This window comes from Alitiscatomonas sp. (genome assembly GCF_037242085.1).
Classification (GTDB): Bacteria; Bacillota; Clostridia; order Lachnospirales; family Lachnospiraceae; genus Alitiscatomonas; species Alitiscatomonas aceti.
The window spans coordinates 1-57,295 of the sequence record NZ_JAXXBR010000042.1 but is presented as its reverse complement, the minus strand read 5'-3'; the positions used below and the strand labels follow the sequence as shown (position 1 = coordinate 57,295).

General features: G+C 54.4%; 53 protein-coding genes, 1 pseudogene and 2 other annotated features (1 of these 56 cut by a window edge). Of the genes and pseudogenes, 5 read left to right on the top strand and 49 right to left on the bottom strand.

Annotation, left to right across the window (positions count from 1 at the left end; genetic code table 11):
• The 21 genes from WIH05_RS02530 to WIH05_RS02430 form a co-directional block, all read right to left on the bottom strand.
• A protein-coding gene (locus WIH05_RS02530; protein ID WP_022274488.1) for a hypothetical protein crosses the window boundary here: on the bottom strand, window positions 1-974 show its 5' portion. The gene continues 127 nt to the left of window position 1, outside the view; only the first 974 of its 1,101 coding nucleotides appear in the window; the start codon lies at window positions 972-974; the stop codon falls past the left edge of the window.
• Window positions 975-1,033: 59 nt separating this feature from the next.
• Window positions 1,034-2,881, bottom strand: coding sequence for an ATP-dependent zinc metalloprotease FtsH (gene ftsH / locus WIH05_RS02525; RefSeq protein WP_022274487.1), 1,848 nt, complete (start codon window positions 2,879-2,881; stop codon window positions 1,034-1,036).
• Between the two features lie 12 nt (window positions 2,882-2,893).
• A complete protein-coding gene (locus tag WIH05_RS02520; protein ID WP_337424926.1) occupies window positions 2,894-4,246 on the bottom strand; it encodes an MATE family efflux transporter in 1,353 nt (450 codons plus the stop codon).
• A 216-nt stretch (window positions 4,247-4,462) separates the two neighbouring features.
• Window positions 4,463-5,842 carry an MATE family efflux transporter gene (locus WIH05_RS02515; RefSeq protein ID WP_022274485.1) on the bottom strand — a complete coding sequence of 460 codons (1,380 nt, stop codon included), beginning with the start codon at window positions 5,840-5,842 and terminating at the stop codon, window positions 4,463-4,465.
• 133 nt (window positions 5,843-5,975) lie between these two features.
• A complete protein-coding gene (locus tag WIH05_RS02510) occupies window positions 5,976-6,752 on the bottom strand; it encodes an IclR family transcriptional regulator (protein WP_215655087.1) in 777 nt (258 codons plus the stop codon).
• A 22-nt stretch (window positions 6,753-6,774) separates the two neighbouring features.
• Entirely contained in the window at window positions 6,775-8,184 is a 1,410-nt protein-coding gene (gene rho / locus WIH05_RS02505; protein ID WP_022274482.1) for a transcription termination factor Rho, read from the bottom strand.
• A 198-nt stretch (window positions 8,185-8,382) separates the two neighbouring features.
• On the bottom strand, window positions 8,383-9,711 hold the full coding sequence (locus tag WIH05_RS02500) for an AAA family ATPase (protein WP_022274481.1): 1,329 nt from the start codon (window positions 9,709-9,711) through the stop codon (window positions 8,383-8,385).
• Between the two features lie 10 nt (window positions 9,712-9,721).
• Entirely contained in the window at window positions 9,722-10,453 is a 732-nt protein-coding gene (locus tag WIH05_RS02495; RefSeq protein ID WP_337424925.1) for a polysaccharide deacetylase family protein, read from the bottom strand.
• A 67-nt stretch (window positions 10,454-10,520) separates the two neighbouring features.
• Entirely contained in the window at window positions 10,521-12,053 is a 1,533-nt protein-coding gene (locus WIH05_RS02490; protein ID WP_022274479.1) for an ABC-F family ATP-binding cassette domain-containing protein, read from the bottom strand.
• A 399-nt stretch (window positions 12,054-12,452) separates the two neighbouring features.
• Complete coding sequence (locus WIH05_RS02485) at window positions 12,453-12,851, bottom strand: PaaI family thioesterase (RefSeq protein ID WP_022274478.1); 399 nt, start codon at window positions 12,849-12,851, stop codon at window positions 12,453-12,455.
• Entirely contained in the window at window positions 12,841-13,839 is a 999-nt protein-coding gene (locus tag WIH05_RS02480; RefSeq protein WP_022274477.1) for a tRNA-dihydrouridine synthase family protein, read from the bottom strand. Before WIH05_RS02480 ends, WIH05_RS02485 begins: the two co-directional genes overlap by 11 nt.
• A 44-nt stretch (window positions 13,840-13,883) precedes the next feature.
• Window positions 13,884-14,540, bottom strand: a complete 657-nt coding sequence (locus tag WIH05_RS02475) for an HD domain-containing protein (RefSeq protein WP_022274476.1) — start codon at window positions 14,538-14,540, stop codon at window positions 13,884-13,886.
• A 156-nt stretch (window positions 14,541-14,696) separates the two neighbouring features.
• Entirely contained in the window at window positions 14,697-15,101 is a 405-nt protein-coding gene (locus WIH05_RS02470) for an HI0074 family nucleotidyltransferase substrate-binding subunit (RefSeq protein ID WP_022274475.1), read from the bottom strand.
• Complete coding sequence (locus WIH05_RS02465) at window positions 15,088-15,381, bottom strand: nucleotidyltransferase domain-containing protein (RefSeq protein ID WP_022274474.1); 294 nt, start codon at window positions 15,379-15,381, stop codon at window positions 15,088-15,090. The genes WIH05_RS02470 and WIH05_RS02465 overlap by 14 nt, the downstream gene beginning before the upstream one ends.
• Before the next feature lie 182 nt (window positions 15,382-15,563).
• Complete coding sequence (locus WIH05_RS02460) at window positions 15,564-16,910, bottom strand: dicarboxylate/amino acid:cation symporter (protein ID WP_022274473.1); 1,347 nt, start codon at window positions 16,908-16,910, stop codon at window positions 15,564-15,566.
• A gap of 98 nt (window positions 16,911-17,008) precedes the next feature.
• Window positions 17,009-17,464, bottom strand: coding sequence for a type II secretion system protein (locus WIH05_RS02455; protein ID WP_022274472.1), 456 nt, complete (start codon window positions 17,462-17,464; stop codon window positions 17,009-17,011).
• Window positions 17,464-18,159 (bottom strand): SagB/ThcOx family dehydrogenase, encoded by a 696-nt coding sequence (locus tag WIH05_RS02450; RefSeq protein ID WP_337424924.1) that lies wholly within the window; start codon window positions 18,157-18,159, stop codon window positions 17,464-17,466. Before WIH05_RS02450 ends, WIH05_RS02455 begins: the two co-directional genes overlap by 1 nt.
• A 332-nt stretch (window positions 18,160-18,491) precedes the next feature.
• Window positions 18,492-18,593 carry a hypothetical protein gene (locus WIH05_RS02445; protein ID WP_262563093.1) on the bottom strand — a complete coding sequence of 34 codons (102 nt, stop codon included), beginning with the start codon at window positions 18,591-18,593 and terminating at the stop codon, window positions 18,492-18,494.
• A gap of 10 nt (window positions 18,594-18,603) precedes the next feature.
• Window positions 18,604-19,410, bottom strand: a complete 807-nt coding sequence (locus WIH05_RS02440) for an ATP-binding cassette domain-containing protein (RefSeq protein WP_022274470.1) — start codon at window positions 19,408-19,410, stop codon at window positions 18,604-18,606.
• A complete protein-coding gene (locus WIH05_RS02435; protein WP_022274469.1) occupies window positions 19,404-20,318 on the bottom strand; it encodes a branched-chain amino acid ABC transporter permease in 915 nt (304 codons plus the stop codon). The genes WIH05_RS02440 and WIH05_RS02435 overlap by 7 nt, the downstream gene beginning before the upstream one ends.
• A gap of 82 nt (window positions 20,319-20,400) precedes the next feature.
• On the bottom strand, window positions 20,401-21,504 hold the full coding sequence (locus WIH05_RS02430; RefSeq protein WP_337424923.1) for an ABC transporter substrate-binding protein: 1,104 nt from the start codon (window positions 21,502-21,504) through the stop codon (window positions 20,401-20,403).
• A gap of 169 nt (window positions 21,505-21,673) precedes the next feature.
• Window positions 21,674-21,916 (bottom strand) — a binding site (T-box leader).
• 173 nt (window positions 21,917-22,089) lie between these two features.
• Here WIH05_RS02430 and WIH05_RS02425 point away from each other — a divergent pair.
• Window positions 22,090-23,952, top strand: a complete 1,863-nt coding sequence (locus tag WIH05_RS02425; RefSeq protein WP_022274467.1) for an AAA family ATPase — start codon at window positions 22,090-22,092, stop codon at window positions 23,950-23,952.
• 18 nt (window positions 23,953-23,970) lie between these two features.
• Here WIH05_RS02425 and WIH05_RS02420 read toward each other — a convergent pair whose 3' ends face one another.
• Both WIH05_RS02420 and WIH05_RS02415 read right to left on the bottom strand, forming a co-directional pair.
• Window positions 23,971-25,170, bottom strand: coding sequence for a hypothetical protein (locus WIH05_RS02420; RefSeq protein WP_337424922.1), 1,200 nt, complete (start codon window positions 25,168-25,170; stop codon window positions 23,971-23,973).
• A gap of 149 nt (window positions 25,171-25,319) precedes the next feature.
• A complete protein-coding gene (locus WIH05_RS02415; protein ID WP_022274466.1) occupies window positions 25,320-26,750 on the bottom strand; it encodes an amino acid permease in 1,431 nt (476 codons plus the stop codon).
• 381 nt (window positions 26,751-27,131) lie between these two features.
• Between WIH05_RS02415 and WIH05_RS02410 the strand changes: the two genes are divergently transcribed.
• Window positions 27,132-28,847 carry a carbon starvation CstA family protein gene (locus tag WIH05_RS02410; protein ID WP_022274465.1) on the top strand — a complete coding sequence of 572 codons (1,716 nt, stop codon included), beginning with the start codon at window positions 27,132-27,134 and terminating at the stop codon, window positions 28,845-28,847.
• 134 nt (window positions 28,848-28,981) lie between these two features.
• On the opposite strand, the gene WIH05_RS02405 is transcribed toward WIH05_RS02410, so the two are convergent.
• From WIH05_RS02405 to WIH05_RS02395, 3 genes are all read right to left on the bottom strand, one after another.
• A complete protein-coding gene (locus tag WIH05_RS02405; protein WP_022274464.1) occupies window positions 28,982-29,728 on the bottom strand; it encodes a 3-oxoacyl-ACP reductase family protein in 747 nt (248 codons plus the stop codon).
• A gap of 119 nt (window positions 29,729-29,847) precedes the next feature.
• Entirely contained in the window at window positions 29,848-30,444 is a 597-nt protein-coding gene (locus WIH05_RS02400) for an NUDIX hydrolase (RefSeq protein ID WP_022274463.1), read from the bottom strand.
• 12 nt (window positions 30,445-30,456) lie between these two features.
• Complete coding sequence (locus WIH05_RS02395) at window positions 30,457-31,284, bottom strand: RNA methyltransferase (RefSeq protein WP_158359041.1); 828 nt, start codon at window positions 31,282-31,284, stop codon at window positions 30,457-30,459.
• A gap of 296 nt (window positions 31,285-31,580) precedes the next feature.
• Here WIH05_RS02395 and WIH05_RS02390 point away from each other — a divergent pair, with 296 nt between their 5' ends.
• On the top strand, window positions 31,581-32,030 hold the full coding sequence (locus tag WIH05_RS02390) for an Hsp20/alpha crystallin family protein (RefSeq protein ID WP_022274462.1): 450 nt from the start codon (window positions 31,581-31,583) through the stop codon (window positions 32,028-32,030).
• A gap of 110 nt (window positions 32,031-32,140) precedes the next feature.
• On the opposite strand, the gene WIH05_RS02385 is transcribed toward WIH05_RS02390, so the two are convergent.
• The 8 genes from WIH05_RS02385 to WIH05_RS02350 all read right to left on the bottom strand — a co-directional run bounded on the left by WIH05_RS02385 (window position 32,141) and on the right by WIH05_RS02350 (window position 39,032).
• Entirely contained in the window at window positions 32,141-33,178 is a 1,038-nt protein-coding gene (locus tag WIH05_RS02385; RefSeq protein WP_022274461.1) for an aldo/keto reductase, read from the bottom strand.
• Between the two features lie 35 nt (window positions 33,179-33,213).
• A complete protein-coding gene (locus WIH05_RS02380; RefSeq protein ID WP_022274460.1) occupies window positions 33,214-33,414 on the bottom strand; it encodes a hypothetical protein in 201 nt (66 codons plus the stop codon).
• Window positions 33,371-34,087, bottom strand: a complete 717-nt coding sequence (locus tag WIH05_RS02375; protein WP_022274459.1) for a GntR family transcriptional regulator — start codon at window positions 34,085-34,087, stop codon at window positions 33,371-33,373. Before WIH05_RS02375 ends, WIH05_RS02380 begins: the two co-directional genes overlap by 44 nt.
• Before the next feature lie 13 nt (window positions 34,088-34,100).
• On the bottom strand, window positions 34,101-34,997 hold the full coding sequence (gene ispE / locus WIH05_RS02370; RefSeq protein WP_158359046.1) for a 4-(cytidine 5'-diphospho)-2-C-methyl-D-erythritol kinase: 897 nt from the start codon (window positions 34,995-34,997) through the stop codon (window positions 34,101-34,103).
• 113 nt (window positions 34,998-35,110) lie between these two features.
• Window positions 35,111-35,815: a GNAT family N-acetyltransferase gene (locus tag WIH05_RS02365; protein ID WP_022274678.1), complete on the bottom strand. Its 705-nt coding sequence runs from the start codon at window positions 35,813-35,815 to the stop codon at window positions 35,111-35,113.
• A gap of 16 nt (window positions 35,816-35,831) precedes the next feature.
• A complete protein-coding gene (locus WIH05_RS02360; protein ID WP_022274679.1) occupies window positions 35,832-36,350 on the bottom strand; it encodes a peptidylprolyl isomerase in 519 nt (172 codons plus the stop codon).
• Between the two features lie 100 nt (window positions 36,351-36,450).
• Complete coding sequence (locus WIH05_RS02355; RefSeq protein ID WP_337424920.1) at window positions 36,451-37,230, bottom strand: SIMPL domain-containing protein; 780 nt, start codon at window positions 37,228-37,230, stop codon at window positions 36,451-36,453.
• Window positions 37,231-37,661: 431 nt separating this feature from the next.
• Window positions 37,662-39,032, bottom strand: a complete 1,371-nt coding sequence (locus WIH05_RS02350; protein WP_022274680.1) for an amino acid carrier protein — start codon at window positions 39,030-39,032, stop codon at window positions 37,662-37,664.
• 145 nt (window positions 39,033-39,177) lie between these two features.
• On the opposite strand from WIH05_RS02350, the gene WIH05_RS02345 reads away from it, so the two are divergent.
• Both WIH05_RS02345 and WIH05_RS02340 read left to right on the top strand, forming a co-directional pair.
• The gene (locus tag WIH05_RS02345; protein ID WP_215655128.1) at window positions 39,178-40,158 is read left to right on the top strand and encodes a zinc dependent phospholipase C family protein; all 981 of its coding nucleotides are present in this window, start codon (window positions 39,178-39,180) and stop codon (window positions 40,156-40,158) included.
• A 21-nt stretch (window positions 40,159-40,179) separates the two neighbouring features.
• Entirely contained in the window at window positions 40,180-40,884 is a 705-nt protein-coding gene (locus WIH05_RS02340; RefSeq protein ID WP_262426774.1) for a gamma-glutamyl-gamma-aminobutyrate hydrolase family protein, read from the top strand.
• Window positions 40,885-40,940: 56 nt separating this feature from the next.
• Here the strand turns inward: WIH05_RS02340 and WIH05_RS02335 are convergent, their stop codons facing one another.
• The 15 genes and pseudogenes from WIH05_RS02335 to WIH05_RS02265 form a co-directional block, all read right to left on the bottom strand.
• A complete protein-coding gene (locus tag WIH05_RS02335) occupies window positions 40,941-41,591 on the bottom strand; it encodes a hypothetical protein (RefSeq protein ID WP_022274683.1) in 651 nt (216 codons plus the stop codon).
• A 144-nt stretch (window positions 41,592-41,735) separates the two neighbouring features.
• Window positions 41,736-42,698, bottom strand: a complete 963-nt coding sequence (locus WIH05_RS02330) for a glycosyltransferase family 2 protein (RefSeq protein WP_022274684.1) — start codon at window positions 42,696-42,698, stop codon at window positions 41,736-41,738.
• A complete protein-coding gene (locus WIH05_RS02325) occupies window positions 42,691-43,527 on the bottom strand; it encodes a LicD family protein (protein WP_022274685.1) in 837 nt (278 codons plus the stop codon). Before WIH05_RS02325 ends, WIH05_RS02330 begins: the two co-directional genes overlap by 8 nt.
• Window positions 43,528-43,535: 8 nt before the next feature.
• Window positions 43,536-44,876, bottom strand: a complete 1,341-nt coding sequence (gene rfbH, locus WIH05_RS02320; RefSeq protein ID WP_022274686.1) for a lipopolysaccharide biosynthesis protein RfbH — start codon at window positions 44,874-44,876, stop codon at window positions 43,536-43,538.
• 73 nt (window positions 44,877-44,949) lie between these two features.
• The gene (gene rfbG, locus WIH05_RS02315; protein WP_022274687.1) at window positions 44,950-46,029 is read right to left on the bottom strand and encodes a CDP-glucose 4,6-dehydratase; all 1,080 of its coding nucleotides are present in this window, start codon (window positions 46,027-46,029) and stop codon (window positions 44,950-44,952) included.
• Between the two features lie 8 nt (window positions 46,030-46,037).
• Window positions 46,038-46,811 carry a glucose-1-phosphate cytidylyltransferase gene (gene rfbF / locus WIH05_RS02310; protein ID WP_022274688.1) on the bottom strand — a complete coding sequence of 258 codons (774 nt, stop codon included), beginning with the start codon at window positions 46,809-46,811 and terminating at the stop codon, window positions 46,038-46,040.
• On the bottom strand, window positions 46,808-48,298 hold the full coding sequence (locus WIH05_RS02305) for a hypothetical protein (RefSeq protein WP_022274689.1): 1,491 nt from the start codon (window positions 48,296-48,298) through the stop codon (window positions 46,808-46,810). Before WIH05_RS02305 ends, rfbF begins: the two co-directional genes overlap by 4 nt.
• Window positions 48,299-48,366: 68 nt before the next feature.
• Window positions 48,367-49,548, bottom strand: coding sequence for a hypothetical protein (locus WIH05_RS02300; protein ID WP_215655140.1), 1,182 nt, complete (start codon window positions 49,546-49,548; stop codon window positions 48,367-48,369).
• Window positions 49,549-49,644: 96 nt separating this feature from the next.
• On the bottom strand, window positions 49,645-51,615 hold the full coding sequence (locus WIH05_RS02295) for a hypothetical protein (protein WP_022274691.1): 1,971 nt from the start codon (window positions 51,613-51,615) through the stop codon (window positions 49,645-49,647).
• A 10-nt stretch (window positions 51,616-51,625) separates the two neighbouring features.
• The gene (locus WIH05_RS02290) at window positions 51,626-53,893 is read right to left on the bottom strand and encodes a glycosyltransferase family 39 protein (RefSeq protein WP_337424919.1); all 2,268 of its coding nucleotides are present in this window, start codon (window positions 53,891-53,893) and stop codon (window positions 51,626-51,628) included.
• A gap of 15 nt (window positions 53,894-53,908) precedes the next feature.
• A complete protein-coding gene (locus tag WIH05_RS02285) occupies window positions 53,909-54,535 on the bottom strand; it encodes an SIS domain-containing protein (RefSeq protein ID WP_022274693.1) in 627 nt (208 codons plus the stop codon).
• Between the two features lie 269 nt (window positions 54,536-54,804).
• Window positions 54,805-55,179: a 50S ribosomal protein L7/L12 gene (gene rplL, locus WIH05_RS02280; protein ID WP_022274694.1), complete on the bottom strand. Its 375-nt coding sequence runs from the start codon at window positions 55,177-55,179 to the stop codon at window positions 54,805-54,807.
• 294 nt (window positions 55,180-55,473) lie between these two features.
• A complete protein-coding gene (rplJ, locus tag WIH05_RS02275) occupies window positions 55,474-55,974 on the bottom strand; it encodes a 50S ribosomal protein L10 (protein ID WP_022274695.1) in 501 nt (166 codons plus the stop codon).
• Between the two features lie 102 nt (window positions 55,975-56,076).
• Window positions 56,077-56,216 (bottom strand) — a sequence feature (ribosomal protein L10 leader region).
• 46 nt (window positions 56,217-56,262) lie between these two features.
• A complete protein-coding gene (gene rplA, locus WIH05_RS02270) occupies window positions 56,263-56,958 on the bottom strand; it encodes a 50S ribosomal protein L1 (protein WP_022274696.1) in 696 nt (231 codons plus the stop codon).
• 101 nt (window positions 56,959-57,059) lie between these two features.
• A pseudogene (locus tag WIH05_RS02265) lies at window positions 57,060-57,295 on the bottom strand (50S ribosomal protein L11); the annotation flags it as partial.

Genomic DNA, 57,295 nt, shown 5'->3' with positions numbered 1-57,295 from the left:
AGTCCGCCTTCCATAACTACGGTCTCAAAGACCATCTGGCCGCCGGGATTTTCAGAAACAGCTCCCGATTCCTTCAGAAGCTCCATGACCATATCCAGAAGCTGGTACATGGCCTCCAGGTTATCTGCGGAGACCTGTATGCCGTGGAGGCTGCCGTCGCCGGTGTCCAGGCTCAGGGTCACGCCCCGGTACCAGCCGTCCTCTCCTGTAAGAACATAGTCATACCGGACCTCATAATTGGTGAACTCCCCAAAGGCAAAGTTAGCGCTGGTCCGGCCCAGCTCCTCCACTGCCAGGCCATGGTCTGCGGCCAGGCCCTCCAGGTCCGCCTGCAGATCATCGCCGTTTACGTCCAGGTGGCCGTAGCCATTGCACCGGATCCCCGCAGCCCGGACCTCCTCCTCTGAAAGCTCCTGCTCCCCGGCCGCTGTTTCCTCCGGCCACACCTCCTCGATCGAGATCCCCTCATCCCAGGATCCCGCCTCCGGATATACTGGCTCCGGCTCCAAGTCCGGGACCATATGGCTTATACTGTTCATGACCATCCCGCCAGAGGCCATGATCACAGCTGCCGCGGCTGCGGCCAGGATCCACACTGGGGCCCATCCCCGGCCTGGCCGGGACGCACTTCGGCCAGAGCCTGTGCTCTGGTTCCGGGATACCTGCGCCTCGGAAGCCTTCCCTCCAGACTTTCCGTTCTTTCCGGTCTTGGCCTTAGGCGCAGCAGCGGCCTTCCCTCCCGGCCATCCGGCCTTTTCCACATCCTCATACGAAGCTCTGTGGTCCGGCCTGACTTCCATTTCCCCGGTATGCAGATCCCCGTGGTACTGGCAGTTCTCCTCTGAGGCCGGATGTCTTTCATTTAAATAATAATTCACGTCCACGATCAGAGGCGTTTTCACAAAACGACGGCATCCCCGGCAGTAGCGGCCTTCCAGCTCCTGATCGCAGTACGGGCAGATTCGTTTTCTCATCTGATCCCCTCCTGCTGTCAGTATACACTACTTCCAGGGATGCGTAAACAAAAAATATCCTATCGGTTTAAAATTTCCATGAACTCTTCGCCGGTAATGGTCTCCTTTTCCAGAAGATAAGCCGAAAGCTCATTGAGTTTTCCCGCATGTTCCTTAAGGATCTCCATGGCCTTCCCGTACTGCTCCTTCACGGTCTTAATGACCTCCTCGTCGATGGCCCTGGCCGTTTCCGGCGAGCAGGCTAAGGACGTGTCTCCGCCCAGATACTGGTTGGTCACGGTCTCTAAGGCCACCATTCCGAACTGCTCGCTCATACCGTACCGGGTCACCATGGCCCTGGCCAGCTTTGTGGCCTGCTCGATGTCGTTGGAAGCGCCGGTGGTGATGGAATGGAACATGAATTCCTCTGCCGCGCGGCCTCCGGTGAGGGTGGCGATCTTATTTAAGGCTTCTTCCTTACTCATTAAGAACCGTTCCCCGGCCTCCACCTGCATGGTGTAGCCCAGAGCGCCGCTGGTCCTGGGGATAATGGTGATCTTGTGGACCGGAGCCGAGTTGGACTGGCAGGCAGCCACCAGGGCGTGGCCGATCTCATGGTAGGCCACGATCCTCTTCTCATTTTCAGACACCGCCGCATCCTTTCTCTGGTATCCGGCGATGACCGTCTCCACGCTCTCCTCCAGATCTGCCTGGCAGACGACTCTGCGGCCCAGGCGCACGGCCCTTAAGGCCGCCTCGTTGACGATGTTGGCAAGCTCTGCACCGCTGGCGCCGGAGGTTGCCCTGGCAATGGCGTTGAAGTCCACAGTATCGTCCATTTTTACACTGCGGCCATGGACCTTGAGGATCGCCTCACGGCCCTTAAGATCCGGCAGCTCCACCGGGATCCGGCGGTCAAAACGGCCCGGTCTTAACAGCGCCTGGTCCAGGGATTCGGGCCGGTTGGTGGCCGCCAGGATCACAACGCCCTTCTTTCCGTCAAAGCCGTCCATCTCTGTTAAGAGCTGGTTTAAGGTCTGCTCTCTCTCGTCGTTTCCGCCCATGCCGCTGCCGTCACGCTTTTTACCGATGGTATCGATCTCGTCGATGAATACGATACAGGGGGCCTTTTCGTTGGCCTGCTTAAACAGGTCGCGGACCTTGGCCGCTCCCATGCCCACGAACATCTCCACAAACTCCGAGCCGGAGATGGAGAAAAACGGCACATGGGCCTCTCCTGCCACAGCCTTTGCCAGAAGCGTCTTACCGGTTCCCGGAGGGCCCACCAGAAGGGCTCCCTTGGGAAGCGTTGCGCCGATGTCTGCATATTTCTTCGGGTCGTGCAGAAAGTCCACGATCTCCTTTAAGGCCTCCTTAGCCTCTTCCTCTCCGGCCACATCGGCAAAGGTCTTTCCCGTCTCATTTTCCGCATAGATCTTGGCGTTGGACTTTCCAAAGGTCATGGCGTTCCCGCCCATGCGCTTGGCCATCATCCGGCTGAGGAAATGGCCCATTAAGAACATGAGTCCAAAGGGCAGGATCCAGGTGGTCAGGAAATTCATCAGGGCCGATTCCTTATGAGGGATCACCTTTCCGAAGGTGACTCCCGCCTTATAGAGCCGGTTGGTCAGCGCCTCGTCCTCCCAGAGGCCGGTCTTATAGATCTGCTCCTTTCCCTGGGCATCGGTGGCCAGGAACATGATCTGGTCCGTGTCCTTTTCCACCTGGACCACCTTTCCCGCGTCCACCATGGCCAGGAATTCATTGTAATTGACCTCCATGACCTTTTCTTCCATCACATTGGGGAAGACCAGGGCATTTAACAGCATGGTCACTAAAAATATGGTGAGGAAATAGTAGATCAGGCCCTTGGGGCTTTGCTGTGAGGGCTGCTTTCCAGGCGTTTTTCCGCCGTCTGTTGTTCCCATAAATATTCTCCTTTACTTTTTCACTTTCGTATCTGCATGCTGGTACAGCATCTTGTTGAAATTCCGTGCGAACAGGACCACGGTGGTAACGATGGCAATGAGATCCGCAATGGGCTCTGCGTAAAACAGTCCGTCGGTGCCCATGCCAAGCTTCGGAAGAAGGATGGCCAGAGGGATCAGAAGGATCACCTTCCGTAAAAGCGCCAGGAATACGGAGATCTTCGCCTGTCCCAGGGCCAGAAAGGTCTGCTGGCAGGCCATCTGGGCTCCCATGATCAGAAAACCAAAGAGATAGATCCTGGCCGCGTAAATGCCGATCTCGATCACCTGGGCATTGTCCGAAAACAGACGGATGAACACCTGGGGGAATAAAAGCACAGCTCCCGTCCCCACCAGGGAAAAACCGACTCCCGCTGCAAACAGCAGCTTAAAGGCCTTCTTCACCCGCTCATGGTTCCCGGCTCCGAAGTTATAGCTGATGATGGGCTGGGCACCCTGGGTCAGTCCGGACAGAGGCAGGAACAGCATCTGCATGATGGAAAACAGGATGGTCATGGCCCCCACATAGTAGTCATTCCCGTAATGCTGCATTCCAGAGTTATACGTCAGCTGCACCAGGCATTCCGTGGCCTGCATGATGAACGGGGACGCTCCCAGGGCCAGTACCGGGACCAGGACCGCCTTTTTTATCTTCAGATTTTCTTTTCTGACCCTTAAGATGCTCTTCTTTCCGCAGAGGAAGGACAGCACCCAGACAGCCGAAACAGTCTGGCTTAAGATGGTGGCCAGAGCCGCTCCCTGGACACCCATATGGAAGCCGAAAATGAAGATCGGGTCCAGGATGATATTTAACACAGCGCCGATGAGCACGGTCTTCATTCCCGTCTTTGCAAAGCCCTGGCAGTTGATGAACGTATTTAATCCCAGGGCGATCTGCACGGAAATGGTGCCCAGAAGATAGATCCCCAGATAGCTGTTGGCGTAGCCGATGGTCTGTTCACTGGCTCCGAACAGCATCAGCAGCGGTTCCTTCACCGCATAAAAGAATACGCTTAAGACCACTGCCAGAATGCACAGGGCCGTGATGCAGTTCCCCAGGATCTGCTCGGCCCCCTTCATATCCTTCTTTCCCATACAGATGGCTGCCTGGGGCGCTCCCCCGGCTCCCACCAGGGCCGCAAAGGCGGAGATCAGGATGATCACCGGGAAGGTGACTCCCAGCCCGGCCAGGGCCAGATGGCCCACCTCCGGGATCCGGCCCACGTAGATCCGGTCCACCATATTATAAAGAAGATTCACAAGCTGGGCAAATACCGTGGGAACTGCCAGCTCTGTCATCAGCTTCCCCAATGGAGCTGTCGCCATTTTATTGTTGTCCTGTACCTTGCTGTCCATTGTTTTCTTACACCGTCTCTTTCCTTGATGATCCGTTTCTTTTCCTCTATTCTTCCTGTATCCGAGGAAAATTATCCGCTCTCTTATAGTGACAACTTGTCACCTTTTTGTACAGTGCTTATCCTATCACGCAAACCGCGGACCGTCAAGGAAGTTCACAAAACTTTCGCAATTCTTATGTTTTTTTTAGATTTCGATCTTCATCCACCGGCCGCTCTTAAATCTCCAGGTGGTAAGAAGAAGCCTGGAGGTCTGGTCTCCCAGGATCCCCAGCCAGATCCCTACTAACCCCAGTCCGCAGGCATAGCAGAACACATAGGACAGGATGGGACGGACGAAGGTGATGCTGATGGTGGAGGCAATGGTGGTAAATACCACATCACCGGCTCCCCTTAAACAGCCCATGTAGATCACCTGGGCGATCTGGAGAAGGACGATGAAGGTCAGGACACGGGTGATCTCCACCCCCATGGCCACCAGGTGGGGTTCATCGAAAAACAGATGAAAATACCAGGTGCCCAGGGTGGTGTAAAGGACCGCCAGCACAATGGAGATCATATTGCCGATCCTCTGGCAGATGGTGCCGTACATCTGGGCCAGATCCGGCCGCTTTTCTCCCAGGCTCCTGCCGCAGAGGGCCACCGCCGCCACCTGCATCCCGTCTCCAAAGGAAAAGGAAAGGCTCATGACGTTCATTCCCACCTGGTGGGCCGCAAAGGCGTCGGTCCCCAGCTTTGCCACCATGATGGAGACCGTAAGGAAGCCGATCCGCATGAAGATCTGCTCCACAAATACGCTGGAGGCCACCTTGAACATATTTTTTGCCGGCTCCAGGGTGATCCGCACCTTTTCCTTTATGATGAAGGGCAGGCTGACAAAATTATCCCGTTTCATGACCGAAAGAATGCTCATCAGACACGCGATGACCGTTCCGAACACCGTGGCCAGGGCCGCTCCGGTGATCCCCAGCTTCGGAAAGCCCAGATTTCCCTGGATCAGCAGGTAGTTTCCGATCATATTGACCACATTGGAGGTCACATTGGTGCGCATGGCGATCTTTGTGTTTCCCGCCCCTCTCTGGGCCGCGTTGATGGCCATGGAAATAATGTTGAACATCATCCCGCCCATGATGATCTGGAAATACCGGACGGCTCCCGCCTGGGTATCCTCGTTGGCCCCGCAGAGCCGGATGATGGGATCTGCAAAGAAAACGCAGGCCATGCTGATCAGTGTCCCCACCGCCAGGGTAAAGGCCGCTGCCATTAAGAGCACCTGGTTGGCTCCGTACTGGTCCTTCTCTCCCCGCCGTCTGGCCACCAGGGCCGACACCGAAACGTTGGTGGCGATGAAGATGCACAGCCCGATGAACTTGGGCTGGGTCGTAAGTCCCACGGCAGCCACGGCCTCCGGCCCCATGGAGCTGACCATCAGAGAATCCACCATTCCGGCCAGGGCAATAAAAAAGGACTCCATGACTGCAGGCCACGCCATATGAAATGCAGTCTGGTATCCCTTTTTATTTCCGCCCATGAATTTCTGGATCCTGGTTTCTTGATTTCCTTCCATATTTTATCCTCCCCTGTTTTTCACATACCTTCATTATAAACTTCAGTACGTTAAAAAGCAAGTGTATCAAGAAAGAAGCTCGCCTGCGGCGGGCCGCTTCTGCGGCATAATTCCCTTCCGCCTGGGCTTACTTCTACTTTCCGGCCAGCCCCAGGCTCCGGGACAGATCCTGCCGGAAAGCCAGCACATACTCCTTCAGCTCCAGGATCCGCTGGTCGGTCATACGGTTGGCCGGGGCCGAAATACTCAGTGCGTATACGGGATCCTTGTGGTAATCCCTGAGACTGGCGGCGATGCAGCGGACGCCCTCCTCGTTTTCTTCATCGTCCACCGCATATCCGTCTTTCCGTACCTGCTCCACCCGTTCCATGAGAACGGGAAGCTCTGTGATGGTCCTGGGCGTCAGCTTCCGGATCCGGGAATTTTTCCAGATCTCTCCGATCTCCCGGTCCGTCAGCTCCGCCAGCAGGGCCTTTCCCACGCCGGAACAGTAAAGAGGGATCCGGCTTCCCACCCGGGATACCATACGGATGGAGCTGGCGAAGGATTCCACCTTGTCGATATAGACCGCCTCCGTCCCTTCCCGCTTCACCAGGTGGACCGTCTCACCCGTCTGCTCCGACAGACGCTTTAACGACGGATGGATCAGGGCCGCCATACTGGTCTGCTCCAGGATCCGGCTGCCGATCTCCAAAAATTTCAGGGACAGGGAATATTTTAAGGATTCCTCGTCCTGGCGGATATAGCCCATATGCTGTAAGGACGCCACCAGCCTGTGTACCGTGCTCTTATGAAATCCCAGGGAAGCGCTCAGCTCCATGATCCCCATAGGGCCATTTTCTGCCAGAAGCTCGATGACCCGGAACAGCTTCTCCGCCACCTGTATGGGATTTTTTGACTCTTCTTCCATAATACGATCTTCCTCCGGGCAATTAAAAAAGTCTGATTTTCTTTATGACGTCCACGAACTCCCGGTTGGACTTGGTCCGGGCGAACTGATCCAGGATCTTCTCCACCGCCTCATCGGCCTTCATGGAGCTGGTGGCCTTGCGGATGGAATCCACAGCCTCCGCCTCCTCTGGCGTCAGCAGAAGGTCGTCCCGGCGGGTGCCGGATTTTAAGATATCGATGGCCGGGAAGATCCGCTTTTCGGAAAGCTTCCGATCCAGGACCAGCTCCATATTTCCGGTTCCCTTGAACTCCTCGTAGATCACATCGTCCATACGGCTTCCTGTATCCACCAGGGCTGTGGCAAGGATCGTCAGGCTTCCGCCCTCTCTCATATTCCTGGCCGCTCCGAAGAACCGCTTGGGCATATGGAGAGCCGCCGGATCCAGACCGCCGGAAAGCGTCCTTCCGCTGGGCGGGACCACCAGGTTATAGGCCCTGGCAAGGCGGGTCATGCTGTCTAACAAGATCATCACATCCCGGCCATGCTCCACCAGGCGCTTGGCCCGCTCAATGACCATTTCGGAAACCCTTTTATGGCGCTCCGGCAGCTCGTCAAAGGTGGAATAGATCACCTCCACATTGGGGCCGATGACCGATTCCTTAATATCCGTAACCTCCTCGGGACGCTCGTCGATCAGAAGGATGATCAGATGCATATCCGGATGGTTGGTGGTCACGGCCTTTGCCACCTGCTTTAAAAGAGTGGTCTTACCGGCTTTTGGCGGGGATACGATCATGCCTCTCTGCCCCTTTCCGATGGGGGCCAGAAGGTCCATGACCCGCATGGCCGTAGTATTCCTTCCGTTCTTCACCTCCAGGCTCAGCCGCCGGTTGGGGAAGATGGGCGTCAGATCCTCAAAGTTTGGCCGGCGCTCCACCACATAGGTGGGATATCCGTTGATGGAGGTCACATAAAGAAGGGCTGCGAATTTTTCCGTAGCCGTCTTTACCCGCCTGCTTCCCCGTACCATATCTCCGGTCTTCATATTAAAACGCCGGATCTGGGAGGGGGCCACGTAAACGTCGTTTTCCCCGGGAAGGAAATTCTCACAGCGGATAAAACCGAATCCATCGGGCATCACCTCCAGGATCCCGTATGCCTCAATGCCGCTGTCCAGGTCCTGGAGCTCGCTTCTTGGATCCCCCTTGGATTCCTGGCGTTCTCCATAAACGCGGGCCGGACGGTCATTTCCCTCCGGGCGGTCTCCTGCTGTCCGTTCCTGGACGCCGGAAGCCGCGCTCTCTGTTTTATCGTCTTTTTCCTTTTCTGCCACCTCGCACAGCCTGTCCACCAGCTCAGATTTTCTCAGTCCGCTCACGTATTTAATTCCCTGACTCTTTGCCAGCTCGCGAAGCTGTGACAAAGGCAGTGTCGCTAATTTTTCACGCATAAATTCTCTCCTTAATTTCTGTTTCTGCTGTTTATCATTGGGGATTCACAAGATATTTCAGATATTCGACAGATAAGTATAACAGCCGTCCGGCGATGCCCTCCGGCTCTGGATATGCTTTTATTATAACTCAAACTTCCTATCTTGAAAAGAAAAATTTACGTTTTCTTCCGGATCCAGGCCCCGGGGGAAGGACCGTCAGTCCTTCCCCTCCCCCTTCAGCCATTCCATATGCTCCCGGATCTGCTTTTCAAACCCGTTTTCTGTGGGCTCGTAAAACACACAGTCTTCCATGCCGTCGGGAAGATACTGCTGCTTCACATAATGTCTGGGATAATCGTGGGCATACTTATATCCCAGGCCATGGCCCAGCTTCTCTGCGCCCTTATAATGCTTATCCTGAAGATGGGCGGGCACCGGAGGCGTTTTTTCCGACCGCACCGCCTCCATGGCCTTAAAGATCCCCAGGCAGGCCGCGTTGCTCTTGGGAGCCGTCGCCACATAGGCCACCGCCTGGGCCAGGGGGATCTGGCCCTCGGGCAGACCGATCCGCTCCACCGCCTGGGCGGCGCTCACCGCCACCGTAAGGGCGTTGGGATCGGCATTCCCCACATCCTCGGCGGCACAGATGATGATCCGTCTGGCGATGAATTTTACATCCTCACCGGCATACAGCATCCGGGCCAGGTAATAAAGGGCCGCGTCCGGATCCGAGCCCCGCATGCTCTTTATGAAGGCGGAGACCGTATCGTAATGATTGTCCCCGTCCTTGTCATACCGGACGGCCCGCTTCTGGATACACTCGGCTGCCACAGGAAGCGTGATATGGACCTTTCCGTCCTCCGACTGCTTCGTGGTAAGGATCCCCAGCTCCACAGCGTTTAAGGCCGCCCGGGCGTCCCCGTTGGCCACATCCGCCAGGAAATCCGCCGCATCCTCGGTGATATCCGCCCCGTATGCGCCCATGCCCTTTTTCTCATCATAAACGGCCCGGAGCACCAGTTCTCTGATATCCTGCTTTTCCAGGGGCTTCAGTTCAAAGATCCGGGATCTGGAAAGAAGGGCGTTATTGACCTCAAAATAGGGATTTTCCGTGGTGGCTCCGATGAGAGTCACCGTACCGTCCTCCACAAAGGGAAGGAGGTAATCCTGCTGGCTCTTATTGAACCGGTGGATCTCATCCACAAACAGGATGGTCTTTTTCCCATACATGCCCAGGGCATCCTTGGCCTCCTTTACGATGTCCTCCATATCCTTTTTTCCGGCCACTGTGGCGTTGATCTGGCAGAACCGGGAACTGGTGGTATTGGCGATCACCTTTGCCAGGGTGGTCTTTCCCGTTCCCGGAGGACCGTAAAAGATCACGGACCCCAGTTTGTCAGCCTTGATGGCCCGGTACAGCAGCTTATCCTTTCCTATTATATGCTGCTGTCCCACCACCTCATCCAGGGTCGCCGGCCGCATCCGTGAAGCCAGGGGCGCCTCCTTTTCCATTGTATTTGTCCGCATGTAATCAAATAAATCCATGGTCTTCCTCTTAATCTATGGTTAATTCGTCTACCGTAACAAAAGTATAGCCCTTTGCCAGAAGGTTGTCAATGATCTCCATGGCCGCCTCCACAGACGTCTGGAATTCATCGTGCATCAGGATGATATCCCCGTCCTCCGTATCCTTTAAGACCCTCCGCACGATCCGGTCTGTATCCTGGAGCTTCCAGTCCAGCGAATCCACACTCCAGAGCACCGTCTCCATGGGAACCGCCTCCTGGAGTCCGCTGCTCCATTTACCAAAGGGCGGCCGTATATACTCCGGCATCCTCCCTGTGACGGCTCCGATCATGGCGGCGGTGTCCATGAGCTGCCGTACTGCCTCTTCCTCCGGTTCCCGGGTCAGATCCCTGTGCTCCATACAGTGGACGCCGATGAGATGGCCCTCCTCTGCCATCCGTCTTACAGTATCCTCGTTCCCTTCGATGCACTGGCCCACCAGGAAAAACGATGCCCGGACCTCCCGCTCCTTAAGGCCGTCCAGAAGAGCCTCCGTATATCGGGCATTGGGACCGTCGTCAAAGGTCAGGGCCACGGCTCCGGCCTCCTCCGTTCCCGGCCCGTCCCAGCCGCCGTCCTCCACCACCCGTCCCGTGCCCGGGGCTGCGGCCCCTTCCGCCCTCTGTCGGGCCAGGGAAGCCAGGAGTACAGCCGCCAGGAAAAGATCAGCCGCAGCCGCCAGAAAAAATATGGCCGTCATTTTTTTCAGTCTCTTGTCCATGAAAAAGCCCCCAGGGCCTTCGTCGTATCAGTATATGAAACAGCAGAGGCCCCATATGCACCGGGATCTAGCCGTCGAGCCGGATGGTCTTCGTTGCGATCCTCCGGCAGAAGCCTGCGTCATGCTCCACAAACAGCATGGTGGGCTGGTATTCCAGCAGAAGCGTTTCGATCTGCATCCTGGAAAACACATCGATATAATTGAGAGGCTCGTCCCATATATAAAGATGGGCCGGCGTTGCCAGGCTGGCTGCCAGAAGGACCTTCTTTTTCTGCCCCTCGGAATAATCCTCTATGTTTTTAAGGAACTGGGTGCGTTCAAAGTCCAGCTGGCGCAGGACCGCCAGAAACAGGCTTTCGTCCAGGCCCCGTTCCCGGCAAAGGTCCCGGACGGACCCCTTAAGGCCTGAGGCCTCCTGTCCCATATAGGAGATCACAAGTCCCGCCGCCGTCCGGCAGACGCCGGCCTCCTCCACATCCAGAAGCCCGCTTCCCTGGCCGTTTTTCCCCAGGATCGCCCGGATCAGAGTCGATTTTCCACAGCCGTTTCTTCCGCTGAGAGCCGCCCGGTCTCCTTTTTCTATGGAAAAGCCCAGTCCTTCAAAAACCGGCCTCCCGGCGTCTCTGTACCGTATGCTGTAATCCCTGGCCTCCACAAGCACCGACTTGTGGTGGGACAGCTTTGTGAGCTTCAGATCTGCGGGGACCTCCAGATCCTTCAGCAGTCCCTCCTTCTCCCGGATCTCCCGGCCGATCCGTTTTTCCATCTGCTTTACACGGCTCTGCATCTTCTTCGTTTTGGCTCCGATGTAGCTGCGCGATCCATTCCCCCGGTCATGCTCCTTGATGGGATCGTAGCCGATCTTGGTGCGCTCATTCTTATCTGCCCATCCGGCGGCCCGGGCCGAGGCCTCTTTAAGCTTCCGGATCTCCTTCAGGTGCTTTTCGTTTTCCGATGCGGCAAACTGGTCCTTTCGGGTCTTGTTTTCCCACCAGACAGAAAAGCTCCCGTTCATCACCTCAATGGTCTTCCGGTTCAGCACCAGGCAGTGGTCCGTACAGGCGTCCAGAAGCTCTCGGTCGTGGGACACCAGGATAAAGCCCTTTTTTGACGCCAGGTACGTCTGTACCGCTTCCCTGGCCTCCAGGTCCAGATGGCTGGTGGGCTCGTCAATGAGAAAAAAGCCTCCATTCCCGGCAAACAGGACAGCCAGAAGGAGCTTCGTCCGTTCTCCCGGACTTAAGCTGCCGAAGGGCCGGTAAAGGATCTCGTCCGTTTCCCCCAGGTCTGCCAGCTCACGGGCCGCCTGCCAGAGCTCACATCCCTCCTCCAGCTCATCTATAAATTCCCAGGCCTCCATCCCCATCTGGCGTTCTGTGACCAGATATGGAAAATAGCGGAACCCGGAGGGCGCGTCAATGGTGCCCTGGTATCGGTATTTTCCCAGCAGCAGATTTAAAAACGTGGTCTTTCCCTTTCCGTTCCTTCCGATGAATCCCAGTCTCCAGTCCGTATCAATGGAAAAGGAAACATCCTCAAAAATGTTGTCAATGCCTCCGTCGTAGCAGAATGTAAGGTCTTTTACCCGGATCTGTGCCATATAAATCCCTCCTTTTTGCGGTCCTCCTTACGGCCCGGATCCCATTTCCAGGCATAAAAAAGGAACCGCCCGCTGCCAGACAGTTCCATTATGCACCACAACCCGCCATTGATCTGTAAATTTACGCACGAAAAAAAGGGGTTATGAGAACATAATCCACTTCTGGCGGCATGAAAAAAACGTATGGAGCCTGCGGCCCATACCATTTAAAGGTTTCATGTCATCAAAAGCAGATTATTTTCTCATCCTTTCACCCCTTCCTGTCAGTTACCGCCCATTCTAGCACGCTTTCTCCCGGATGTCAACCGGGACCCCGTTCTGGCCCCCCGGTCTCTTCACAGCCTCCCCATGGCGCGCAGGAAAACGCGCGGTCCGGCGGGAACGGCGGGAGCATCCTCCTTATTCCTGGCAGAAGAACGTAAAATCCCCCTCTGCAAACAGCTTCCCGGAATCCCTTCCATAAACGCCGGAATGGCAGAAGGACACGGTCCGTCCCCTTTTTGTGACCCTGGCCTCCGCATACAAAGGCTCTGACAGACCGGCAGAGCGCAGGAACCGGAAGGAGGAATCGATGGTCACACACGTTCTTCCGTCGTTTCTCACCAGAAGCCCCGCAGCCGCCTCCGCCATCAGAAACATCAGTCCCGCATGGACGCCGCCCATGGAATTCAGGGATGTCTTTTCCGGATCCATCTCCACCCGCGCCGCCGTCTCTGAAAGCTCCACGGCCCGGACGCCGTTATGGATCATAAACGCATTGTTTTCATTGGCCTGTTTCATCTGTTCCTTATAGTCCATGACCTGCCTCCTTAAAAAGCTCATTCACCGCCTCCGTATATTCTGAAAGGCGTGTGGATTTCTTGATCCTCTTTTCCAGCTTCGGGCTGTCGGGAAACTGGACGATCATATGGGCCCACAGCTCCTTCATGCGGAACAGCACGTTCCTGTCCCCGCTCATCAGCTCCCCGTAGGCCTCAAAAAGAGCGTCATGGAACTGTCTTAAGCGGGCCAGATCCGGGCCGTCCTCCGTCCCTTTACAGGTCCCGTCCATACCGATTTCTTCCGCTTCTATTTTTAAAAGCTTCTCTCCCAGCTCCGGATCCATGATGAGCCCCCGGCCCAGCATGATCCGTTCCACCGTCGGAAACTGCTCCCGGAACCGTCTGTAATCTGCCGCGGTAAAAATATCCCCGTTATATACCACTGGATTTTTACTGGCCTCCAGGGCGCTGGAAAACACCTCCAGATCCGGGTGGTTCTTATAAAAGTCCTTCTGGATCCTGGGGTGGATGGTCAGCTCATAAATGGGATACCGGTTATAGATCTCCATGAGCTGCGGCCATTCCTCCGGGGAATTTTTTCCGATCCTGGTCTTTACAGACACCAGGATCTCCCCGCCCGTCACCATGGGATCCGAAAAGATCCTGTCTAAAAGCGCGTCCAGCTCCTCCGGATACATCAAAAGCCCCGAGCCCTTCTTCTTGGCCGTCACAGTTCCCGACGGACAGCCCAGATTCAGATTGATCTCCCGGTACCCCAGGTCCCGCAAAAGCCTGGCTCCCTTCAGGAAGCCCTCCGGATGATTGACCAGAAGCTGGGGCACCGGACGGATCTCCCCGTTATTTTCCGGCAGCACGTCCTTTAACTCCCTTGTGCTCAGGCCGTTTTCCGCGCTGGGCGACAAAAACGGGGTGTAATACTTTTCCACCCCGCCGAAAAATCTATGATGCAGATTTCTGTATGTGTAACTGGTGATCCCCTCCATGGGGGCAAAATAAAACTCCATATTCCTCCTGTTTTCAGCCGTCGTTTTCTGGCGGGCCTTCCGCCTTAAACGATCTTGCTTCCATTGGCCGTCATCTTAAACTTGGCGCCCAGCATCTCCGAAGCTCTGCGGCACATGAGCATCCTCTCTAAGAAGATCTCAAAATACTCCAGCATGGAGCAGATATTTTCGTCGATCTGCAGGTCCAGTGTCACCAGATTTTTCTCCGGGCACACCGTAAGGCTTGCCTCAGTGACCGCATAATTGACCCGGTCATGGATATCAAAGCTGGCCTTGTCCTTATTCCTTACACGGTTTCTTCTTACGTCGGTCTTATCCGCAATGATCAGAGCCGCCGAAATGGCGTCCACGGCCCCTCCGGTGGATTCGTCATGATTTCCAATGGCGGACACCACCGTGACCCGGTCCTCCAGGGGCAGGTCCGTTCTGGATAAGATCTGCTCAGCCAGAAGCGCGCCGTATTCTGCATGGCGGTGCCGGTTGATGGCGTTTCCCATATCGTGCATGAAACCGGCGATCTTCGCCACCTCCCGGTCATGCTCGCTGTATCCAAATTTTTCAAGGATCATGGCCGCCCGCTCCGCCACCATGGCGCAGTGGGCTCCGGAGTGGTCCGTAAAGCCCATGGTCCCAAGATTATCATTTCCTTTTTTCAAATATGCGAGAACCTCTCTGTTCTCCCGGATGTCCTTATACGTCAATTCTTTTCTCCTCTTATCTCTTCTTTTCTTCTCTCTTCTCGTCACCTCTCCAACATACAGGATTTTGGGCCCTCCGTCAACCGTATTCTGGTAATAGATTTGTAAATTCCAGGTAAAATCGCGGCAGACGATTTTATCTGCATAGACAGCCGTTTTCTACATATTATCTATTTCATCCTTATAAAAGGATTCGATCCCCTCTTTCATTTTTTGAAACTCCGGGATATACCGCTGCAAAACTGCGTCAACTAAACGTCTGGCCGCCAATGCGTCATAAATATGCGTCATGTCATTTCTCGCTCTCAGCATTTCCAGCCAGACATTTTCGTCGATAAAATCATATATAGTAAATGCTGTTTTTAATATCATTTTAGGTGAGCCGCTGGCGGAAATGCTCTGTCCCTCATAGCTCAGCAGCTCTTTCAGAACCTTCCAGCCAAGCTCGAACTGAATAAAAAATTTATCTATGATCCCGCCAATAATAAACTCATTTGTCAGGTCCTCCTGATCCGCCAACGCCAGCACATTCAAATTTGATTTAAAATGATCAAATTTTTTCATACAGCACCCTTCCCTCTCTCTGAATCGATTCCATCAGTTCCTCCTGGATCTTTTCATCCAGATCAACTATATCAAACTTCAAAAGCGTTGATGTATCTTCATTCACATCAATGGAAAACCGGATAAAATCGCCGCCCTCGACTGCCAGATCTATATCACTTTTTTCTCTGAAATCTCCCCGGGCCCTTGAACCGAATAAAATCACTTTTCTCACTTCATATTTTTGGGCCAGGCTCCGTATTTCATCAACCACCTGCTGCCTGATTCCAGTTCCTTCCATATGATCATGCATCCTTTCCACTATTTTCTCTGCTGGAATACATCTTATTGCATCGCCAATATTACGGCATCACTTCTTATATCTATTAGTATAACTGAAATTATATCAAGAAACAAATAAATTTAAAAAAGGATGCCGCCCGATCCCATACCAGTGACCAGGCGGCGCCCTTCTTTTTCTATCTATGCATTATATTTCGTTTCGTCCAGCATCCCTTCCGATTTCGCAACATAGATGCTGGCGGCAGAATCTCCCACCACGTTTAAAGCTGTTAAGAGCATTTCGATGGGCCGGTTGATGGCTAAGATCAGGCTGTACGCCAGAAGCGCGCTGTCATTTACATAGCCCAGGCCGGACAGGATCGTGAACAGGATGATGGCTCCCGCTCCCGGTGCAGCCGGGGTCCCCACCGATGCGATCAGCACCAGCAGAGCCACCACCACAAGCTGGCCAAAGGTCACGTCATATCCGGCGCAGCCGGCGACAAACAGAGTCGCAACCACCTGCATGATGGCCGTACCGTTCATATTGATGGTCATTCCCAGCGGGAGAACGAAAGAGGCGATCTTTTCGTCCACGCCCAGCTCCTCCACCGTAGTCTTCACATTGAGAGGCAGGGTAGCCGCACTGGATGAAGTGGAAAAGCCGAAAACTGCCACCTTTAAGATCTTGCTGGCAAACTTAAACGGATTTAACCTGGTGCTGGCTGCCACGAACAGCGGATATCCCACAAACAGGAAGGCCAGCAAAAGAAGGGTCGTTGCCACCACATACGTCATGGCCGGCTTCAGATGGTGGATGCCATAGATGGCGAAGGTCCTGGACAGCAGGACAAAAATGGCAATGGGACCGAACTTCGTAACCACATAGTTTAAAAATACCACGACAATGTCGTTGATCTCTGTGATCAGCTTCTTTAATACAGAGGTCCTTTCCTCTCCCAGGGCATTCATGCACAGTCCCAGGGTTACGGCCAGAAATACAATGGCCAGTACAGAGGTATTGCTGGAAAAGGTCGCCGCAACGTTGGACGGCACCACGCTTAAGATCACATTTAACGGATTGGCACCGGTGGATCCGGCCTGTCCCTCCAGACCATCCACCTGGATGTTAAAAAGGCCGGCGCTGTAAATCATATATCCGGCTCCGCATGCCAGGACCAGGGCCATTGCCGAGCATACCAGGAATCCGCCGATGGTCTTAAAGGAAATCCTTCCAAGGGCTCTCGTATCAGAGATCTGGCCAATGGCAAGGGTAATGGATGTAAATACCATAGGTACGATCACAAGCTGCAGCGAGCGGATGAACAGCTGGCCCAGGATATAAAAAAGTCCCAGGTCTTTTTCCGCGCCTGCGGCTGTGATATCCTGGAACAGGATACTGTTGATGGTCTTCCAGACGGCCTCCTGGCCGGAGCTGTTCAGGTTCTCTCTTAACATCATCAGCAGAAGACCGGCCGCAAGACCGCAGATGAGAGAAATTCCCATTCTTCTGGCAAGTGAATTGGTGGTTTTCTTTTGATTCTCCATGTCGCTTCTCCTCAATCTTATTTTTGCCTAAATCTTCCACATTATACCCGTATTCATTTCATTTAGCAAGGAGAATTTTATATTTTTTTAATGAATTTTTAAGATTTCCCCCGTTTTTTCACCGTGATCCCATCATTTTTCTTCCATGTGACCTCATATTCTTCCGTGGAATACGTAAAACCAGCAATAAAATACCGCCCTTCCCCATTCCGCTTTATCTTCAGGGAATAGCCGGTACAGTCCTCTGTCATTGCTCCCACATAGGGATACAGGACGCTGTCCCGATGATTGGGCGGCGCCAAAAATGCCTCGCTCCAGAACACCGACGCGTCCGAGCCTCCGGCTTCTCCATACTGGGCCTCACATATGGCCAGGGCATTTTTGATCTGCTCCGCCGTTTCATACAGCTCTGCCTCCCTGGCCCGTTCCACATAGCCGGAGTAAATTCCGGCGGAGACCGCCGCCAGCGCCGCCATAATGGCGATGACGGCCATCAGCTCCACCAGAGTGTACCCTTTACAGGATCTTTTCTTTCGTATCTGCGTGCTTTCCATTATTTTTCTTTTAAAAATGCATAAAAGGCCTGCTCCGCAGCCTCGTTTTCCTCCGACACGGTCCCAACAGGCGCACAGTAGAAAATATATTCTTCCTTTCCGTCCAGGCCGAACATCTCTGAGGCCGCCGGAGAATCCATGGCCGCAATGGCACAGGTCCCCAGATCTAAGGCGCTGCAGGCCAGATACAGGTTTTCTGTCACATGGCCGGCGTCGATCATCATGACCCTGGGCGCATTAAAGGCGTATCTCCATTCGCCGCGGTAGGGCACGATGCTGTAATAAAAGATCACACTGGACTTTAAGACCCATTTCTGGCGGCTCACCGACTGGACCACCCGGTCTGCAAAGGCCTCGTCCTTTATGTCCGCAGACTTTAAAAACTCCAGCCTGTGCTCCATGGGAAGGTAATGATAAAGCCCTGGCTCCAAACCCTCCACATTGAGGATCAGCGGATAGCACTCAAAGGGATGCCTGGAACCGGCGCTGGGCACGGTCCGCAGAGTGGCGTAATTGTTCCCGCGGATGCCCCGGATCCCCTGCTGGGCCCACAAAAGAAAGGACAGGGTCAGAAGATCCATGGAGCCGCCGGTAAATACCCGGTTGCTCCTCCGGTCGTGGAGGATCCGTAAAAAGCTCTTGTCCATGGGCAGATCCCCGAAGTTTTTCGGAAGCTCCATGGTGTTTTCCGTCATGGGCGCCTTCACCAGAGGCGGCTGGGGCTTTTTTAAGGTCTGATCCGACTGTGGTATTCCTCCCTGGACCAGTCGATCAGTTCCCTGCTTCTTTCGATACGCGCTTTCATTTCCTGTTCTGTCATAGGTGTTTCCTCCCTTTTATATTTCCGGATCGCTCCGGTAAGATCTTCCGGTTCCTCCCACAGGCGCTGCTCTGCTGCTGCCCTCAGCTCCTGTATTCCATGATAAAAGTATACCACAGCCCCGTCCGCTCCGCCACCTAAACCTGTAAGCAGGAACCGGCGCGAAAGGCCGCAGCCCCCGCGCCGGTTTCCTATATTTTCATCTGTTTAGATCCACGCCCCGTCGCTTCCGACCGTATAGCCGTCGGGCGTCACCGTATTGGACAGCATGGCTCCCACCGGTCGGATTTTATATAGATCCCAATGCATTCCGGCAGGATCAGTCCTCCGCCGACAAAAGGATCCGGTCGTTATCAAGCTCCTTCCCGGCTCCGATACGGAACTTCTCCAGAAGATCCGGCACAGTCATGCGGGACCGCTCCTCTCCCTTCACATCGAACACGATCCGGCCATCGTCCATCATCAGCGTCCGGTTTCCCATGGTCAGGGCCTGCTGCATATTGTGGGTGACCATCAGACAGGTGGTATGGTTTTTTGCCACGATCTTTTTCGTCAGCTCCAGCACCTTTTCCGCCGTGGCCGGATCCAGGGCTGCCGTGTGCTCATCCAACAGCAGTAAAAGCGGGGGCACCATGGTGGCCATAAGAAGGGTCAGGGCCTGGCGCTGGCCGCCGGATAAAAGGCCCACCGGCTGCTTCATCCGGTCCTCCAGCCCCATGTCCAGCATGGAAAGCTGCTCTCTGAAAAATTCTTTATCCTTTTTTGAGATCCGGCTGAAGGGAATGCTTCCTCTGGACGCCCGCAGATACGCCAGGGACAGGTTTTCCTCAATGGTCATATGGGGAGCCGTTCCCTTTAAGGGGTCCTGGAAGAGACGGCCGATGACGCGGCTCCTCTGGTACTCGGGCGCAAAGGTAATGTCCTTTCCGTTTAAGGTGATGGAACCGGAATCCGTAATAAAGCTCCCGGCAATGGCTGCGAACATGGTGGACTTGCCCGCGCCGTTGGAGCCGATGACCGTGGCAAAATCTCCCGGCTCCAGATGGAGGGACAGATCCCGGATGGCTGCCTTTTCGTTGACCGTCCCCGGATTAAAGGTCTTTCTGATATGGTCCAGCTTTAGCATGACTGTCCCCTCCTTTTCTTCGCTTCCGCTTTCTTTTTCTGAAGTCCTGCCCACTCTCTTAAGGACGGGGAGGCAATGGCCAGGGCCACCACCACCGCTGTCACCAGCTTCAGGCACTCGATGGGAACGATGGAGGTCTTAAGGATCATGGCATAAAGGAAGCGGTACAGAATGCTCCCGGTCACAGCTGCCGCCACGTTTCTTCCCATGGAGCGGCGGCCCAGTACAGTCTCTCCGATGATGAGGCAGGCCAGGCCGATGACCACGATCCCGGCTCCGCTGTTGATATCCGCCGATTTCTGGTACTGTCCCACCACAGCTCCCGAAAGGGCCGTTAAGGCGTTGGAGATACAGAGTCCCACAGTAATGGTAAACACCGGGTTCACCGACGACGCCCGCACCATATCCCGGTTGTCTCCGGTGGCGCGGATGCTTAAGCCCAGCCGGGTGCCCAGAAACCATACCAGGGCGGCTCCGGCAAACATGGTGATGCCGCCCGCCAGGATCAGCTTATAAAATCCGCCTCCGATCCCCAGGTCCCGGAACAGTGTGAACATGGTATCCTGCTTTAAGAGGCTCACATTGGAGCTCCAGCCCATGACCATGAGATTCACGGTGTAGAGCCCCGTATTGGTGATGATCCCGGCCAGGATCGACGGTACGCCCATCCTGGTCTGCAAAAACGCTGTCACATAACCGGCGCAGGCTCCCGCCGCCATGGCTGCAAAAACCGCCAGCACCGGATGGCCGGCCGCCGCGCAGGTCACCGATACGGCTGCTCCCAAAACGAATCCACTGTCTGTGGTCATATCTGCGATATCCAGGATCCGGTAGCTTAAAAACAGGGCCATGGCCACCAGGGCATACATAAATCCCAGCTCCAGGGCTGTCTGAACCACATAAAGCATATCTTTCCCATCCTTCCATACTCTTTATTTTCTGCCTGGGAGCCTGCGCCCATTCTGTACAGGCCCCCGGCAGCCGCTTTCTTTAATCCTCTGTGGTGCCTACCTCCACCAGAGTTCCCATGTCCTTAAATACGGAATAATCGACTCCCAGGACCTGGGCTGTTTCGGTGTTCACAGTGATGATCCCGCCCTCGGCCAGATAAAAGTCCTCCAGGGAATCCATGCCCTCTGTCATGGCCGTATAAGCCAGGTCCGCCGTCTCATGGCCCAGGTCTGTGTAGTTGACGCCGCAGGTGGCAAAGGCGCCGTTCCTTACGAAGGAGTCGGCCCCGGTGTAGTGGGGGATCCCTGCCTCGGCCAGGCTCTCATAGATCGCCAGCTCTGCGGACATGATCACGTTGTCGGTGGGTGTAAAGATGGCGTCCACGTCCTCTGCGATCAGGGCGCTGGCCGCTGTGATCACCTCGTCGTTGGTATTGGCCGTTTTCTCTGTGTATCCGATCCCCTTTTCCTCCAGATACGCCTTTGCCTCAGCGATGGGCGTTTTGGAGTTATCCTCCGATAAGGAATAAAGGAGTCCGACCTTTTTCACCTCCGGATCCTGGGCCAGCATCATATCCAGGATGAACTTTGTATTCAAGGCGTCTGAGGTTCCGGTCACATAATCAATGTCCGTCATTTCCGCTGCCTCCGGATCGGAGATGGCCGCATAGACCACCGGGGTCTTCGTATCCTCAGCACAGGTGGCCATGACCTGGGCTGCCAGGGTGGCAATGGGGATCACCGCATCCACCTGCTCGGAGATCACCTGGGTCCCGATCTGGGTCAGCACCGACTGGTCTCCCTGGCCGGAATATACCTCATACTGGATGGAAACTCCGTTCTTTTCTGCCAAGGCATCCAGCTCCTCACAGACGGCAGCGGCGATCTCGTCCAGGGACGCGTGGTCCATCTGCTTTACAACGGCCACGGTATATTCCCCGCCGTCTGCGTTTCCAGCTTCTGTATTTTCTCCGGCCCCGCCGGTCTTCTCCTCTTTTGTCTCCTTTGAGCCCTGGGCCGTTGTTTCTTCTGCCTTCGCCCCACTGGCCTCTGGGCTGCCTGACGTTTCCTTCCCCCCACAGCCTCCTAAAAGTGCCGCTGTCACTGCTGCTGCCATCACTGCGCTCATCATTTTTTTCTTCATAGTCTTTCTCCTCCATGCTCTTAAATTTTTTCGCATTTCAGAAACGGGAAACCAGCGGCGGTACGCGTCTGCGGCAGAATCCTCTTCCGCCCCATGACGATCCTCGCGGAACGTTTTTATGTCATGGAACCCATGTTCCTATAACACAAAAACCGCCTCAAGCCCTTTCGCTTGAGACGGTTATAATCGTTTATAATCGCGGTACCACTCAAATTGACATAAATGTCCACTTTCAATGCACTACCATGCATCCCTCATTGATAACGGGTTTGGTTCCCGGCAGCTCCTACTCTTTTCATTTCAGGCCGCCCTCGAAAGTCCATTCAGCGATCCCTTCCATACTGCAATCCCACCGCCTGCAGCTCTCTGTGATATCAGAAGAAGGCTTACTCCTCTTTCTCATCGGTTTCTCTTATTTCTGTGTCTGTATTCTATGCCACTTTAAAGCAAATGTCAACCCTTTTTTTGATTTTTTCCAAATTATCTGGCAGACTGCCCCACGACGCAGACGTTTTCTATTGCCATGGGCCTCCGGCTGGATTATACTAGGGGCAAAAGGAAGAACTTTTACAGGGAGGGCGGAGCATGCAGCTGACTTATCTTCACATCCACAATTTCAAGTCCATCCGGGACATGGAGATCCGGGACATTGACCGGGCCCTGATCCTGGTGGGAAAGAATAATACAGGGAAGACCTCGATCCTGGACGCAGTCTGCGCCGTCTGCGGCTGCTACCAGGTCCAGGAGACCGATTTTAACGAAAGGGAACAGGCCATCCGCATCGACGCCTCCTTTTCCATCAGCGGCGAGGATCTGGCCCTGTTCCACCGTATGGGCATCGTCAGCCAGTACCGGCGGTACGAGGTGTGGAGGCGGGTCTTCGGCGAACGGCTTCCCTCCTTCTCCCAGGGAGAGCTTTGCTTTACCTTCCATGTAAATAAAGACGGAAAGGTCCGCTACGAAGATATTTCCCGGAAAAACAATCCCTATATCCCCATGATCCTCCCCAGGATCTACCGGATCACTGCCGACCGGGACTTAAGACAGCTCCAGAACGACCTTCTCATGTTCCAGGAAGACCGGCAGCTTAGAAAGCTCCGCTCCGGCTCCTGTATCTTCGATCCTGCCAAGGCCTGCAGCCACTGCTTCCGCTGTATCGGCCTCATCGACCAGAAAAAGCCTGCGGAGCTTTCCGCCGTGGAGACTGCCAGGCTCCTGGAATATAAGATCTATCAGCTGAATTTCAGCAGCTTTTCCAAAAAGCTCAGTGAAAACTTCCTAAAAAACGGCGGCTATGAAGAGATCCGCTGCTCCATAAACTGTGACACAGACCAGATGTTTTCCGTTACGGTCACAGCCTGCAATGAAAAAAGGGGGACAGAGACTCCGGTGGAATACCTGGGCAAAGGCATGCGGAGCATCTATATGCTGTCTCTCCTGGAAACGTATGTGGCCGAGCCGGACCGGATCCCCAGCATCATCCTGGTGGAGGACCCGGAGATCTTTCTCCATCCCCAGCTCCAGAAAATGTGCTGTGAGATCCTGTACCGCCTTTCCTTAAAAAACCAGGTGATCTTCCAGACCCATTCGCCGGATCTTCTGTTTAATTTCACGGCCCGCCAGATCCGCCAGGTGGTCCTGGACGACGACATGTATTCCGTGATCCGGGAAAAGACCGATCTGGGCCGGATCCTGGACGATCTGGGCTACGGGGCCAGCGATCTGATGAACGTGAGCTTCGTTTTTATTGTGGAAGGAAAGCAGGATAAGTCCCGGCTTCCCCTGCTGCTGGAAAACTACTACTCTGAGATCCGGGACCAGGAGGGACGGCTCTCCCGCATTTCCATCATCACCACCAACAGCTGTACCAACATCAAGACCTACGCCAATTTAAAATATATGAACCAGGTCTATATCCGGGACCAGTTCCTGATGATCCGGGACGGGGATGGAAAGGATCCGGAGGAGCTGGCGGGGCAACTCTGCCGGTATTATGACGCGCGGAATGCCGAGGACGTGGACCGGCTCCCCAGAGTCACCAGAAGGAACGTGCTGATCCTGAAATATTATTCCTTTGAAAACTACTTCTTTAACCCGGAGATCATGGCACAGTTGGGCATTGTGGAGAGCCAGGAAGCCTTTTACGAGACCCTGTACAAAAAATGGCGGGAATATCTCCACCGGCTCACCAGCGGCCAGAAGCTCATAAAGGCCCTGGGCCGGGACTTCACTTCCCCGGAGGATATGAAGGACCATATGGAGGAGATCCGCATCCATCTGCGGGGCCACAACCTGTACGATATCTTTTACGGCCCCTTCCGGTCCCGGGAGCAGGAGATCTTAAAGGCCTACATCCGCCTGGCTCCCAGAGATGATTTTAAGGATATCTTAGACGCCATCGACAGCTTTCCATACTTTGACAGCAGAAAGAGCGGGAAACAGCACTGACTGTTCCCCGCCCTTCTTTTATAAAAGCTTCACTTCCAGATCCTCCACCCGCTGCTCATAAAACCGCATCCGCCATTCCACCGGCTTTCCCGGTTCAAAATACAGGGAGGAAAAGGTGCCGCACGGCTCTCCCTTCCCCGCCATGAAAATGGCGGTGGGCCCGTCGGCTCCGCCGATGATCCCGATGGCGCTGGCTCCTGCCATGACGCACGCATCATCCTTCGCCTCCGGAAGGAACCGGTCCTCCGGCTCCCTGGGCAGGATCCTCCGGGGACGGTCGCCGCCGCAGTCCCGGATCTGCAGCTCTCTCCTGGAAATCTCTGGGCTTACGGCGTAGGTCATGGCCGTCAGGTGGGTGGGATACTCCCACTCCCCCATACGCCGGAAAAGCCTCCGTCTCTCTTCCTGTTCCATATCCTCCGGCGCTTCAAAGGCCTTCCGGTCCATCTCCTCCTCCTGGTATTCCAGGACCGTCAGCACATGACGCTCTCCTGTGGAGGGATGGATAAAGGGGATCTGGTCTCCCGGCCCCCGGACTGTAAAGCGGATGCCTGGAATACAGACCCGGTCCCGCTTCATGGTAAGGCTCAGGGACCGGAGCTTTGGCGGCCGCTTTGTAGCCCAGGAAAAGCTCCAGCGGTTCATGGACCAGGCCTTCGCCGGATCCAGTCCGTAATGCTCCAGGAGCCTCCGCTCCTCTTCATACGGGTCTGCCGCCGGGTACTCCTCCACCGGATCCCCGTCATTATCCAGTTCCGGATATTCTTCTGCCGGCCCATCGTTCAGAGCCCCGGCATCCATTTCCCGGCAGGATTCCGGGAGCCAGCAGAGCCCGTTTCCCTCCACTCCCCGAAGCTTCCTTCCGTTCAGTACGATCTCCGGCTGGAAGCCCGTTTCCAGAGGACTTTCCTGCTGGATCCGCTCCTGCTCCTCCTCCGTCAGCCTGTCCTCCTCCAGATCCCGGTACCGTTCTAAAAAGGCCTTCACCCGTTCCGGGTCGATCTCCGCAAAGATATCTGCCACCAGCCCCTTTCCGCACTGGTACACCGCCGGAACATGCCAGATCTCCTTCCCCCAGGAAAACGTCTTTCCCACCGGGATCTCGATCCCCCGGCGGCCCCTCTGGCCGTAAAAGCCCCCTTCAAAGGTCACCTTCCAGTCTCTGTCCCCGGTCTGCTCTTTTCCACACGCCTTCCGGTCATCCTTCTGTATATCCACAGGCTCCCCTCCTTTTTCTGACTGCCGCAGCTGTTTCCATGGACCCTATTTTATCATATCTATCCCCAAAAATATATAGGAAAAACCGGCAGCCAGTCCAGGATGGGCCAGCTGCCGGATACGCACAATACAAGTTATTTTATTTCCAGTTAAGCGTTTGTTTTTTCTCTCTTCTTGATCTCCGGAAGGATCAGTCCCAGAGCAGTAAGAACGAAGGGAGTGATCACGTTTAAGGCTGTGGAGGCCATATCGCCTTCCACATACATACCAAGGAGACAGCATGCAGCCGTTACGAAGAAGCACCATACGCCTGCGGTCAGAGCGATGCCCTGGTTCTTCACGAAGCGGTACTCCGGATGGAACTTGCCGGCAGCCTTTCTTAAGGCAATGTAAGCGGCAAATACCCACAGGTAACGGAGCGGCATGGTTACGGAGTTCAGCTTATTTAACTGTGTTAATACAGCAGCTGCGCCCGGTACGAAGGACTGGATCAGGATGATACTTCCGGAAAGAGCCACAACCATCCAGATACCGTTGATGTATGCGCCCTTGTCGTTCTTCTTTAACAGCTTGGTGGGAACGAACTGTCTTGCATCCTCGTTGTCAAGAAGCATACGAAGCGGAGCGTCGATACTTAAAACAAGAGTGGAGAACTGTCCGATGGCGTTGCAGGCTGCGTAGATGATCAGCAGAGCGTTGCCTACGCCGTAGTACTCACCTAACTTCTGGAATGCCCAGTAGGAGCCGTTGGAAACGTAGGAGTTGAAGCTTTCCTTGCTCTCGTTGATGATGGTCGGATCGAACATCTTGCCCATGGCGATGGTTCCCAGGATCGCACATACCATGACCATAACGGCCAGAGCGATCATACCCTTCGGGAATCCCTTGGACGGATCCTTTACCTTATTTACATACGGGGAGATCTTCTCACATCCGCCCACTGCGAATACCAGGATGGACAGGGAAGTGAAGTAACCCACGTTGAACTTCGGGATCAGCGCCTCTTTGGTGAATTCCATTGTCACATACTCTGCGTTGGGATTGATCACCGGAGCGGCAAACATCATAAGGATGTACAGGATGGACATTACGAACATACTGGTTCCGGCAATGGTAGCCAGCTTCTTAAGCGGGTTTAAGCCGCGGCTTGCTACCCAGCTGAAGAACAGGAGAACTGCCAGAGTCGCTAACTGTACAGCAATGGTCGGGAATGTATCGTAGGTAGTTCCGTTCTGGAATACCATCCAGCTTAAAGCCTTTAATCCGCCGCTGCCCTTACTTGCGATATAAGTAACGTGGCATGCCCAGTAGGTCCAGCCGGCATAATATGCAAATTTCGGGCTGATGGTTTCGTGGATCCAGGAGCTTACGCCGCCGCCGGAGTTCTTGAAAGCGGAGCCCAGCTCACCAACCATGAGCGCGTAGGGAACAAAGTAAAGGGCAAACATCATTACCCAGCTGAAGATAACCTGGATACCGTTAAAGTATACGAAGCCATTCAGAACGTTTCCGAATCCCCAAACTGTGGAAAACGCCATAAAGGCTAAGGTATACCAGGTCATTTTCTTAGAATTTTCCATTGTGTAACCTTCCTTTTCTTTTTTGTATTTGTGCAACGAAATGCATTATAGCACAGTTCTTGTTAAATTCCAAACGAATTTGTTAAAATTTTATATACTTGAATATTATGCACAAAAAACCAAAAATTATTCTATGATTTATATGGATTCTGCGGACTGGTTTTTTCTTTTGTTATTACTATTCCCTTTGGTTATATCTAGTATATTTATACATTATATCTTTTTTATAAACATTATTAAATTTATATAAATTTCCAACAGTTTTTCATCATTTTACCATAAAAACGACGATTTTCTCATGTTCTTCACCAGATTTATTGACTTTATCTCTTTACAGGATTATAGTATGTACTTATAAATACTAACAAGGAGAGAATAATTATGAACACACTTGTAATCGTCCTCATCTCCGCGATCTGCCTGGCCTCCGCCTATGTGCTGTATGGCCGCTTTCTTGCAAAGAAATGGGGCATCGACCCGAAAGCCAAAACACCGGCAGTCGTTCACGCGGACGGACAGGACTACGTCCCCACAGACGGCTGGACCGTTTTCAGCCATCAGTTTTCCTCCATCGCCGGAGCCGGCCCTGTGACCGGAGCCATCCAGGCGGCCGTTTTCGGATGGGTCCCCGTTCTTTTATGGATCCTCATTGGCGGCGTCTTCTTTGGAGCCGTCACAGACTTCGGTGCTCTTTATGTGAGCGTAAAAAATGATGGTAAGTCCATGGGACTTCTGATCGAAAAATACATCGGCAGGCTGGGCCGGAAGCTGTTCCTGGTATTCTGCTGGCTCTTCACCTGGCTGGTGATCGCAGCCTTTGCCGACATGGTGGCCGGGACCTTCAATGCCTACCAGACCGTGGACGGCGTGACCAGCCTGTCCGCAGCGGCAAAGACCAACGGCGCAGCCGGGACCATTTCCTTATTATTTATCGCCTTCGCCATGCTGTTCGGCGTATTGCAGACACGCCTCCATTTTACCGGCTGGAAGGAGACGATCCTGGGCCTTGCCTGCACCGTGGCTGCCCTGGCTCTTGGAATGATGGCCCCCATCACCGCCGGAAAAGAGGCCTGGACCTACATTACCTTTATTTATATCTTTTTTGCAGCAGTCCTTCCCATGTGGCTTTTAAAGCAGCCCCGTGACATCATGACCACCTATATGTTCATCGGCATGATCGCCGGAGCCGTGCTGGGGCTTTTCGTGGCCCATCCGTCCATGAACCTGCCCATGTACACCGGCTTCCATAATGAAAAGCTGGGAGACATGTTCCCGATCCTGTTCGTCACCGTTGCCTGCGGAGCTGTTTCCGGCTTCCACAGCCTGGTATCCTCCGGCACGTCCTCAAAGACCGTGGCCAACGAAAAGGATATGTTAAAGGTGGGCTACGGAGCCATGGTCCTGGAAAGCCTTTTAGCCGTACTGGCCCTCTGTGTGGCAGGCGCTGCCGCCGGAGCCGACGGAACTCCCGCTGCTGGAACTCCGTTCCAGATCTTCTCAAGCGGCGTGGCAGGCTTCTTCCAGATGTTCGGCGTTCCCATGTACATTGCCCAGTGCTTCATGACCATGTGTGTTTCCGCCCTGGCCCTCACAAGCCTGGACGCCGTTGCCAGGATCGGCCGTATGAGCTTACAGGAGCTGTTCTCTGTGGATGACATGGAGCACGCCGAAGGCTGGAGAAAGTTCATCTGCAACAAATACGTTTCCACCCTGCTGACCCTGTTCTTCGGCTTTGTCCTGACCCGGATCGGATATTCCAACATCTGGCCGCTGTTCGGATCTGCCAACCAGTTATTATCTGCCCTGGTCCTGGTGACCCTGTGCGTATTCATGAAGGTCACTGGCCGCAGCAACAAGATGCTGTTCCCGCCGCTGGCCATCATGCTCTGCGTCACCACCACTGCCCTGGTACAGAGGACCAAAGCGCTGGTAACTGCCTTTGCCTCCGGCTCCGCCACCTTCATGGTGGAGGGACTCCAGCTGATCATCGCCATCCTTTTAATGCTCTTAGGCCTGATCATCGTCGTAAACTCCCTGCGGGCCTACTTCGCCTCCAGGCATAATTCCGAAAAGACGGCTCCCGCTGCCGCTTCATAACTATACATAAAAGAAGCCCGCTTTCGGGCTTCTCCGCCTGCGGCGGGCCGCATTTGCAGCGAAAAAAAGCCGGTTCCGGCTCTGGAAACCACAGATCAGGGTTTCCGGACCGGGACCGGCCTTTTTTATTTTGCTTATGATCTTGCCATTCCGTCCACGCTTAAGACCACGCCTGTGATGTAGGACGCTTCCTCTGAGGCCAGGAACACGAAGGCGTTGGCAATGTCCTCGGGCTTGCCCAGACGGCGCAGGGGGATCTGCCGCACCAGCGGATCCATCACCTCTTTTGGCACCGCCTTCATCATATCCGTCTCCGTGATCCCCGGGGCCACCGCGTTGACGCGGATCCCCCTGGGGCCCAGCTCCCGGGCCAGGGATACTGTAAGTCCGTTGACGGCAAACTTAGAGGTGGGGTATGCCAGACCGCTGGCCTGGCCGGAAATACTGACCATGGACGAGGTGGAAAGGATCACTCCGCTTCCCTTGGCGATCATACATTCGCTGGCCGCCCGGGTGGCTGTGAAGATCCCCTTCACGTTCAGATCCATGACACGGTCGTATGTCTCTTCCGTGTATTCCGTAAAGGGCGTGCTTTCGGAGACTCCTGCATTGTTCACCAGGATATCCACGCAGCCGTATTTTTCTGTTACCTTCTTAAATTCCTTCCGTACCGATTCCAGGCTGGAAAGGTTGGGACTGATCCCGTCCACCACGGAATCCGGATACAGCTCCTTTAAGCGGGCTGCGCTTTTCTTCGCATTCTCCTCGGAGCTGGCTGTGATAATGACCTTGGCGCCCTCCTGTAAAAATCTTTCTGCTGTGGCAAAGCCGATCCCGCGGCTTCCGCCGGTTATGATAGCAACCTTATCCTTTAATCTCATATATCCGCCCTCCCTGGGTTGATGTTTTTCTTTATGTTCTTATCATAACCGTTTTTCTGGAAATTTTCCGTGATCTTGTCACAAAGCTGAAATTTTTCCAGGCGTTCCCTCTTAATCGTTCATTCCGGAATCGCCAGCTTTCCATTCCTCAGGCTCTGGGCCTTCTTGCATAATTTGGAGTAGATCCGTTCCACAAACCATTTTTCCGTGGATCTTCTTTCGATTTCTTCCACACCGATCCACCCGATCTCACTGTTTTCGTCCTCCTTGATCCGCAGCGGAAGCTCTGGGTCCGCCTCCAGCAGATAGGTCACGTTCAGATGCAGATGCGACGGCACATAGCTTCCCCGTTTTTCGTGGCCGTCAACCGTAAGGATCTCCAGGGAGAAAATATCCTCTGTCACGAACCGGACGGATTCCAGCCCGCTTTCCTCCCGGATCTCCTTCAGCGCCACCGCCTTCAGATCGGCGTCCCCGTCTGCATGGCCCCCAAGCCATGCCCACGACTGGTAAAGATTGTGGTATGCCATCAGGACCTTTTTCCGGTCCCTGTCCATGATCCATGCAGAGACCGTGATATGGGCGTTCCGGTTGTCCCTGGTCAGGATATTGTCTGCCTGTTCCATCTGCCGCAGGATCTCCTTCTTATCCTCCCGTTCCTGTTCATTGAAGGGCTCATAACGACGGATCTCCTCTCTCAGCTCCATTTCGGTCATCGCCCCACCTCCTTATCTTTTCCCCAGCTCCCAGAAGGCCACGGCTGACGCCGCCGCCACATTGAGAGAATCCACCCCGTGGGCCATGGGGATCATCACCGTATAGTCGCAGTCTGCAATGGTCTCCGCCGCCAGACCGTCTCCCTCGGTCCCCAGCACCACCGCCAGCCGCTCCTCTGCCAGGAGGGCCGGATCGCCGATGCTCACCGAATCTTTTTTTAAGGCCATGGCGGCCGTCTTAAACCCCAGCTCCCTTAAGACCTCCATCCCCCTCTCCGGCCACGGACACTGCTGCCGGTCAAAAAAAGTCCAGGGCACCTGGAACACTGTGCCCATGCTGACCCGTGCGGCCCGCCGGTACAGGGGATCGCTGCATCCCGGCGTCAGGAGCACCGCGTCCATGCCCAGGGCGGCCGCAGACCGGAAAATGGCCCCCACATTGGTGGGATTCATGACGTTTTCCAGGACCGCCACCCGTCTGGCCCCAGCGCAGAGGGAAGCCGCATCCGGCAGCCTCCGCCGCCGCATGGCGCAGAGGACGCCCCTGGTCAGCTGAAAACCCGTAAGCTCCGTAAGGATCCTGGCCTCTGCCGTATAGACGGGGATACCGCCGCACCGGGAGACCACCTCTCTGGCTTCTCCCTCCACATGCTCCGGCTCCATTAAAAGGGACACCGGCTCATATCCGGCATCCAGGGCCCGGCTGATGACCTTGGGGCTTTCAGCAATAAAAAGGCCCGTATCCGGTTCGTAATAGTGAAGCAGCTGGCCCTCAGAGAGCCTGGCATAAATGTCCAGCTCCGGAGCCGACAGATCTGTGATCTCTCTTATATCTGGCATAATCGGTCCTCCTCTTTTCTTATGGAAATATTATACGGTCCCGGAAGCGGGATGTCAAATGCCTGAAGGATCACGGGCCGTCATGGTCAGCTGACTTCATACTTTTTTCACAAAATAATTAGCACTCACCTCTTGACAGTGCTAATAATGCGTGATATATTACAGATAGAACAAAGGAGACGAAATAGAAAACAGAAAAAGGACTTCAAATGTCTGGTCTGGTTCCTGCCTCCTCCGGTTCCAGAAACTTATTTGTGACCAGCAGTAAATTGACATATAGAATGGAGGAATGATTTATGCTGATGCCCAGTATCTTTGGTGAAAACTTATTTGATGAAATGATGGATTCCTTTAACGATGAATTCTTTGGAAAACGCAGTCCGCTGTACGGAAAGAACGCCTCCAGAGTCATGAAGACCGATATTAAAGAAGCGGATGGCCGGTATGTGATCGACATTGATCTTCCGGGCTTTAAGAAGGATGAGATCCATGCTGAGTTAAAGGACGGCTGTCTGACCATAAGCGCCTCCAAGGGCCTGGATAAGGACGAAAAGGATAAGGAAGGCCGCTATATCCGCCGTGAACGGTACGCCGGAGCCATGAGCCGGAGCTTCTACGTGGGTGAGAACGTAAAGCAGGAGGATATCACAGCCAGATTTGAAAACGGGATCCTTTCCCTGTCTGTTCCCAAAGAGGAGGAGCAGAAGAAGGTGGAAACACCCAATTACATCGCCATTGAAGGATGATGAAGGGCGGAAAGCCCAGAGGGCCGCTGCAGACTGGCAGCGGCCCTCTTTCTATATGACCAGGAGCCGGAAAAGGCTGTTCCCAGCGTTTTTCCCGGCTCTCTGCCTGTTTAGAAGTTGGTGGGAGTCATGACCTTCCCGGCCAGGACCTCCTCATAGTCCTTCAGGTTCCTCTGTAAAAGCTCCGGCGTATTGAGGCCATAGGGACATTTGCTCATGCACTGGTTACAGTGGAGGCAGTCCTTGATCTTCATCATCTTTGCCTGGCCCTCGGGGGACAGATGGCCTTCGGACGGAGAACGGCGCAGCAGCAGGGACATCCGGGCGCAGTTATTGATCTCGATCCCCACCGGACACGGCATACAGTAGCCGCAGCCCCGGCAGAAGCTTCCGTACAGTTGTTTTCTGTCCGCCTCGATGAGAGCCCGGATCTCGTCGTTCATCACCGGCGGATGTTCCATATAGCTTAAAAATTCATCCAGCTCATTCTCCCTCTGGACGCCCCAGATGGGAAGCACGTTGTCGTACTGGTCCTCAAAGGCATAGGCGGCGGCAGAGTTGGTGATCAGTCCGCCGGACAGGGCCTTCATGGCGATGAAGCCGATGTTGTTCTTCTTACAGTCCTCCACCAGCTCCACATCCTTTTCGCTGCACAGATAGCAGAACGGGAACTGGAGGGTATCATAAAGGCCGCTGTCAATGGCCTCATGAGCCACAGCCAGCCGGTGGTTGGTGATGCCGATGAAACGGATCTTTCCCTGCTCCCTGGCCTTTAAGGCCGCCTCATAAAGGCCGCTTTCATCCCCCGGCCTCGGGCAGAAGGACGGGTTATGGAACTGGTACACGTCCACATGATCCGTTTTAAGGAGTGTCAGGCTGGTCTCCAGGTCCTTCCAGAATTCCTCTGCGTTCTGGGCTGCGGTCTTGGTGGTGATGTAGATATGGTTCCGGATATCACTCATGGCATAGCCGATCTTCTCCTCACTGTCAGAGTAAGCCCTGGCTGTATCAAACAGCGTGATGCCGCCGTCATATGCCTTCCTTAAGAGCTTTGCGGCCTCATCCCTTGTGATCCTCTGGATCGGCAGCGCACCGAACCCGTTCTTGCTGACTGTGATCCCTGTTCTTCCCAGTGTTACTGTCTTCATTTTCCCATACCCCTTTCTTTTCCTTTGCCTGCGGACTAAGACTGGCAGCGCTCCTGGTCCAGCATGGCCTTTAAGGCCTCGTCGCTGTCATCGATCCAGACGTCTTCCTCGTCTGCGCTAAGCCCCAGAAACTGTGCCAGCGTCCGCTCGTCGTCGCTGTTATTCCATATCTCAATGTAATCGTCGATCTCCTCAAACCGGATTTCTCCGGCCAGATACTTTTCTTTGAACGTCATTTTCCTGCTCCTTCAGGTTCTTCAGGATGGTGATCTCCTGATTATCAATATGCTCCCGGATCGCGATCTTCGCCTCGTGGACATGGCGCAGGCTCAGGGCCTTTAGGATCTGGTCATGCTCCACCAGGAGAATATGCCGCTTGTCCTCATCCTTGATATATTCCAGGCGGTAGCGGTACATCTGCTCCCGCAGGTTGTTTAGGATCTGCACCAGCTTTTCATTTTTTGTACTGCCGTAAATGATCTCATGATACCTTTCATCGGTCTGGGCGATCCGCATGGCGTCTCCCTCCCGGATGGCCTGGGCAAACAATTCCTGTGTTTTTTTCAGCTCCTCCAGCTCGTCCTCCGTCATCCTCTGGCAGGCCAGATCCACCGCCAGCTCCTCCAGGGTCCGGCGCACCTCCAGCACGTCCCGCAGATTGTTTTCAGAGATCCTGGCCACCTCGGCTCCCTTCCGGGGGATCATAAGGACCAGGCCCTCCAGCTCCAGCTTCCGGATCGCCTCCCGGATCGGAGTCCTGCTGACGCCTAAGCGCTCCGCCAGCTGGATCTCCATGAGCCGCTCTCCCGGCTCCAGCTCTCCCTTTAGGATCGCCTGGCGCAGCGTCTTGAACACCACATCCCGCAGGGGCAGATATTCATCCATCTTCACATCAAAGTTGCTTGTCATTGGCCTTCTCCTTCTATCTGGCTGGTTTTTTGTTAAAAAATCTGGTCAAATAGACCTGTCGGGTCAACCGTCCGTTGTCTGTCTCTCTGAGGATCCCGCAGACCGCGTCTGCCTCTTCCCTGTCCTTAAAGATCCCAAATACCGTGGGGCCGCTGCCGCTCATGAGCGCCCCCTCCGCCCCGTGCTCCAGCATGATCCGCTTAATGGCGCCGATCTCCGGATGATCCGGGATCGTGACCGTTTCCAGCACATTTCCCAGACGGGCTGTAACGCCGTCCAGGCTGCCTGCCCGGATGGCCGCCGCCATACCGTCGATATCCGGGTGGGCCTCCGGTCCCAGGGCATCCACCCGCAGCTTTTCATATACCGCCTTTGTGGACACGGAGATCTGGGGCTTTGCCAGCACCACATGGCACTGAGGAGCTGGGGGAAGCTCCGTAAGGATCTCCCCGATCCCCTCCGACAGGGCGGTCCCTCTAAGGATACAGTAGGGGATATCCGCTCCCAGCTTCACTCCCCGCCGCATCAGCTCTTTTTTTCCAAGGCCCAGGCCGAACAGCCGGTTCATGCCCACCAGGACTGCCGCCGCGTCGGTGCTCCCTCCCGCCATACCGGCGGCCACGGGAATGCATTTCCGGATCTTTATATCCACGCCCTCTGACAGGCCGAATTCATCCATTAAAAGCTTTGCGGCCCTCCAGGCCAGGTTCCCCTCTCCGTCCGGCACATAGGGAAGGTTCGTTTCCGTGCGGATCCCCGGTTCCTTTGTCTTCTCCATCACGATCCGGTCATGGAGGTGTACGGTCTGCATGATCATCCGCACCTCATGATAGCCGTCCTCCCGTTTTCTCACCACATCCAGACCCAGATTGATCTTTCCATAGGCCTTTAATTCCAAACGATCCAGCATTTCCATCACCCGCTTGTATTTTTTCTGTTTCTTGTATACAATAATCAGTATACCGGATAAAGCCCTTATTTGACAAGAGCTTTCCATATAAAATTTATATCTGGCCCAACGGCTTATTTTTCCCGGAAGCCCAGCTTTTCTGCCAGGACCAGGGAGGGGACGTTTTCCTTCCGGATCCGCACCAGGAACCGGTCCGCCTCCAGCTCCCGGCGGCCATATTCCAGGATCCCGGCACAGCTTTCCAGTCCATAGCCCCGGCGGCGGTATGCGGGGAAAATATGGTAGCCCAGCTCCAGGACCACCTCTCCGTCCCCGGCGTTCTCCCGGCCGTTAAAAAGCTCCAGCTTCACCAGCTCCCGTTCTTCCTTCCCGTCCTCCTCCGGCACCTTAAGCCCCGCCACGCCGATCAGATCCCCTGTCTCCTTTTCCACCAGGGCCCAGAAGCCGAACTCATAAAATGTATACTGGTGCTTCGTATACGCCTCCAGCTCCTCCACAGAGCCGAAGCCGCGGCCCACCTGGTTGGCCCACACCTCGTCAAAATCATCGCCGGTCATCTCCCGCACCAGGAGCCGCCTGGTCTCGCAGATCCTCCAGGGAAGTCCCAGATGGCGTCTTGCAGCCCGCTCCAGAAATTCCTCCGTCACGTCCGAAAGCGCTTCCACCGCATAGGGAGCCGCCGTTCCCCGTCCCTCGCCGCTCCATAATCCAACAATGGCTCCTCCAGCCGCCCTGGCGGCCAGAAGAGCCTCGTTTTCATCGGAGATCAGAACCGGGATCTCTTTCCCGTTCACTGCTGCATATCGGATCTCCCTCATAAATATTACTCCCGGATCAGCATTTTTCCGGTTCCGGATACGTTTCCCCAAAGGTTTCAGCCGTAATGGATTTGATCTTCTGCTCCTTCATGGGACGGTCGCTGTAATCGGTGCGGACCTCGGCGATCGTATTGACCACGTCCATTCCCTCGATCACCTGGCCGAAAGCCGCGTACTCTCCGTTTAAGTACGGAGCCGCTTCATGCATGATGAAGAACTGGGAACCGGCAGAGTTAGGGTTCATAGCCCTGGCCATGGATAAAACGCCCGGCGTATGGGCCAGATCGTTCTGGAAGCCGTTGTGGGAAAACTCGCCCTTGATGCAGTAGCCCGGGCCGCCCATGCCGTTGCCGTCGGGGCAGCCTCCCTGGATCATAAAGCCCTTGATGACCCGGTGGAAGATCAGGCCGTTATAAAAGCCCTTGTTCACCAGGCTTAAAAAGTTGTTGACTGTATTGGGAGCCACCTCCGGGTAAAGCTCTGCCTTTATGATGTCTCCGTTCATCATTTCGATGGTAACTACTGGATTTTTCATTGACAATCTCCTTTTCCTGTAATAAAACCGGGGATGCCATGAAGACATCCCCCATTTCTATCTGATATTATACAGGACACGCTGCCGGATGTCCATACCTTTATTGCTTTGGAAGCAGGGCAAACTCGATGCGGATGCTGGCTGTCACCTCCATCTCGCCCGGCATGACGCCCATATCCACGACCGCCTCTTCTGCGGCTCCGGCCCCTGGCGCGCTCTTCATGGACATATTGGAGGTCACATACCGGCCCTCCTGGCGGTCTCCGTATTCCTCAATGTTTATAACGTATCCCAGCTCCTGGCCGCTGGCCTCTGCCAGGACAGATGCCCGGGTCTTTGCCAGCTCCACTGCCCGTGCCAGAGCGTCGGCGTAGGCCTCGTCATAGGTGCTGGAATAGTAGGAAATGGACTGGATCTCATTGGCTCCGGCCGCCACTCCCTGGCTCAGCAGGCTCCCAACCTGGTCCAGGGCCACATCCGATACCTCCACCTGGGTCCGCATCTCATAGCCCACCAGCTTTCTCGTATTCCCGCTCCAGTCATACATGGGGTTCAGGGAAAAGTCCGAGGTGGCAATGGACGTTTCTGCCACTCCCTGGCCCTTTAAATATTCCAGAAGCCCGTTGAGCTTTTCCGCATTGGCCTGCTGGCATTTTTCTGCGTCCGCATCCTCCGTGGCGATCCCATAGACGATCCGGGCCATGTCCGGCGCTACCTTTACCGTTTCCGACGTGCTTAAGGAGATCTTCCTATCCTCCTCCAGGTTCTGCACCTGGATCACATCCGGAACCGTGGCCTTCACCTCCGTGGCGCAGCCCGAAAGCAGGACGCTTCCCGCCGCAATACAGCCCGCCGCGATCAGAGCAACTCTTTTTTTCATAACAGCTTCCTCCTTTTCTGATAAAACAGAAATGCAGTCTCTCCTCTTTACAGCCCTATTTTACCAGAAAAACCTTTCATCCCCGGGACTTTTCTCTTACGTTTTTTTGAATGAAGTTTTAATTATCCACTACCGTTCATAAAATGTTCAAATTCTTTTCAAAATTCTTTTACACAATACACATGATTTCTTCATCTTTACAGGATATCATATAACCATAAACAGATAAACATCCGATGCGATGCTGCTTATAAGATTTTTTTCATAATACTCGGGCTGATAGAAAATATCAGCTCTCCTCCCTTTTTCAAATAATCATTTTGTTGAAAAAAGCACCTGGCGGGGTGCTTTTTTCATGTCTTTTTCTTTCTGCTCCGGCCCGCCGGAGCCCTCTTCTCCTGCCGGATCCCTTCCATACCGCCAGACGGCAGTCAGAGCTCCTTCCCGGCCCGCCCCGGAGAGCCCACCTTCCCGGATAACAGCACCAGCGCCGCCAGGTTCGGCACTGCCATACATCCGTTGAGCACGTCCGAAACCTCCCAGACCAGCTCCATGGGGCCAAGGCTTCCAAGGAATACGGCGGCCAGATATCCGGCCGTATAGATCCGGACCAGATCTTTTCCGACCGCCTCCCCCAGGTACGAGGCCGCCTGCCGCCCCATATAATACCAGGCGATGATGGTGGCAAAGGCAAACAGGGCCACGCACATGGACACTGTATATCCGCCCAGGTTCCCCAGGCCCCTGGAAAAGCAGATCCCTGTCAGCTCTGCCCCGTTTCCGGAAAAGGCCGGAAGCTCTCCGCCCATGGCACAGAGGATCACCACCGCCGTAAGGGTGCAGCTCACGACCGTGTCAAAGAACACCTCAAAGATCGCCCACTGGCCCTGGACGCCTGGATCGCCTTCTGCTGCCCCGTTGAGGACCGCCAGGCTTCCCAGTCCCGCCTCGTTGGAAAAAACGCCCCGGGCGATCCCGTACTGGACGCTTTTGCTGGCCAGGAGCCCCACCGCGCCTCCGGCGGCACTCCGGAACGAAAACGCATCCTGGAAGATCATCCCAAAGGCAGAGGGAATATTTTCCCGGAACAAAAACAGCACCGCCGCCGAAGCCGCCATATAGATCCCTGCCGACACCGGGACCATCTTTTCCGCGGCTCCCGCTATGGCCACGGCTCCCCCGGCCATGATCCTTCCGCTTAAAAGCACCAGAAGGCCCCCAATGAGGACCGGCGGCATGGAAAAAGAGAACTCAAGGGTCTCAGAAATTGCATTGGCCTGGACCATGCTGCCCATACCAAAGGAGGCCGCCGCGCAGAGCCCGGCGTAAAGAAGCCCGGCCCACCGGCAGCCAAGGCCCCGTTCCATATAGAGCATGGGGCCGGCCACCCAGCCTCCGCTCCGGTCCCTCTTCCGGTAACGGATCCCCAGCACCGTTTCACCATAGGCCGTGGCCATGCCCAGAAAGGCAGATACCCACATCCAGAATATGGCCCCCGGCCCTCCTGATAAAAGGGCCGTGGCCACCCCGGCTATGTTCCCTGTACCGATGGTAGCTGCCAGGGCCGTACACGCCGACTGGAACGGCGACATTCCCCCGGCCGCATCCCCGCCCTGCATGTTTTCCTCATTGGTCCCTGTCTTTTCCGGAGTTTTCCACAGGCTCCCGGCCGTATTTTTCCACCACCGGGGGAAACCCCAAAACACAAAACCTCTTAACCGGATCGTATAAAGGATCCCCACAGCCAGGAATAAAACCAGCATCCCCGGCCCCCAGACCATCGTATGGATCCAATGGATCATTCCAACCTCCTGCTGCGACTTTTCTCATTATGTTTTATTCCAATTTACCGTAAGATATGATATACTGATGGTATGATGCCGGAGGCAGGATTTCCGACGCCTTCCGGAAACCAGTACAGAAACCAATATAAAGGAGCTGGTCGATTTGCCAGGATTTACGACCCATTACCTGTTCGGCGTAAAGGCCTATAACGATCTGCCGAACAATTATTTAAAGCATGTGATCTCCAAATACCGCTGGCTCTACCAGATCGGGCTCCAGGGCCCGGATATCTTCTTTTATAATATCCCGATCCTGCGCCACCGGGACTACCGGAACGTCGGTTCCCATATGCACGAATACCATGTGAACCGTTTCTTCCGGAACTGTCTCAACGAGATCGCCGCCATCAGTTCCAAGCAGCAGCGGGAACAGGCCATTTCCTATATGGCCGGCTTCCTCTGCCACTATGCCGCCGACTCCATCTGCCATCCCTATGTTTACGGACGCATCCAGTATGAGACCGACGGAAAAGGCTCCCGGTTCCATGGCCTTCACGCGGAGCTGGAAAATGATATCGATACGCTGCTTTTACGGAAGTTCAAGCACAAAAAGCCCTCTGAGTTCAACCAGGCGGCTACCATCTGCTTAAACGGCCAGGAGATCCAGTTCCTGTCCCGGTTCCTCAGCCGCTGTATCAATGAAACTTACTATCCCATCACAGAACGCAATATCTTTCAGGTCACGGAGGGAATGGTCACCCGCTCCGTTTATGCCATCCGCTTCGGCGGCCGCCTTCTTTCTGATCCGGCAGGCCACAAGCGGAATACGATCCAGTTTTTTGAGTCCATGTTTTTAAAGCATCCCATCGCCTCCAAAAAGCTGGTGACCGACGATACGCCCAAAGGCGTCCGGAAGACCCTGAACCTGGACCATGAGGTATGGACCAATCCCTGGAACAAGACCCTGGCCTCTTCCGCCTCCTTCCTGGACCTGTACCGTCAGACTCTTCAGAAATGCAACCTTATGTACTATCAGTTCAACTCCATGCTGACAAGCGAGATCCCGCTCAAGGACCAGAGCTTTGAAATGTTCCTTTCTGAGCTGGGGAACTATTCCTACCACAGCGGGCTCGATGTTGGATAAATCACAAAAAAGGAGGATCTTATGAATCCAGTGATCTTACTTTCCGGCGGCACCAGCGCCGCCGCCAATGGAACGCCGGCCTGGTCCCTGAACCAGAATTATGCAGATAATATCCGCCGTGCAGGCGGCATCCCTCTCTTAGCCGTAAACAATGACTGCGCGGAGGAATATGCCGATCTGGCAGACGGTCTTCTGCTTTCCGGCGGAAAAGACGTGGCCCCTGCCCTTTACGGCGAAGAGCTGAAATACGATTTTGTTATTACGGATCCCTTAAGGGATGATCTGGAATGGAAGCTCATCAAAGCCTTTGTGGACCGGAAAAAGCCCATCTTTGGCATCTGCCGCGGCGTCCAGGTGCTGAACGCCTATTTTGGAGGCACCCTGTACCAGGATATCCCCGATGAGCTGGGCGGCGAGCACGCCAAGGGCGTATGCCATCCGGTGACCTTAAAAAAGGACTCCATCCTGGGCCGTCTCTTCGGGGAATCCCTGGAGATCAACAGCTACCACCACCAGGCTTTAAAGGACCTGGGAAAGGATCTGACGGCTGTGGCCTGGTCCGATGCCAACGGCCATTCCATCGTGGAAGCTGTGGAGCACGTAAGCCTTCCCATCTGGGCCGTCCAGTGGCATCCGGAGCGTATGACCGGTCCGGTCACCAACCCGGAAAACTGTGTGGATTCCCTGCCCATCTTCCAGTACTTTATGGATCAGTGCAGAAAATAAGGGACAAAAAAACGGGAGCAGATCCATCTCTGCTCCCATTCTTCTATTCTTTTTTCTTATTTCGCCTCTTTTGTGGCCTTGGGCTCCTTTACTTCCTTCTTCGGAACGTCCTCTGCCACGTCCTCGGGACCATCCTGGCTCTCTGCCTCTGGCATTGCCAGGTCGATCTTTCCGCCTGCCTTGTAGCTCTTATCCACAAGCCACTTTCCGTCCTCTGTGCCCACCTTCACATTCAGTGCGAACTGGTTCCAGAGAGTACCGAAGGAGGAATCAGAGGAATTCTCCAGCTCTGTGCTCTGAACGGCAACGATATCATTGAACTGCTTCACCATCATGGCCGCATACTCTTCTGCCTCTTCCTCAGACGTTCCATTCTTTAATACCCAGCTTAAGTCGATGGTCATGGAAGCCTCATCCGCTGCAAACTCCATCTTCACGGTCTGGGGATACAGATCTGCATCAGCGAACAGGGTGTCTGTCTCATCCTTTACCTGATCCCACTCATATAAGGATTTGGGCTCTGTCTCATCCTCTACCAAAATATTATCCTCACGGGCCAGCGTCTCGTCCACCTCATCCATGGCGGACTGCTTTGCCGGATCCACCTCGTTTCCTGTCACAGTCTCAGATTCCTCGCTGCTCTTTGTACATGCACTGAGGGCCAGGACTGCCAGGCCCAGTACAGCCATTCTCTTTAATAATTTCATTATGATCTCCTCCTGTCATTTCAGTTCCACCGATCCGCCAAAATCATTGGAAAGCAGGCTTTGGCAGACCTTTTTACATACTCACGTATTATATACGATTCCTCTGGGTTTTTGTAGCCCTTTTTTCAAAATATCATAAATTATTTAGGATTTCGTAACTTTCTCTTCTGATTCCATGTTTTCTGTGCTCTTTACGATGTAGATCGGGCGGTCCTTCAGCTCGGAAAACAGGATCGCAATGTACTCCCCAATGATCCCCACGATCACAAACAGCATGGCGAACATAAAGGACATCAGCACCACGATCGTAGCATAGCCGCTGGGTGTTCCATATTTGGCCCAGGTCCAGATGGTATAGGCCATCATCAGAAGGCCGAAGACCGCCACCGCGCAGCCGGAATAGATCCCCAGCTTTAAGGGCATGTCGGAAAAGCACAGGATCGTGTTGATAGAAAACCGGAACAGGCTCCTTAAGCTGTACTTGCTCTCTCCTGCGAACCGTGGTCTGGCCTCGTACTGGATCGTGGTCCTGTTAAATCCCACGCTCTGGACGTAGCCCCTTAAGAAACGCACCTTCTCCCGGTAATTGTTCCGAAGAACGTCGGCCGCGCCTTTACTGACAGCAAAAAAATCCGAGGCGTTGGGTTCAAACTTCACGTCGGATAAATGGTTGATCAGCTTATAAAAGGCGGCGGAGGTAATATTTTTCACCAGGCCGGCGGTTTTATTCTTCATGCGGACCATGCTGATAACTTCATAGCCCTGGTCAAATTTTTCCACGATCTCCAAAAGGCACTCCGGCGGATGCTGGAGGTCTGCGTCCATGCAGACGATGCCGTCTCCCCGGGCATAATCGATGCCTGCGATCATGGCAGCCTCATGGCCGAAATTCCTGGAAAACTCCACCACCCTCACCCGGTCATCCCGGCGGGCCAGCTCCCGGAGGATCTCCAGGGACCGGTCGGCGCTGCCATCGTTTACGAACAGAAGCTCGTAATCCCAGGAGGGCGGCAGGGCCTTTAATACGGCCCCCGTCTCCTGGTAAAACTCCCGAAGGGCCAGTTCCTCATTATAAACGGACACCACAACGGAAAGCAGTTTAACCATAAATCTTTATCTCCATGTCTGAATGCTCCGGCACCTGCTTTTCCTTTGGAGGCAGCTTCATATAATCCCCATATACCTGGGTAAGCTGATGCTCCCAGCCTGTGGGGATAAAGAGCTTCGTATCCTCAAAGGAGATCTCTTCCACCGTATCGTCCCACTCCTTTTTCATCTCCACATAGAAATAATCCGGAGCGTAGTTGGTGTAAAAGTAGAGGCCGGTATTTTTATTCTTATCCTTGGCGCATAGGGCCTTCCAGAGCTTATAGATCACCGGGAACGGGATCAGCCTTCCCACGGCGGACAGCACGGCCACAAACAGCTTCATGATTCCCTTATAATCGGAAAGCTCGATCTTCCACCGGTGTCCCAGGGCCAGCCCATAGACCACACAGTGCAGGAGCTTGGTGATCTTTTTGGGAATGGCCTTATCCGGAAGCGGATCCAGGATAAAAAGATCCACATTGAGGCGGGTGATCTTATCGTCATAAAACGCCATCTTCCCAGAATCCTCAAATTTCTGGCTTTTATCATAGGTCACCCGGGAAACAAAATCATAAAAGGCCTTCCCGCCGTGATATTCGTCAGGCTCCACAAAGGACATGCCCTCCGGCAGCTCCCGCCGCGCCACCTTTTTGAACATTTCATAATTGGCCCTGGTAAAGACCACGTCCACATCGTCGTCCCAGGGGATAAAGCCGCCGTGGCGGATGGCCCCCAGAAGCGTCCCCGAGTCCAGGGCATATTTGATCTTATATTTCCGGCAGATCCGGTCGATCTCCTTTAAAAGCTTTAAATTGACCGCATGGACCCCCGAAAGGTCATATTTCATCTCTTCGCTCACTGCTCAAGTCCCTCTTTGATCACTTTTGCCATATAGTCGATCTTTTCGTCGGTCATGCCCGGATATACGCCCACCCAGAAGGTATCTGTCATGATCCGGTCCGTGTTCTTTAATTCTCCCACGATCCGGTAGCCCCTTTTCTCTGCCCGCATCTCATCGAAGCACGGATGCTTTGTGAGATTTCCGGCAAACAGCATCCGGGTCTGGATGCCATGGTCCTCCACATACTGGACCACCCGGTTCCGGTCCACGCCCTCTTTACATGTGATCAGGAAGCCGAACCAGCTTGGACGGGAATGGTCTGCTGCCTCCGGAAGGATCAGCTTCTCCTCCGTTCCGGCCAGGGCTGCCTTTAACCGGTCGAAATTATGGCGTCTCCGCTCCACAAAGGACGGGAACTTTTCCAGCTGGGCGCAGCCGATGGCAGCCTGCATGTCCGTTGCCTTTAAGTTATAGCCGAAGTGGGAATACACATATTTATGGTCGTAGCCCAGAGGCAGTTCGCCGTACTGGCGGTCAAACCGGTGGCCGCAGAGATTGTCCCGGCCGGAGGGGCATACGCAGTCTCTTCCCCAGTCGCGGAAGGAACGGATGATCTTATTGAGCAGGGCGTTGTCTGTATAGACGGCGCCTCCCTCTCCCATGGTCATATGATGGGGCGGGTAGAAGCTGGAGGTTCCGATATCTCCCACCGTACCGGTAAATTTCTCCTCTCCGTCGATGGTATACCGGGTTCCCAGGGCGTCGCAGTTATCCTCCACCAGCCAGAGGTCATGTTTTTTACAGAACTCCTTCACTGCCTGGAGATCAAAGGGATTTCCCAGGGTATGGGCTAACATCACAGCCTTCGTCTTTTCAGAAAGAGCCGCCTCCAGCATGGAAACGTCGATGTTGTACTGGGGGATGGTCACGTCCACGAACACCGGCACCGCGCCGTACTGGATCGCCGGGGTCACAGTGGTGGGGAATCCGGCGGCCACGGTGATGATCTCATCGCCGCGCTTTACCCGTCTCTCGCCCAGAAGGGGGGAGGTCAGGGCCATGAAGGCCACCAGATTGGCGGAGGAGCCGGAGTTTACCAGGGAGCAGTACCGTACATGAAGGTATTCTGCCAGCTTCTTCTCAAACTCATCGGTGTATCTGCCGGAGGTGAGCCAGAACTCCAGGGAGCTGTCCACCAGGTTCACCATCTCCTGCTTATCGTAAACTCTGGACGCATAGGGGATCCGGTCTCCCGGGGAAAACTCCTTTGTCTGGTTATGGAACCGGTCTGCATATTCAGCCACCATGGCCAGGATCTCTTCCCGGGCCTGGGCTTCTGTCTTATTTTCAAACATCTGTTTTTTCCTCCATTTTTTCTGTACAGGCTGTGCGTCCGCCAGTCCGGCGGCTTTTTGGCCCGCTCCGGGATCAAAGCCCCCGGCTCTGGAACATCTCTCCGATCTGGCGGTCCATGATCTCCGTTACCTGGGGATCTGCCGGATCCTTTTCATATTCCCGGCACCACTCCACGGTCAGGCGGATGGCGTCCTTTACTCCCCAGCGCGGCGTCCATCCAAAGACGCGCTTTACCCTGGAGCAGTCCAGCTTTAAGAAATTCGCCTCATGGGGACCTCCGTCGCTCTGGTTGATCCAGGAAAGGCCGTCTCCCCAGGCCTCGCAGAACAGGTCCACCAGCTGGCCGGTGGTCACACAGTCCTTATCGTCGGGACCCACATTATAATAGCCCGCATACTTCCCGTCCTCATACTGGGCCTTTGCCACGGCCATATAAACGGCCAGGGGCTCCAGCACATGCTGGAAGGGCCTGGTGGAATGGGGATTGCGGACGATGATATCCGTCTTTTTCATGGCCGCCCGGACACAGTCCGGTATGATCCTGTCATTGGCAAAATCCCCTCCGCCGATGACATTTCCCGCCCGGCAGGTGGAGATGGCACAGCGTCCGTCCTCAAAAAAGGACTTTTTATAGCTGTGGGTCACCAGTTCTGAACAGGACTTACTGTTGGAATAGGGATCGTAGCCGTCCAGCCGGTCGTTCTCCCGGTAGCCGTATTCCCACTCCATATTTTCATAGACCTTATCTGTGGTCACGTTTAAAAACGACCGTACACACGGAAACAGCCGCACGCACTCCAGGATATTTACAGTGCCCATGACATTGGTCTCATAGGTGTAGACCGGATCCTTATAGGAATCCCGGACAATGGGCTGGGCTGCCAGATGCAGGACCAGCTCCGGCTGCGCCTTTTCAAAGGTCCTTTTTAAATGGTCCAGATCCCGGATATCCCCGATGACTGAATCCATCCTTCCCTCCAGGCCAGCCATGGAAAACAGGTCCGGAACTGTGGGCGGCTCCAGGGAATAGCCGGTGACCTCTGCCCCGGCGTTTATGAGGATCCGGCAGAGCCATGCGCCCTTAAAGCCTGTATGGCCTGTGACCAGCACCTTTTTTCCTTTATAAAACTCAAATACTTTTCTTAAATCCATATGATCTCCTATTCCCAGATCTTCCAGGGAGCCTTTCCGGACTGCCACATCTCTTCCAGCTGCTGCTTCTCTCTCTGGGTATCCATGCATTTCCAGAAGCCCTCATGGCGGTACGCCATCAGCTCTCCGTCGGAGGCCAGATTTCTCAGGGGCGCCTGCTCAAACACCGTGTCGTCTCCCTCGATGTAATCGAACACGCTGGGATTCATCACCATATAGCCTCCATTGATAAGGCTGCCGTCGTCGTCGTTTTTCTCACGGAAGGCATGGATGGCGCCAGCCTCGTCCATGTCCAGGACGCCGAATCTCTGGCCGATGTTCACAGCGGTGATGGTGGCCGTCTTTCCGTGGGACCGATGGAACTCCTCCAGAGCCTTTAAGTCGATATTGGAAAGGCCGTCGCCGTAGGTCAGCATAAACGGCTCGTCTCCCACATAGGGACGGATCCGTTTTACGCGGCCGCCGGTCATGGTGTTGAGACCCGTATCGATCAGCGTCACCTTCCAGGGCTCTGAATAGTTATTATGGACCTTCATGCTGTTGTTGGCCAGGTCAAAGGTCACGTCGGAGGTGTGAAGGAAGTAATCCGCAAAGAACTCCTTGACCACATACTGCTTATAGCCCAGACAGATGATAAACTCATTATATCCGAACTGGGAGTAATATTTCATGATGTGCCAGAGGATCGGCTTTTCCCCGATCTCGATCATTGGCTTTGGTTTTAAGTGGCTCTCCTCACTGATCCTTGTTCCAAATCCGCCTGCCAGAATTACTACTTTCATTTTTTCCCTCCAGATTCCATGGTATTTCCGCCTGCTTCTCCAAAGACGTTCCATCCGTTTTCCTTTAAGATGGAAAGCGCCTCCCGAATCCCCGGCTTATGGTATTCGAGGGCCGTCTCCAGCGCCTCGTCCGTTTCATTTTCAAAGTTTAAGACCACAGGCTTTACATCGTTTATATTGTGCTGCTTCCTGTGCTTTGCGAAGGAAAGCTCCTCTGCTGTGGTCATGAGGTTTCCTCCAAGGAACAGGGCCGCCGCCATGAGAGCTGCCGCCCGCACCCACGGGGCCATGGGCCTCTCCGCCCGGTTCTGGGTCCTCCGGCCCTTCCCATGTTCACGGGGTATCCGCCCGTCCTCCTCCCGGTCTCCGGAAGTCCTTCCGGCCCTCTGCTGCTGGAATACCAGGGCGAAGGTCAGAAAGATCCCCAGGATGCCGATCTGATACTGGAGCGCATACCGGGAGCTCATGCCGTAGGCGTCCCGGGGCATAAAGATCCAGCGGCTCACCAGAACCATCAGATGGTTCATTCCGCCTCCCGCCAGGAGCATCAGCGGAAACAGCGTCCTTTTTTCGATCCCATAGTAAAAATTCATCCACAGCGCCAGAAAATAAGCGGCCGCCACCAAAGCTCCTGCCAGGCACCATACGATCCCCGGAACCTCCGCCATATGGCGGTTGATCAGCTCCACGCCGAAGATCATGGAGGCAAAGGACTTTAAGAGGAATTTCAGGAAGAATACAGGATCCTCCCGGAGCGCCTCCACCATGGAGCCCTCCACCGCCCCGGAATATTCATACACCGCCATGGAATTGCTCCACAGATATAAAACCAGCGGCAGCACCGCTGTGGCCAAAAGAAGAGCGGTCCGCTTCCAGCCCGTCTGCCTTCTGACGAATACAAACAGATACGCCAGCACCAGGGTCATGATGTAGATGGCGCAGTACGGCCCGGCAACGCCGATGGTCACCAGAGCCGGGAGGACCAGGAGCCTGGCCATATCTCCCTTTTTTTCTCCTCCGCTTCCATAGACCCGTTCCAGGACGTAATAATTATAGAAGAAACATCCAAAGGCCAGGAAATGGGCCCAGCCTGTCCCATTATAGAGCATTTCCCATTTATTCAGGCTGAACATGAAGACCATCATGGCCGTAAACCATCCGGCCCCGATCCTCATTTTTCTGCTGTAACCCCCCAGGATAAGGGCAGACAGGCCAAAGCCCAGGACGCCCAGGACCCGGTCGAAGGTCACACTGTATCCAAAGAGCTCCACATTGACCGCCCGCTCCAGGAAATTCACCGGGATCCTGGTGAGAAGATCCGGAACGAAAAACTTTTCCGGGTCCCACACGTCCGGCAGATAGGAGAGGGTGAGGCGGATATAATCGGAATAGACCAGATCAATGGCCGCCCGGTGCAGATAAAAAAGGTAAAACAGGACGCCCAGAACCGGCAGTCCCACGTACATATATTTTCTGTATGCTTTCATTTGGTCCTCCGGGGGAAGCGGCTCTTCCCGCCATTTTTAGCCAGTATAGCAGATTTTCTCCGGTTTTTCTACCCCTTTGCCGCCACAGCGGCCACGGTTCCCTGGGCTCCTGCGGCTGCCGGAGCAGTTCCTGCCGGCTTCCGCCTGCGGCGGCGGCGGTGATTTCCAGACTTTTTTGCCGGTTCCTTCTGTCCCTCGGGGGCGGGAAGCTCCTTCTTCTCTTCCGGAGCCGCCGCTTCTGGCTTTTTCGCCTCTGAAAGTCCCGGACTCTTGGACGTCTCCGGAGTCTTTGGTTTTTTTCTTCTCCGTCTGGACGGCTTTTTCGCCGTCTTGTCTGATTCCTGGAGCTCCTGGGGGGATTTTGCTGCCGCCTGCCTGTCTTTTTTCCCGTTCCCGGACTTTTTATCATTTTCTAGTCTTTTTTCATTTCCAGGCTTTTTTCCATTTTCTGGTTTTTTCTCATTTCCAGGTTTTTTCCCGTTTTCTGGTCTTTTCTCATTTCCAGGCTTTTTTTCATTTCCGGACTTTTTCTCGTTCCCAGGCTTTTTTTCATTTCCAGGCTTTTTCTCGTTCCCAGGCTTTTCCCCTGTCCCGGCCTTTTTTCCGTTCCGGTCCCGGCCCTCTTTTCCATTTTTTTTCTGGGCCTTTCTCCCGCCTTCCGCCTCCGGCACCCTGGGGCCCCGCTCCGTTCCGCGGCTCCTGGCTCCGCCTTTCCGCTTTCCGCCCACCGGATGCTTTTCCGACACCAGCTTTAAAATATCCTCCAGATAATTATACTGGTTCCAGGCGTCCTCCTTGGAAATAAAGTTTTCATGGACCGCCTTATTTCCGATGAGGCGTACCTGGTTCATTTCCCATTTGGCCACCCGGTCCAGGTATCCGTTCTCCTCCATCCACCAGCCAAACTGCTGATGGGTCATGACCCGGTTCCTTCCCGCCCGGCCTCTGCACCCGTGGTTCCGTTCCTGGACGCTTCTGGCGTTGGCCTGGGCCGCCGCCGTATTATCCAGCCGGATCCCGTTGTTGGCGGCCACCACCTTAAAAAGCAGCTCCAGGTTCTGACGGCCCTTGACCATGGCCGCATTGTATTCGCCCCGGCGCAGCCACTGCTTCTCCTTTTTCAGCTCCCGCTTTACCGGAGACAGATAGGCCGTCCTTTTTATAAAGATCCATGCCATGATCAGCAGCACGGAAAACATCATCCCGGCTGCAAACATGATCCATAGGACCATACTTTGTTGTCCTTCCATCTAGTTTCTCCTTGTCATTTCACTTTCGCTCCAGGACCGCGCCGTATCCGTCCGGTCCTGGAGCCCTCTGTCAATATTTCTGTTCTTCTGTATCCCCTATTTTTCTTCCATGGAAACGATCATGGAAAGGCGGTCCTCTCCTCTTCTCTCCTTGGCGTCCTTCACATAAAAATTACAGGAAAACTCCAGGGAAATGGTCTGATGGGGAGCCGCCGGGATCTCATATTCCATATTATTATCCGTGAACACCAGATCCGGCATCTGCTTTCCATTGAGACGGATCCTGCATACCTGGTCTCCCGTAATTTTACCGGGATAATAGCAGCGGAGCACCAGACCGTCATGGTCTCCGTTTTCAAACACGATCCGGGCCTTCTCATCGATCCAGCCGTCGTCATAGCTTCCATAGGCCAGGTTGAACCGCCTGGTCTTTACGAACTCCGTCACATCCTGGAACCCATTGGCCTCCGGATCCTCGCCCAGGATGACCATATCGTCCGTGATCTCCGGAAGATCAAAGTCACTGTCTATGAACCGGAGCTCTGTGTTCTTTCCCTTTCCATCCCTGTCATATACCTTTAAAAAGGTCTCTGCCGTGAACTCACTGATCTCATAGGTATCCCGGATGATATAGACCTGCTTATCAAAAATATCGTCTCCATATTTTTCCACCGTTTCCTCGGCCAGGGAATTGTACTTCATCTGATCCGGCCACAGATACAGGTTGGACCAGTGCTCCCGGTAATACGTCTCCGCCGGGAATATGAGAGCCGCATAAAGAATGGCCAGAAACCCGGCCGGGCCCATAAGGGAGGTCATATAAGCTAGCACCAGCAGGGCCGCCGCATAGACCACGTATACCCAGCGCATTTCCACCCGGATGGTCACGCTGGAGGAGCCGATGCAGAGGGCGATGAAGGCCAGGAACAGCACCAGGTTCCTTCCGTGGGCCAGGACCCTTCCCCGGTCCCGGATCATACCGATAAGGAAAATAAGGACCGCCAGTCCCAGGACCGCGTTGGAGGCCAGGATCAGAAAGCGGATATCCGACGGTGCCTTGGCAAAGGGCTCGATACAGAGATAGTCCGGCCCGGAGTTTCTTCCGAACACAAAGGCCACCTGCTCCCAGGCATGGGCAATGGCATCTGAGATCTTAAAGGTATCGGCCACATCGGTACCCCCGGTACCTGCCGGAGACAGGGTCCCGATGGTAAAAAGGCGGATCACCTGGATGAGGACCGCCGTGGCCGCCGTCACAGCCAGCAGAAGCCAGCCGGACGCGCCGGAAGAGGACGCACCTGGCTTCCTGCCCGTCCCGGGACCTCCGGAACGGCCTGTCCTGGGGGATCCGGAGCGGCTGGCCCTGGAGCGGCTCCGTCCGGCATCTCTGCGGACCTCTTCCTCCTTCGGGGATCCGACGCTCCATTCCCGGCTACTTTTTTCCCTGATCCCTGCCCATCTTCCAAACACCAGACCCAAAAGCAGCACCGGCAAAAGCACCATATACCGCTCATGGATGAAGCTGGCCAGGAAATACAGGCCGTTGGCCCAGAAATAAGCGCTGGCCCTCTTTTCATTGACGTACACATACACGCCGTACAGAAGCCCCACAGCCGCCCACAGGCCCAGGCTCTCCATCAGGCCGTAAAACTGGCCGATCTGATAATAGCTCATCCTGGAAAGCAGATAAGCCGCCGCCAGGGCCAGGCTTACGAACTTCCTCCCGCCGCTGACCTTCACAAAGATCCTGTACAAGGACCAGGCGATGATACTGTTTAAAACGATGTTGAAGGGCACCATCCATGTCACATGGTTCCCCAGGAAAAACAGCTCCAGCCACGCCGCCAGGTAAAAGACGAACCGGAACCGGGTGCCTCCCATGGGAAATACAAACTCCCGGAAGGATTGTTCCCCATAACAGGACCACAGATACAGGTCGTCCATGTAAAGCCCCTTCAGCTCCACCCCCCTGTTTATAAAGAAGCCAAAGCCCAGGAGCAGGGCAAAGACCAGCAGGTCATCCTTTCTTTTTTCAAACTCTTCCGCGATCCTATGAAGTACTTCCATGTCATTCCCCTTACTGCTGTTCTCCCGGCCAGTATTTTGTCACAAAATCCGCCAGTTCTTCTTCTGCCTTTTCCACGGCCGGGTCCGCCGTAAAGCGTCCCAGTCCGTTACCGTTCTCATAAAACACATCGGTCACGTAGCCGCTCTGGATCATGGCCGTGACATTCCTCCAGCCCTCGGTCCCAGGGCGCAAAAACCCGCTTCCCAGGTACACATAATCGGTGCCCGCATGGTCCATGAAGCTTACCATGGCCTCGGGGCTGGCAGAAATATAAAAGTTTCCGCCGCTTCCCTCCACATCCGTATAGCTCTGGGTATTACATGGGAACATCAGCATTTCCGGCTGCTGCCCGAATACCAGCACCCTGGTTTCCGGATCCGCCTCCAGGATCTCCCAGATCTTTTCATTGCCCTTTAAGGCCATGTTCTCCTTTTCCTGCTGCCAGTGGTCAAAATAGCCCTTGTGGACCAGCTTCAACGGGGACAGACCCAGAGCCCCCTTCCAGTTGGAGACCCCTGTCACCGTCACATTAAAGAGCACCGCCGGGATCAGAAGCTTTACCACAGAGCGGGCCAGGAAGCGGCTCTCCAGCTTCCCGATGGCAACCGCCGCCAGGATCCCGAAAAGGGCATATAAAAGGATAAAGTAGTTGCCGTCCACCTGCCATAAAAGGTACAGGGCCGCCAGGCTGGCCGCTCCGCATGCCAGAAACATCCAGACCAGGCAGCAAAAGGGCTTTTCCTCCGTTTTCCGGAACCGGCGCGTCCTGGCCAGAAGCACGACAAGGAACAGGACCAGAAAGATCAGAAGGATCGGAGTCCCCCAGGCGATCCAGACATGGGCCATATCCTCTCCCACAGGAGCCAGCAGAACGCCGTAGAGACGCTTTAAAAAATGCTTCACTCCGCTTATGGAGAACAGGGAGCCGCCATTGGACGGCAGATCGTCAAACCGGAACGGATAGCGGACCACGAAGCCCAGCTTATTCCAGATGGAGTAGAACACCGACGTCACCGGAAGCCCCGTGAGAAGCCAGGTCCTCAGCCACACCAGCGCCCACATGGAGAGCATGGGGATCCACCCCAGGAAAAACGGCTCCCTCCACTGGATCCGCAGACGCTTCATGAACACCATGCAGAGGAACGCCGTTCCCCCCATGATGGTGGAAAATACCAGGGCCGTGGGCTTTAAGACCATGGTCATGAAAAATGCGTTTCCCGCCAGTACCAGCCAATACGTCTTCTGCCGCCTGATATAAAGGAGCAGGAAATAGATCATGATCAGCTGGAACAGGGCCGTAGCCGAATCGGTTTTCGCCGTGACCGACATGTTCATGATCCCGGGCACCGACGCCAGCAGCGCCAGACACAAAAGGCCATGACGGCGGTTTACAAAAAGACCAGCGATCTTTCCGGCCGTCAGGAGAAGGCCCACGGTCATCCAGAGCTGCGCGCTGAGGAAAAAGCTGTACGAGGGAAGGCCCGAAATGGGAAGCAGCAGGATCTCCAGGCCCTTGGAGTACGTATAGACCACGTTGACGCTTCCCAGATCCTCATAGATCCCGCCGCCGTCGTTTAAAATATACTCGGACCGGAGTCCATAGTGGAGGGAATCATAATCGGCGCAGATGTTCATGCGCCCCGCCTGCAGGAGCACCATGGCAAAGAAAAAAGCCAGGCACAGGGAAACTCCCACGGTCATGGGCTTCCGTTCCCTCCAGAAGCCGCCGTAACCGGCCCTGGCTCTGACCCTGGCCTCCGATCCGGAAACTGCCGGAAAAAACGACAGGGACAGCAGGACCAGGACCGCCAGTCTGGTGTTCTCAATGCTTCCGATCCCCGCCAGGGACATGAGGCAGAACACTGTGATCAGAAGGCCGCAGCCCAGGGTAAGATCTGCCATGCACGTGACCCCATGGTATTCCGGAAGGCGTCTGTGCCGGTCCAGGAGACGCCTCAGCGCGCTGCCGCACCGGATCACAGCCGCCAGGTAGGCCCCGGATACCAGCACCGGGAGAAATACCTGGTGGATCCATAAAAATCCCATGGTCATAAACGACAGCAAAAGGAAGCGCAGCCACTTGGTCTGTGCCAGACGTATGATAAAAAAGGATATGCCAAACAGGGCTGCCGTCTCAAAAAACAGCCAGAGTGTCTGATCTGCCTTTAAGCGGACGCCTTCCATTCCTGTTATATATACCTGTCCAACTCCGACCAGTACCGAGGCCATTACGGTTATGGCCAGGACGATCAGTAAAATCCATTCCTGTCTCTTCATGCCGCCCCCGGTCCCCTACTGCTCATAAAACCGGTGTTCCAGCATCAGGCACAGCGCATGGTACACCGGGAGATGAAGCTCCTGGATCTTATACGTTTCCATTTCCGGGACAATGACGGCTGCGTCGGCGATCCCTGCCAGCTTCCCGCCGTCCTTTCCTGTAAGTCCCACGACCTTCATTCCCTTTGCTTTTGCCGTCACTGCCGCATACATCACGTTCTCCGCATTTCCCGAGGTACTGATCCCTAAAAATACGTCCCCGGGCTTTCCGTAACCGTTGACCTGCTGGGCGTAGGAAAGCATCCCGTCCACATCGTTGGCAAAGGCCGTGGAAAGAGCGGCATGGTCCACAAGGGCAATGGCCGGAAGGCCGCCCTGGAGCTTTTCAGAGAGCTCCTTCCCACGCACAGGGTCCGCTTTCTCAAGTGCCTCTTTCATCTCTTCCGTCACTGGGCGGCGCTTCACAAAGCCCTTCATCAGCTCGCCCACGATGTGCTCCGCGTCAGCCGCGCTTCCGCCGTTTCCTGCGATCAGAAGCTTCCCGCCGTTTTCATAGCAGCGCTCCAGGATCCCGTAAACAGCCCCAATGTCCTCCCGGACACGTTCCAGTATGGGATATCTCTTTATCAATTCATCCAGCATGTGGTCAATCTCCTTTGTTTTCCGGCCTGCGGCCGTTGTTGTACTCTGTCTTTGCCGCGGCTTTTCTTTCTGTACGGCTGCGCGCGGAAAATCCTTAAGAATCCAGTTCCATTCTATCACAGATGCATCCGTCTTTCCACATGGTTTTATGGTTTCTTCCAGTTTTGCAGTGTGGTTTCCGGAAGGATCCGCGGACCAGACAGCCCATTCCATGAAAAAAACCGCAGATGGTCACCCACCTGCGGCTTCTTTTATCATCATTTCTTAAATTACTTAAGAGTGATCTTTGCACCCTCAGCCTCAAGTTTTGTCTTGATGTCCTCAGCCTCTTCCTTGGAAGCACCCTGCTTAAGAACCTTCGGAGCGCCGTCTACAACGTCCTTAGCTTCCTTTAAGCCCAGACCAGTTACTTCACGAACAACCTTGATAACTTTAACCTTGTTCGGGCCTACCTCTGTAAGCTCAACGTCGAACTCAGTCTTCTCTTCCTCAGCTGCTGCGCCAGCGCCTGCTGCTGCTACAACAACGCCTGCTGCTGCGGATACACCGAACTCTTCCTCACATGCTTTTACTAACTCGTTTAACTCTAATACGGATAATTCCTTGATAGCTTCGATAAATTCAGCTGTTGTTAACTTTGCCATTATGATTTACCTCCATTAATTATTTATTTTCACGTTTTGTTTCCAAAAACCTTGCAGCGTTATGCTGCGTCGGGAACGGATCTTACAGTGTCCGCGCCCACGGGATGTTCCCTCCTGTCGTCGGGAACGGCTTTCGCTGGACCCGCGCCTATGGGAAGGTTCCCTCCACTAAATTCGCGCTCGCTGCGCTCCCGCTCATTAAGCGGCTTTCGGACGGGATGTTCCCTCCTCTTGTCGGGAACGGCTTTCGCACTAACCTCGCGCTTCGTTTTCAACTCGCGCTCGCTAAGTGCTCTATGCCTCTGCAGAACCGCCGTTCTTCTCTGCGATCTGGTTGATAACGCGTGCGAAGTTTGCGATCGGGGACTGCATGCTGCCAAGAAGTCTTCCAAGAAGGACCTCTCTGGACGGGATGGAAGCGATCACATTGATCGCCTTTGCATCGTAGTAAGTTCCCTCTACGACACCGCCTTTTAATTCAAGCTTGTCAGCTGTCTTAGCGAAGTTTGCTAAGATTCTGGCCGGAGCTGTTGCGTCTGTCTTGGATACAGCCAGGGCTGTCGGTCCTTCAAGATTCGGCTCAAGAGCTTCGAAAGCGGTTCCCTTTGCTGCGAAGCGGATCATGGTGTTCTTATATACCTTATAAGTAACGCCTGCTTCTCTTAACTGTTTACGAAGAGCGGTATCCTGCTCAACAGTTAATCCACGGTAGTCAACAACTACTGCGGAAGCTGCTCCGTCAAAAAGCTCAGCGATCTCAGCTACAACCGGCTGCTTTAATTCAACTTTTGCCATGAATGGTTTACCTCCTGTTTTATTTTTCGCAGCTACTCTCCCGGCGGGTCACGCCTGGATGCGGCTGCCAGCATTGTAAAGCCGTCACAGCATCAGATTCCTGTATATACAAGGAAACCTCCCTGCCGCTGAGACAGAGAGGTTTACAAAATTCTGCTTGTGAGTTTTGTACATTCCTCGGCAGGTGTTTTCATCTTACGCCTTACGGCACCTGCTGTCTTCGGCATTCAATACTCGAATACTCTAACATATTATATCTGGATTGTCAATCACTTTTTCAGGCAGTTATTAGTTCACCAGCTTGGCAACGTTTAACTTTACGCCCGGGCCCATTGTGGAAGTAAGAGTAACGCTCTTTAAGTAAGCGCCCTTTACTGTGCTCGGTTTTGCCTTCATGATCGCATCCATAAGCGTCTGGAAGTTGTCCGCTAACTGTTCTTCTGTGAAAGAAGCCTTACCTACTGGCACGTGGATAATATTTGTCTTATCGAGTCTGTACTCAATCTTACCAGCTTTGATCTCGTTGATGGCCTTTGTAACGTCCATGGTTACAGTTCCGGCCTTGGGGTTCGGCATTAAGCCCTTGGGTCCAAGTACACGGCCAAGACGTCCAACAACGCCCATCATATCCGGTGTAGCGACAACAACGTCGAAATCTAACCAGCCCTCGTTCTGGATCTTCGGGATCAGCTCCTCAGCACCAACGAAGTCAGCACCTGCTGCTAATGCCTCGTCAGCCTTGGGTCCCTTTGCGAATACAAGGATACGTACAGTCTTACCAGTTCCGTGCGGCAGAACAACAGCGCCGCGGATCTGCTGGTCAGCATGACGGCCGTCACAGCCAGTTCTTAAGTGAGCCTCGATAGTTTCATCGAATTTTGCAACAGCAGCCTTCTTTACAAGTGCGATAGCGTCTGCTGTATCATAAAGAGTAGCGCGGTCGATAGCTTTTGCCGCTTCTACGTATCTTTTTCCTCTTTTCATTCTAAATAACCTCCTGTGGTATTGTCGGGAGTTCTCCCTCCCACGTATTTGTCACTGTATGGGGATATGCCCCTCAGCGAAAACAGCCTGCTGCTTCCGGATTAATCCTCTACAACGATACCCATGGAACGGGCAGTACCGGCGATCATGCTGGTAGCAGCCTCAATGCTTGCAGCGTTGAGATCCGGCATCTTTAATTCAGCGATCTTCTGAACCTCAGCTCTGGACAGGGTAGCAACCTTTGTCTTGTTGGGAGCTGCGGAACCGGATTTGATCTTTGCGGCCTTCTTTAATAATACAGCAGCCGGCGGAGTCTTTGTGATGAAGCTGAAGCTTC

What these genes read in the sequence shown, in the direction of transcription:
- ftsH (WP_022274487.1), bottom strand. Translation starts at nt 2,881, where the DNA reads ATGGGAACAACAGACGGCGGAAAAACGCCTGGAAAGCAGCCCTCACAG.
- WIH05_RS02520 (WP_337424926.1), bottom strand. Translation starts at nt 4,246, where the DNA reads ATGGCGACAGCTCCATTGGGGAAGCTGATGACAGAGCTGGCAGTTCCC.
- WIH05_RS02515 (WP_022274485.1), bottom strand. Translation starts at nt 5,842, where the DNA reads ATGGAAGGAAATCAAGAAACCAGGATCCAGAAATTCATGGGCGGAAAT.
- WIH05_RS02510 (WP_215655087.1), bottom strand. Translation starts at nt 6,752, where the DNA reads ATGGAAGAAGAGTCAAAAAATCCCATACAGGTGGCGGAGAAGCTGTTC.
- rho (WP_022274482.1), bottom strand. Translation starts at nt 8,184, where the DNA reads ATGCGTGAAAAATTAGCGACACTGCCTTTGTCACAGCTTCGCGAGCTG.
- WIH05_RS02500 (WP_022274481.1), bottom strand. Translation starts at nt 9,711, where the DNA reads ATGGATTTATTTGATTACATGCGGACAAATACAATGGAAAAGGAGGCG.
- WIH05_RS02495 (WP_337424925.1), bottom strand. Translation starts at nt 10,453, where the DNA reads ATGGACAAGAGACTGAAAAAAATGACGGCCATATTTTTTCTGGCGGCT.
- WIH05_RS02490 (WP_022274479.1), bottom strand. Translation starts at nt 12,053, where the DNA reads ATGGCACAGATCCGGGTAAAAGACCTTACATTCTGCTACGACGGAGGC.
- WIH05_RS02485 (WP_022274478.1), bottom strand. Translation starts at nt 12,851, where the DNA reads ATGGACTATAAGGAACAGATGAAACAGGCCAATGAAAACAATGCGTTT.
- WIH05_RS02480 (WP_022274477.1), bottom strand. Translation starts at nt 13,839, where the DNA reads ATGGAGTTTTATTTTGCCCCCATGGAGGGGATCACCAGTTACACATAC.
- WIH05_RS02470 (WP_022274475.1), bottom strand. Translation starts at nt 15,101, where the DNA reads ATGAAAAAATTTGATCATTTTAAATCAAATTTGAATGTGCTGGCGTTG.
- WIH05_RS02465 (WP_022274474.1), bottom strand. Translation starts at nt 15,381, where the DNA reads ATGGAAGGAACTGGAATCAGGCAGCAGGTGGTTGATGAAATACGGAGC.
- WIH05_RS02460 (WP_022274473.1), bottom strand. Translation starts at nt 16,910, where the DNA reads ATGGAGAATCAAAAGAAAACCACCAATTCACTTGCCAGAAGAATGGGA.
- WIH05_RS02455 (WP_022274472.1), bottom strand. Translation starts at nt 17,464, where the DNA reads ATGGAAAGCACGCAGATACGAAAGAAAAGATCCTGTAAAGGGTACACT.
- WIH05_RS02450 (WP_337424924.1), bottom strand. Translation starts at nt 18,159, where the DNA reads ATGACGGAAAACACCATGGAGCTTCCGAAAAACTTCGGGGATCTGCCC.
- WIH05_RS02445 (WP_262563093.1), bottom strand. Translation starts at nt 18,593, where the DNA reads ATGCATTGGGATCTATATAAAATCCGACCGGTGGGAGCCATGCTGTCC.
- WIH05_RS02440 (WP_022274470.1), bottom strand. Translation starts at nt 19,410, where the DNA reads ATGCTAAAGCTGGACCATATCAGAAAGACCTTTAATCCGGGGACGGTC.
- WIH05_RS02435 (WP_022274469.1), bottom strand. Translation starts at nt 20,318, where the DNA reads ATGCTTTATGTGGTTCAGACAGCCCTGGAGCTGGGATTTATGTATGCC.
- WIH05_RS02430 (WP_337424923.1), bottom strand. Translation starts at nt 21,504, where the DNA reads ATGAAGAAAAAAATGATGAGCGCAGTGATGGCAGCAGCAGTGACAGCG.
- WIH05_RS02425 (WP_022274467.1), top strand. Translation starts at nt 22,090, where the DNA reads ATGCAGCTGACTTATCTTCACATCCACAATTTCAAGTCCATCCGGGAC.
- WIH05_RS02415 (WP_022274466.1), bottom strand. Translation starts at nt 26,750, where the DNA reads ATGGAAAATTCTAAGAAAATGACCTGGTATACCTTAGCCTTTATGGCG.
- WIH05_RS02410 (WP_022274465.1), top strand. Translation starts at nt 27,132, where the DNA reads ATGAACACACTTGTAATCGTCCTCATCTCCGCGATCTGCCTGGCCTCC.
- WIH05_RS02405 (WP_022274464.1), bottom strand. Translation starts at nt 29,728, where the DNA reads ATGAGATTAAAGGATAAGGTTGCTATCATAACCGGCGGAAGCCGCGGG.
- WIH05_RS02400 (WP_022274463.1), bottom strand. Translation starts at nt 30,444, where the DNA reads ATGACCGAAATGGAGCTGAGAGAGGAGATCCGTCGTTATGAGCCCTTC.
- WIH05_RS02395 (WP_158359041.1), bottom strand. Translation starts at nt 31,284, where the DNA reads ATGCCAGATATAAGAGAGATCACAGATCTGTCGGCTCCGGAGCTGGAC.
- WIH05_RS02390 (WP_022274462.1), top strand. Translation starts at nt 31,581, where the DNA reads ATGCTGATGCCCAGTATCTTTGGTGAAAACTTATTTGATGAAATGATG.
- WIH05_RS02385 (WP_022274461.1), bottom strand. Translation starts at nt 33,178, where the DNA reads ATGAAGACAGTAACACTGGGAAGAACAGGGATCACAGTCAGCAAGAAC.
- WIH05_RS02380 (WP_022274460.1), bottom strand. Translation starts at nt 33,414, where the DNA reads ATGACGTTCAAAGAAAAGTATCTGGCCGGAGAAATCCGGTTTGAGGAG.
- WIH05_RS02375 (WP_022274459.1), bottom strand. Translation starts at nt 34,087, where the DNA reads ATGACAAGCAACTTTGATGTGAAGATGGATGAATATCTGCCCCTGCGG.
- ispE (WP_158359046.1), bottom strand. Translation starts at nt 34,997, where the DNA reads ATGCTGGATCGTTTGGAATTAAAGGCCTATGGAAAGATCAATCTGGGT.
- WIH05_RS02365 (WP_022274678.1), bottom strand. Translation starts at nt 35,815, where the DNA reads ATGAGGGAGATCCGATATGCAGCAGTGAACGGGAAAGAGATCCCGGTT.
- WIH05_RS02360 (WP_022274679.1), bottom strand. Translation starts at nt 36,350, where the DNA reads ATGAAAAATCCAGTAGTTACCATCGAAATGATGAACGGAGACATCATA.
- WIH05_RS02355 (WP_337424920.1), bottom strand. Translation starts at nt 37,230, where the DNA reads ATGAAAAAAAGAGTTGCTCTGATCGCGGCGGGCTGTATTGCGGCGGGA.
- WIH05_RS02350 (WP_022274680.1), bottom strand. Translation starts at nt 39,032, where the DNA reads ATGATCCATTGGATCCATACGATGGTCTGGGGGCCGGGGATGCTGGTT.
- WIH05_RS02340 (WP_262426774.1), top strand. Translation starts at nt 40,180, where the DNA reads ATGAATCCAGTGATCTTACTTTCCGGCGGCACCAGCGCCGCCGCCAAT.
- WIH05_RS02335 (WP_022274683.1), bottom strand. Translation starts at nt 41,591, where the DNA reads ATGAAATTATTAAAGAGAATGGCTGTACTGGGCCTGGCAGTCCTGGCC.
- WIH05_RS02330 (WP_022274684.1), bottom strand. Translation starts at nt 42,698, where the DNA reads ATGGTTAAACTGCTTTCCGTTGTGGTGTCCGTTTATAATGAGGAACTG.
- WIH05_RS02325 (WP_022274685.1), bottom strand. Translation starts at nt 43,527, where the DNA reads ATGAAATATGACCTTTCGGGGGTCCATGCGGTCAATTTAAAGCTTTTA.
- rfbH (WP_022274686.1), bottom strand. Translation starts at nt 44,876, where the DNA reads ATGTTTGAAAATAAGACAGAAGCCCAGGCCCGGGAAGAGATCCTGGCC.
- rfbG (WP_022274687.1), bottom strand. Translation starts at nt 46,029, where the DNA reads ATGGATTTAAGAAAAGTATTTGAGTTTTATAAAGGAAAAAAGGTGCTG.
- rfbF (WP_022274688.1), bottom strand. Translation starts at nt 46,811, where the DNA reads ATGAAAGTAGTAATTCTGGCAGGCGGATTTGGAACAAGGATCAGTGAG.
- WIH05_RS02305 (WP_022274689.1), bottom strand. Translation starts at nt 48,298, where the DNA reads ATGAAAGCATACAGAAAATATATGTACGTGGGACTGCCGGTTCTGGGC.
- WIH05_RS02300 (WP_215655140.1), bottom strand. Translation starts at nt 49,548, where the DNA reads ATGGAAGGACAACAAAGTATGGTCCTATGGATCATGTTTGCAGCCGGG.
- WIH05_RS02295 (WP_022274691.1), bottom strand. Translation starts at nt 51,615, where the DNA reads ATGGAAGTACTTCATAGGATCGCGGAAGAGTTTGAAAAAAGAAAGGAT.
- WIH05_RS02290 (WP_337424919.1), bottom strand. Translation starts at nt 53,893, where the DNA reads ATGAAGAGACAGGAATGGATTTTACTGATCGTCCTGGCCATAACCGTA.
- WIH05_RS02285 (WP_022274693.1), bottom strand. Translation starts at nt 54,535, where the DNA reads ATGCTGGATGAATTGATAAAGAGATATCCCATACTGGAACGTGTCCGG.
- rplL (WP_022274694.1), bottom strand. Translation starts at nt 55,179, where the DNA reads ATGGCAAAGTTAACAACAGCTGAATTTATCGAAGCTATCAAGGAATTA.
- rplJ (WP_022274695.1), bottom strand. Translation starts at nt 55,974, where the DNA reads ATGGCAAAAGTTGAATTAAAGCAGCCGGTTGTAGCTGAGATCGCTGAG.
- rplA (WP_022274696.1), bottom strand. Translation starts at nt 56,958, where the DNA reads ATGAAAAGAGGAAAAAGATACGTAGAAGCGGCAAAAGCTATCGACCGC.